This is a genomic window from Paraburkholderia sp. RL17-383-BIF-A, assembly GCF_046028015.1.
In the GTDB taxonomy this organism is placed as follows: Bacteria; Pseudomonadota; Gammaproteobacteria; order Burkholderiales; family Burkholderiaceae; genus Paraburkholderia.
This window is the reverse complement of record NZ_JARESR010000040.1, coordinates 1-57671: the sequence shown is the minus strand read 5'-3', so window position 1 is coordinate 57671 and position 57671 is coordinate 1. Positions and strand designations below refer to the sequence as shown.

48 protein-coding genes (1 of these 48 running past the window's edge) are annotated in these 57671 nt (G+C 64.0%); 28 read left to right on the top strand and 20 right to left on the bottom strand.

The features are described 5' to 3' along the window. The 4 genes from P0D71_RS31535 to P0D71_RS31520 all read left to right on the top strand — a co-directional run. Positions 1–1212, top strand: partial view of a sensor histidine kinase gene (locus P0D71_RS31535; protein ID WP_408483468.1) — the 3' portion only. The gene continues 336 nt to the left of window position 1, outside the view; the window shows 1212 of its 1548 coding nt (coding positions 337–1548); its start codon lies off the left edge, out of view; it ends in the stop codon at positions 1210–1212. Next, the gene (locus P0D71_RS31530) at positions 1197–2564 is read left to right on the top strand and encodes a sigma-54-dependent transcriptional regulator (RefSeq protein ID WP_408483467.1); all 1368 of its coding nucleotides are present in this window, start codon (positions 1197–1199) and stop codon (positions 2562–2564) included. The genes P0D71_RS31535 and P0D71_RS31530 overlap by 16 nt, the downstream gene beginning before the upstream one ends. Before the next feature lie 157 nt (positions 2565–2721). After that, on the top strand, positions 2722–3489 hold the full coding sequence (locus P0D71_RS31525; protein ID WP_408483466.1) for a hypothetical protein: 768 nt from the start codon (positions 2722–2724) through the stop codon (positions 3487–3489). Positions 3490–3522: 33 nt separating this feature from the next. Further along, on the top strand, positions 3523–4107 hold the full coding sequence (locus tag P0D71_RS31520) for a hypothetical protein (protein WP_408483465.1): 585 nt from the start codon (positions 3523–3525) through the stop codon (positions 4105–4107). A gap of 75 nt (positions 4108–4182) precedes the next feature. On the opposite strand, the gene P0D71_RS31515 is transcribed toward P0D71_RS31520, so the two are convergent. Both P0D71_RS31515 and P0D71_RS31510 read right to left on the bottom strand, forming a co-directional pair. Beyond that, on the bottom strand, positions 4183–4491 hold the full coding sequence (locus tag P0D71_RS31515; RefSeq protein WP_408342324.1) for a DUF4148 domain-containing protein: 309 nt from the start codon (positions 4489–4491) through the stop codon (positions 4183–4185). 287 nt (positions 4492–4778) lie between these two features. Beyond that, on the bottom strand, positions 4779–5009 hold the full coding sequence (locus P0D71_RS31510; RefSeq protein WP_408483464.1) for a hypothetical protein: 231 nt from the start codon (positions 5007–5009) through the stop codon (positions 4779–4781). A 234-nt stretch (positions 5010–5243) separates the two neighbouring features. On the opposite strand from P0D71_RS31510, the gene P0D71_RS31505 reads away from it, so the two are divergent. Further along, positions 5244–5513, top strand: coding sequence for a DUF4148 domain-containing protein (locus P0D71_RS31505; protein ID WP_408185538.1), 270 nt, complete (start codon positions 5244–5246; stop codon positions 5511–5513). Positions 5514–5583: 70 nt separating this feature from the next. On the opposite strand, the gene P0D71_RS31500 is transcribed toward P0D71_RS31505, so the two are convergent. From P0D71_RS31500 to P0D71_RS31480, 5 genes are all read right to left on the bottom strand, one after another. Continuing rightward, on the bottom strand, positions 5584–7014 hold the full coding sequence (locus tag P0D71_RS31500) for a heavy metal sensor histidine kinase (RefSeq protein ID WP_408483463.1): 1431 nt from the start codon (positions 7012–7014) through the stop codon (positions 5584–5586). Continuing rightward, positions 7014–7694 (bottom strand): heavy metal response regulator transcription factor IrlR, encoded by a 681-nt coding sequence (gene irlR / locus P0D71_RS31495; RefSeq protein WP_091806989.1) that lies wholly within the window; start codon positions 7692–7694, stop codon positions 7014–7016. The genes P0D71_RS31500 and irlR overlap by 1 nt, the downstream gene beginning before the upstream one ends. 11 nt (positions 7695–7705) lie before the next feature. Next, on the bottom strand, positions 7706–10957 hold the full coding sequence (locus P0D71_RS31490; protein ID WP_408483462.1) for an efflux RND transporter permease subunit: 3252 nt from the start codon (positions 10955–10957) through the stop codon (positions 7706–7708). A 79-nt stretch (positions 10958–11036) separates the two neighbouring features. Next, positions 11037–12512, bottom strand: coding sequence for an efflux RND transporter periplasmic adaptor subunit (locus P0D71_RS31485; RefSeq protein ID WP_408483461.1), 1476 nt, complete (start codon positions 12510–12512; stop codon positions 11037–11039). A gap of 10 nt (positions 12513–12522) precedes the next feature. Further along, positions 12523–13854, bottom strand: coding sequence for a TolC family protein (locus tag P0D71_RS31480; RefSeq protein ID WP_408483460.1), 1332 nt, complete (start codon positions 13852–13854; stop codon positions 12523–12525). A 161-nt stretch (positions 13855–14015) separates the two neighbouring features. On the opposite strand from P0D71_RS31480, the gene P0D71_RS31475 reads away from it, so the two are divergent. Beyond that, positions 14016–14933 (top strand): NAD(P)-dependent oxidoreductase, encoded by a 918-nt coding sequence (locus P0D71_RS31475; protein WP_091806981.1) that lies wholly within the window; start codon positions 14016–14018, stop codon positions 14931–14933. Positions 14934–14980: 47 nt separating this feature from the next. On the opposite strand, the gene P0D71_RS31470 is transcribed toward P0D71_RS31475, so the two are convergent. The 3 genes from P0D71_RS31470 to sauS all read right to left on the bottom strand — a co-directional run bounded on the left by P0D71_RS31470 (position 14981) and on the right by sauS (position 19640). After that, complete coding sequence (locus P0D71_RS31470) at positions 14981–16363, bottom strand: MFS transporter (protein WP_408483459.1); 1383 nt, start codon at positions 16361–16363, stop codon at positions 14981–14983. Between the two features lie 173 nt (positions 16364–16536). Further along, a complete protein-coding gene (locus tag P0D71_RS31465; RefSeq protein ID WP_408483458.1) occupies positions 16537–18198 on the bottom strand; it encodes an AMP-binding protein in 1662 nt (553 codons plus the stop codon). Further along, positions 18195–19640 carry an acylating sulfoacetaldehyde dehydrogenase gene (sauS, locus tag P0D71_RS31460; protein WP_408483457.1) on the bottom strand — a complete coding sequence of 482 codons (1446 nt, stop codon included), beginning with the start codon at positions 19638–19640 and terminating at the stop codon, positions 18195–18197. The genes P0D71_RS31465 and sauS overlap by 4 nt, the downstream gene beginning before the upstream one ends. Before the next feature lie 204 nt (positions 19641–19844). On the opposite strand from sauS, the gene P0D71_RS31455 reads away from it, so the two are divergent. After that, positions 19845–20609 (top strand): IclR family transcriptional regulator, encoded by a 765-nt coding sequence (locus P0D71_RS31455; RefSeq protein WP_091806977.1) that lies wholly within the window; start codon positions 19845–19847, stop codon positions 20607–20609. Between the two features lie 11 nt (positions 20610–20620). On the opposite strand, the gene P0D71_RS31450 is transcribed toward P0D71_RS31455, so the two are convergent. Together P0D71_RS31450 and P0D71_RS31445 are read right to left on the bottom strand one after the other, a co-directional pair. Beyond that, positions 20621–21931, bottom strand: a complete 1311-nt coding sequence (locus P0D71_RS31450; RefSeq protein WP_091806976.1) for an MFS transporter — start codon at positions 21929–21931, stop codon at positions 20621–20623. Between the two features lie 171 nt (positions 21932–22102). Next, complete coding sequence (locus P0D71_RS31445) at positions 22103–23758, bottom strand: GMC family oxidoreductase (protein ID WP_408300111.1); 1656 nt, start codon at positions 23756–23758, stop codon at positions 22103–22105. A 205-nt stretch (positions 23759–23963) separates the two neighbouring features. On the opposite strand from P0D71_RS31445, the gene P0D71_RS31440 reads away from it, so the two are divergent. Beyond that, complete coding sequence (locus P0D71_RS31440) at positions 23964–24800, top strand: IclR family transcriptional regulator (protein ID WP_408300113.1); 837 nt, start codon at positions 23964–23966, stop codon at positions 24798–24800. A 130-nt stretch (positions 24801–24930) separates the two neighbouring features. Continuing rightward, complete coding sequence (locus tag P0D71_RS31435; RefSeq protein WP_408300212.1) at positions 24931–25683, top strand: IclR family transcriptional regulator; 753 nt, start codon at positions 24931–24933, stop codon at positions 25681–25683. Between the two features lie 40 nt (positions 25684–25723). Here P0D71_RS31435 and pdxR read toward each other — a convergent pair whose 3' ends face one another. Continuing rightward, entirely contained in the window at positions 25724–27250 is a 1527-nt protein-coding gene (gene pdxR, locus P0D71_RS31430) for a MocR-like pyridoxine biosynthesis transcription factor PdxR (RefSeq protein ID WP_408300115.1), read from the bottom strand. 364 nt (positions 27251–27614) lie between these two features. On the opposite strand from pdxR, the gene tauA reads away from it, so the two are divergent. The 7 genes from tauA (at position 27615) to P0D71_RS31395 (ending at position 36055) form a co-directional block, all read left to right on the top strand. Then, positions 27615–28673: a taurine ABC transporter substrate-binding protein gene (gene tauA / locus P0D71_RS31425; protein WP_177205152.1), complete on the top strand. Its 1059-nt coding sequence runs from the start codon at positions 27615–27617 to the stop codon at positions 28671–28673. A gap of 30 nt (positions 28674–28703) precedes the next feature. After that, on the top strand, positions 28704–29519 hold the full coding sequence (locus P0D71_RS31420) for a taurine ABC transporter ATP-binding protein (protein ID WP_408483456.1): 816 nt from the start codon (positions 28704–28706) through the stop codon (positions 29517–29519). Then, the gene (locus P0D71_RS31415; RefSeq protein ID WP_408300121.1) at positions 29512–30432 is read left to right on the top strand and encodes an ABC transporter permease subunit; all 921 of its coding nucleotides are present in this window, start codon (positions 29512–29514) and stop codon (positions 30430–30432) included. Before P0D71_RS31420 ends, P0D71_RS31415 begins: the two co-directional genes overlap by 8 nt. A gap of 216 nt (positions 30433–30648) precedes the next feature. Further along, complete coding sequence (gene phnY, locus P0D71_RS31410; protein ID WP_408483477.1) at positions 30649–32082, top strand: phosphonoacetaldehyde dehydrogenase; 1434 nt, start codon at positions 30649–30651, stop codon at positions 32080–32082. A 203-nt stretch (positions 32083–32285) separates the two neighbouring features. Further along, positions 32286–34118 carry a sulfoacetaldehyde acetyltransferase gene (xsc, locus tag P0D71_RS31405; RefSeq protein ID WP_408483455.1) on the top strand — a complete coding sequence of 611 codons (1833 nt, stop codon included), beginning with the start codon at positions 32286–32288 and terminating at the stop codon, positions 34116–34118. A 141-nt stretch (positions 34119–34259) separates the two neighbouring features. Then, positions 34260–35297 (top strand): phosphate acetyltransferase, encoded by a 1038-nt coding sequence (gene pta / locus P0D71_RS31400; RefSeq protein WP_091806963.1) that lies wholly within the window; start codon positions 34260–34262, stop codon positions 35295–35297. Continuing rightward, positions 35294–36055, top strand: coding sequence for a sulfite exporter TauE/SafE family protein (locus P0D71_RS31395; protein ID WP_408300126.1), 762 nt, complete (start codon positions 35294–35296; stop codon positions 36053–36055). The genes pta and P0D71_RS31395 overlap by 4 nt, the downstream gene beginning before the upstream one ends. Positions 36056–36092: 37 nt before the next feature. On the opposite strand, the gene P0D71_RS31390 is transcribed toward P0D71_RS31395, so the two are convergent. The 5 genes from P0D71_RS31390 to P0D71_RS31370 form a co-directional block, all read right to left on the bottom strand. Next, on the bottom strand, positions 36093–37817 hold the full coding sequence (locus P0D71_RS31390; RefSeq protein ID WP_408483454.1) for a cobaltochelatase CobT-related protein: 1725 nt from the start codon (positions 37815–37817) through the stop codon (positions 36093–36095). Further along, complete coding sequence (locus P0D71_RS31385) at positions 37814–38803, bottom strand: AAA family ATPase (protein ID WP_408483453.1); 990 nt, start codon at positions 38801–38803, stop codon at positions 37814–37816. Before P0D71_RS31385 ends, P0D71_RS31390 begins: the two co-directional genes overlap by 4 nt. Positions 38804–38945: 142 nt before the next feature. Then, positions 38946–40376, bottom strand: coding sequence for an amino acid permease (locus tag P0D71_RS31380; RefSeq protein WP_091806954.1), 1431 nt, complete (start codon positions 40374–40376; stop codon positions 38946–38948). A 238-nt stretch (positions 40377–40614) separates the two neighbouring features. Further along, positions 40615–42030, bottom strand: coding sequence for an NAD(P)/FAD-dependent oxidoreductase (locus P0D71_RS31375; protein ID WP_408483452.1), 1416 nt, complete (start codon positions 42028–42030; stop codon positions 40615–40617). Between the two features lie 13 nt (positions 42031–42043). Then, positions 42044–42454, bottom strand: a complete 411-nt coding sequence (locus tag P0D71_RS31370) for a nuclear transport factor 2 family protein (RefSeq protein WP_091806951.1) — start codon at positions 42452–42454, stop codon at positions 42044–42046. A 355-nt stretch (positions 42455–42809) separates the two neighbouring features. Between P0D71_RS31370 and P0D71_RS31365 the strand changes: the two genes are divergently transcribed. From P0D71_RS31365 to P0D71_RS31350, 4 genes are read left to right on the top strand one after another with little or no spacing between them, the layout of a single operon-like run. Further along, complete coding sequence (locus P0D71_RS31365) at positions 42810–43019, top strand: DUF3311 domain-containing protein (protein ID WP_091809144.1); 210 nt, start codon at positions 42810–42812, stop codon at positions 43017–43019. A gap of 12 nt (positions 43020–43031) precedes the next feature. Continuing rightward, a complete protein-coding gene (locus P0D71_RS31360) occupies positions 43032–44417 on the top strand; it encodes a sodium:solute symporter family protein (RefSeq protein ID WP_091806949.1) in 1386 nt (461 codons plus the stop codon). Between the two features lie 32 nt (positions 44418–44449). Further along, positions 44450–46111: an amidohydrolase gene (locus tag P0D71_RS31355; protein ID WP_408483451.1), complete on the top strand. Its 1662-nt coding sequence runs from the start codon at positions 44450–44452 to the stop codon at positions 46109–46111. Beyond that, the gene (locus P0D71_RS31350) at positions 46108–47037 is read left to right on the top strand and encodes a CobW family GTP-binding protein (RefSeq protein ID WP_408483450.1); all 930 of its coding nucleotides are present in this window, start codon (positions 46108–46110) and stop codon (positions 47035–47037) included. The genes P0D71_RS31355 and P0D71_RS31350 overlap by 4 nt, the downstream gene beginning before the upstream one ends. A 30-nt stretch (positions 47038–47067) precedes the next feature. Here the strand turns inward: P0D71_RS31350 and P0D71_RS31345 are convergent, their stop codons facing one another. Further along, on the bottom strand, positions 47068–47889 hold the full coding sequence (locus P0D71_RS31345) for a LysR substrate-binding domain-containing protein (protein ID WP_177205202.1): 822 nt from the start codon (positions 47887–47889) through the stop codon (positions 47068–47070). 126 nt (positions 47890–48015) lie between these two features. Here P0D71_RS31345 and P0D71_RS31340 point away from each other — a divergent pair, with 126 nt between their 5' ends. The 8 genes from P0D71_RS31340 to P0D71_RS31305 all read left to right on the top strand — a co-directional run bounded on the left by P0D71_RS31340 (position 48016) and on the right by P0D71_RS31305 (position 56521). Further along, the gene (locus P0D71_RS31340) at positions 48016–48867 is read left to right on the top strand and encodes an alpha/beta fold hydrolase (RefSeq protein WP_408483449.1); all 852 of its coding nucleotides are present in this window, start codon (positions 48016–48018) and stop codon (positions 48865–48867) included. Between the two features lie 347 nt (positions 48868–49214). Then, complete coding sequence (locus P0D71_RS31335; protein WP_408483448.1) at positions 49215–50198, top strand: AraC family transcriptional regulator; 984 nt, start codon at positions 49215–49217, stop codon at positions 50196–50198. Positions 50199–50277: 79 nt separating this feature from the next. Further along, a complete protein-coding gene (locus P0D71_RS31330) occupies positions 50278–51336 on the top strand; it encodes an ABC transporter substrate-binding protein (protein WP_408483447.1) in 1059 nt (352 codons plus the stop codon). Between the two features lie 68 nt (positions 51337–51404). Continuing rightward, complete coding sequence (locus tag P0D71_RS31325) at positions 51405–52208, top strand: ATP-binding cassette domain-containing protein (protein ID WP_408483446.1); 804 nt, start codon at positions 51405–51407, stop codon at positions 52206–52208. Between the two features lie 14 nt (positions 52209–52222). Next, positions 52223–53506: a sugar ABC transporter permease gene (locus P0D71_RS31320; RefSeq protein WP_218157140.1), complete on the top strand. Its 1284-nt coding sequence runs from the start codon at positions 52223–52225 to the stop codon at positions 53504–53506. Between the two features lie 25 nt (positions 53507–53531). Then, on the top strand, positions 53532–54260 hold the full coding sequence (locus P0D71_RS31315; protein ID WP_408483445.1) for an SDR family oxidoreductase: 729 nt from the start codon (positions 53532–53534) through the stop codon (positions 54258–54260). A gap of 95 nt (positions 54261–54355) precedes the next feature. Then, the gene (locus P0D71_RS31310) at positions 54356–56035 is read left to right on the top strand and encodes an FGGY-family carbohydrate kinase (RefSeq protein WP_408483444.1); all 1680 of its coding nucleotides are present in this window, start codon (positions 54356–54358) and stop codon (positions 56033–56035) included. An 84-nt stretch (positions 56036–56119) separates the two neighbouring features. Continuing rightward, positions 56120–56521: a hypothetical protein gene (locus P0D71_RS31305; RefSeq protein WP_091806930.1), complete on the top strand. Its 402-nt coding sequence runs from the start codon at positions 56120–56122 to the stop codon at positions 56519–56521. Positions 56522–56569: 48 nt separating this feature from the next. On the opposite strand, the gene P0D71_RS31300 is transcribed toward P0D71_RS31305, so the two are convergent. Then, positions 56570–57484 carry a LysR family transcriptional regulator gene (locus P0D71_RS31300; RefSeq protein ID WP_408483443.1) on the bottom strand — a complete coding sequence of 305 codons (915 nt, stop codon included), beginning with the start codon at positions 57482–57484 and terminating at the stop codon, positions 56570–56572. Positions 57485–57671 lie beyond the last annotated feature (187 nt).

Here is a 57671-nt window from a genome sequence, read left to right as displayed (position 1 = left end):
GAGGGCGTGGAAGGCGGCTTCTGGCGGCCGGACGGCGCGGCACGCGGCAGCTTCGATGCTTACGCGTTTCCGACCTATCAGGGCAGCGGCATCAAACGCGACATCCCCGATGCCGAGACGCCGCTGATCCTGCGCACGCTGCGCGCGGCGTCCACCAGCCGCGCGGCGGCATCCGATTTCGTCGAAGGCCAGCAGGACGCCGTGATCGTCACCGCCTGTCCGGTGCCGCATCGGGAAGGCCTGTTCGCCTGGACGCTGTCGCGCGTGCATCCGCCGCTTGGGTCCTCCGGCAAAACGCTCGTCACGACGCTCGCGGTGCTGCTCGCGGTGATCGTCGGGATTGCGATCGCGCTCGGCGTTCTGCTGCGTCGCTGGCGCGCCAATCTCGCGCGCATCGAAGCCAGCCTGAGCCGGCCCGCCGACTTGTTCACGCCGATCGCGCCGACGGGCGAGCCGGATCTCGACAAGATCGTCCAGGCGTTCAACGCCTATGGCGCGCGTGCCACGTCGTTGCAGCAGCAAGCCGGGGAACTGCATACGCAGCTCGCGGCCGCGGAACGCTTCGCGGCGATCGGCCGCTTCTCCGCGCAAATGGCGCACGAGATCCGCAATCCGATCGGCGCGATGCGGCTCAAGGCGGAAAACGCGCTGAATGGCGACGTCGAACGCAAACAGCGCGCCCTCGGCACGATCCTCGAACAGATTCAGCGCGTGGAGCGCCAGCTTTCCGGTCTGCTGGCGTTGACCCAGCCCGTGCGGATCGAAGCCCATAGCGTCGACTTGCGCCTATGGCTCGCCGAACGCGTGGAATGGCATCATGACGCGGCGGCGCGGGCCGGCATCGCACTGGCGCTGGCTTACGCGGACGGCCTTCCCGCGCAAGCTACTTTCGATGCCGATCAACTGGCGCGCGCGATCGATAATCTGATCCTCAACGCTCTGCGCCACACGCCATCCGGCGGCCATGTAACGCTGAGCGCGGCGCGCGCCGCCGACACGCTGCGAATCGAAGTCGCCGACGACGGTCCCGGTGTGCCTCCCGCCGAGCGCGAACGCATCTTCGAGCCGTTCGTGACCGGCCACGCCGCCGGCTCGGGGCTCGGCCTTGCGGTGGTACGCGAGATCGCTGCCGCGCATGGCGGCAGCGCCTTTTACGAAGCGCGCGAGCGCGGAGCCTGTTTTGTGATCGAGATCCCATGGCGCACATCCTGATCGTCGACGACGACGACGCCTTCCGTGAAAGCCTGGCTGAAACGCTAGGCGACCTTGGCCATGTCGTCGCGCAAGCCGGCAGCGGCCACGACGCGCTTGCCGTGTTAGCAGGCAACGCGCGCGTGGACTGCATGTTTCTCGACATCAGAATGGCGGACCTGAGCGGCATCGAAGTACTCGAACGTCTGCGCGCGATGCCGGCGCGCGAGACATTGCCGGTAGTCGTGCTGACCGCCTTCGCCACCAGCGACAACACCATTCACGCGATGCGGCTCGGCGCCTTCGAGCACCTGACCAAGCCGGTGGGGCGCGACGCCATCGCATCCCTGCTCGGCAAGATCGAAGCCTCGAATCGCGGCTCGCCGGGCCCGGCATTGCCGCTGTCGCACGAGGAAACCGGCGACGCCGGCACGCCTCGCCTGCTGGGCAACAGCGAAGCGTTGCGCGACGCGCAAAAGCAGATCGGCCGCGCTGCCGCCACGGAGTCGACCGTTCTGATCACGGGCGAAACCGGCACCGGCAAGGAGGTCGCGGCACGCGTGCTGCACGATGCGTCGCGGCGCCGGCATGCGCCGTTCGTTGCGATCAACTGCGCGGCGATTCCCGCCGAACTTCTGGAAAGCGAACTATTCGGCCACGCCAAAGGCGCGTTTACGGGCGCGGTGGCGCAGCGAGCCGGCCGCATCGCCGAGGCGAACGGCGGCACGCTGTTTCTCGACGAAATCGGCGACCTGCCGTTGCCGATGCAGGCCAAGCTGTTGCGCGTGATTCAGGAACGCACGCTCACGCCGGTCGGCAGCAACGCAAGCGTCGCTATCGACGTGCGGATCGTAGCCGCGACGCACCGCGACCTCGCAGCGGAAGTGGCGGCGCGCACCTTTCGCGAGGACCTGTTCTACCGGCTCAACGTGATTCCAATTCACCTGCCGCCGTTGCGAGATCGTCCCGACGACATTCTCCCGCTCGCCGCGCATTTTCTCGTAGCCGCCGCGCATCTTGCCGGTCCGGCGCGGACCTTGAGCGGCGATGCCGAGCGGCGGCTTCTCGCCTATGCATGGCCCGGCAACGTCCGCGAGTTGAAGAACGCGATGGAGCGAGTCGCCGCACTCGCGCGCGGTCCGCTCGTCACCGCGGACGATCTGGCTTTTCTCAATGCGCCGCGCGCCGGCGTGAGCGAGATTCCGAGCGCGCTGCTCGATTTGCCGCTGCCGCAGGCGATCGAATGGCTGGAGCGCGCCGCGATCGAACGCGCATTGCAGCAGACCGTGGGCAATCGCGCTGAGGCGGCGCGCCGCCTCGGTATCAGCCGTCAGTCGCTCTATACGAAGATCGCCGCCTACAAGCTCGGCTGAAGCGCTCGCCGGTGTCCAGCCGGCTGACACCGGCTGTCCAGCGAGACGACGGCCACGCTGGCATGGCACAGCGCAAAGCCTTATGCAACAAGCCTTAGCGGCATGGCACAGTGGTTGCGAATACTCCTGTACGACATTGCAGTCGAAGGAGTCAACGATGAACCATCTCAACCCGATCGCGCGCGCAGCGGCCGCGCTCACTGTCATTGCGGCGACGGCAGCCTGCGCTGCCCAACCCGTGCCGCGAGCTTTGGACAGTGCGCCGATGGCACCACCCGCGCCGAGATCCGCCGCACCGATGCCGCCACCCGCGCCTGCCGCCGACGCACCCATGCCGCCACCGCCACCGCTCGCTGGCCCGCGTGATGGCGTTCCCACAACAGTAAGTGGCGTAGTGCGGCGTTTCGTGATCAATCCGGAGGGCGATGTCGACGGCATGCTGCTCGCTGACAACACGCTCGTCCGGTTCCCGCCGCATCTCGGCACGCAGGTGGCCGCCACGATCGAGCCCGGCGCGAGCGTCAATGTGAACGGCTTCGCGCAGGCGAGCGGAACGCTGCGCGCCGGCCAGATCGCCGACACGAAAAGCGGCCGCAGCATTGTCGATCAACCGCCGCCGCCCGATGCGCAACGGCTGCCGAAATCGCTCGCCGGCGTCGGACTCGTCAAGCTCGACGCCGCGGGCCGCGTGCTGCGCGTCACCAGCGCGCCGCGCGGCGAGCCCGACGGCGTGCTTCTCATCGACGGTACGGTCATCAAGCTCACGCCGGCCGCGGCCGCGCGATTCACGAACCTGATGCAACCGGGCGCAATGGTCGCGGCGCAAGGCTATGGCACACGTAATCGCTACGGTGAATCGCTGCAGGCGACCGCGTTCGGTACGCCCGGCAATCTCACGGTGCTTTACGGCGACCTGCCCAGGTAATCCCAATCCATCATTCGAATTAGGAGCTTCACCATGCATTGGATCGACCCCGCCTGCCTGCCCGAAACGCGCGGCAAAGTCGTGCTGTTTCTGCTCAACCCGCACGGCGATGCCGACGGCTTCATTCTTCAACTTGCGGACGGTGCGCAACAACAGGTGCATTTCCCGCCGCATCTCGGCAAACAGATCACACGCCAGGTCACGCCGGGCGACACGGTGCGCGTACGCGGCGTGAAACCGCGTGGCGCCGATCTGATCGCCGCGGTCTCACTGACAACGCGGCAAGGCGCCGAGATCGTCGACGAAGGCCCCGCGCCGCACGATCATGGCCCGAAGCATGAACACGGCCACGAACTCCACGGCGAACCGATGGACGTGCAAGGCGAAGTCATCATGCCGCTCTATGGGCCGAAGGGCGAACTGCGCGGCGCGCTGCTGGAAGACGGCACCTCGCTGCGTATGCCGCCGCATGCCGCCAGCGAACTCATCGAGTATCTGACGCCGGGCGTGCATGTACAGGCGTGGGGGCGTGGCGTGAAAAACAAGGATGGGTGCACGGTGGACGTTCACGACATCGCCGAACTGGTCGACGAGGTTGCCGGGCACGCAGGCCTCTAGAAACAGCATGCGTTTCGGCATGACTGCGATCCCGCCGTTAGCAGCGCGGGCTCGCAGTCTCACGCATCACGCACATCACGGATGGTCGTACATCGCATTCCAGTCCGCTTTGGAAACGGCCGGACGTCCCGCGTCCGACGAGCCGCTCGTGCTACCGCCGAAACCTGTCGCGGCATGACGTGCCGCCACCTTGGCTTCAGCGGCCTGAATATCGGCCGGATAGGTCGGATCTTCACCGCGCGCCGGGTTGTAACCCGCCTGCTCCAGTTCGATCAGTTCGGCGCGCACTTGCGCACGTGTGAGCGGCTGGTTCGATTGAGCGAACACGGCAACCGGCGCGGCAAGAGCAGCGGCAACTACAACGGCTTGAATAAGCGACTTCATGATGACTCTACCTCCAGACTTTGCTTTGTCCTGCTACGAACAACCCTGTTCGCAACTCGGTGATGACAGTCTAGAAAGGTGAGCCATCGAGAGTAAGGGCCGCCGGTGGGGAGGATTGTTTCCGAATCTGGAGAAACGGCGGTGGGTCGAGTGTCTAGCAGCGAGAACCGCGAATTTGCCGAAGACCCGTATCGGCAGGGCTCCAACGAGATCCGCGCGGCATGCGTGAAAACGGCGGCGTGCGTGAACGCGACGGCTGCCATACGAGGCCAGTCACGCCGAGAGCACTATCGACGCGGGAAGATACACAGATGCGTCTTCACATACAGATTCGGATTGCCGCAGCGATGGCCCGCATAGTCGATCTGCTCGCCCGGCGCGAGATCCGCCGCCTCCTCCGTTTGTGTCGAGGCCGATTTGCTCGCGGATGCCGGCGACTTGCCACTGTTACTCGCACATCCGGCGAGACTCGCGGCAAGGAAGGCCGCGAGGGAATACTTCAACGTGAATGCACGCATGTTTCGCCGCCCGGACGCTCGTGACAGAAGACGTGTCATCCTGCTCCACGAAGGTCGCCGCCAGTCTCACGCCGACATGACAAAAATCTCATGCGGGCCGCAGCGGTTATCACTTCTTCGATACGCCGGCACGTGACAGTTTTCTCATGTCGCGGTCACGATGGCACACCGCCCGCGATCCATACTGCGCTCATGGATCGCCGACCGGCGGTCATCACTAAGGAGGTTTTCAATATGAACGCCAAGCTCTGCACCCTATGCGTTGTCGCCATGACGATGATCGGCGCGGCCTCTCAGGTTGCGCAGGCACAAGGCAAGTCCCGCGCTCAGGTGAATCAGGAACTGGTTCAGGCTCAGCATGACGGTGTGATTCCAAACAGCAAGACACAGTATCCGCCCAGTGCCGACAGGATTGCACGCAACAAGGAGTTGCACGCCATCACCTGGCATGCGGGCGAAACGACACCGCCGGTGGATCATCACGACAGCATCGCGGCCCGATAGCCGCGCGCGCCGCCGGGAGCAGTGACCCGGCGGCGCGTCTGATTGCGAGTGTGCCGCCGAACGCGTTCTCTCAATCCTTGCGCACGGCGCCGCGGGTCACCGGCATGCTCAGGTCGTGACGCCGGGGAAAACGCAACCAGAAGCGGGTTCGAACGTAGGGCTGGCTCTCGCACCCGCAGTGTCCCGCGTGACTGTTCATGATCGATTTCACGATCGCAAGACCAAGCCCCGTACCCGAGGCCGAGCCTTGCCGCGAAGGGTCGACACGATAAAACCGCTCGAAGATGCGCTTGAGATGATGCGCCTCGATACCAGGTCCCGAGTCCGACACGGTCAGCGTGGTTGAATTCGGCTCTTCCTTGCAGTCGATAGTGATGGTGCTGCCCTTCGGCGCCTGCACGAGCGCGTTCGACAGCAGATTGCTGAGCGCCCGTTGAAAGAGAAGCAGATCGGCATGCACCGTACCCTGCCCCGTCACCTCGATCCTCACCTGCGCGTCTTCGGCCATCGGCTCGTAATAGCCGGCGACGCGTTCGGCTTCCGCGGCTGCGTCGAGCGCGCGCAGGGACAAGGCCGCATCAGCCTGCTCCGAGCGCGCGAGGAACAGCATGTCCTCGATCATGCGCGACAGTCGTTGATATTCATCCACGCTCGATTCGATCACGTCGCGGTAGTCCTCCGCGGTCCGAGGTTGCGACAGCGCCACCTGAGCGGCGGCGAGCAGATTGGTTAGCGGCGTGCGCATATCGTGCGCCAGATTGGAGGAGAACTGACTGAGCCGGGTGAACGACTCGTCGAGCCGCGCCAGCATGCCGTTAAAGGCCTGCTCCAGCTCCTTCAATTCCCCCGACGCATCGAGTTCCGGCAAAGGTTGCGCAAGGCGGCTAGTCGACATCGCCTCCGCCTGGGCCGCCAGCCTGCGCAGCGGGAGCAAGCCCAGCGTGGCGATCCCGTAGGCGAACGCGGCGGCGAGAATCACACCGAACACTTCGATGATGACCGCCGTATAGGCGTGCGCCCGTAACAGCGCCCGGTCATTGGTTCTATCGTACTGAACGGCGATGCGCACCCACCGCCCCGTCGCGGCGTCGAGCGGCACCATGGCGACGAGGTAGCGAAGGTTCAAGTCGGCGCGTGTCAGTTCGGTGCTGGCCTCGCTCGCGCGGGTTGCGAGAATCGGCGCGTACGACTGAAACCCAGGCGTGCTGACGAGGCGTTGGCCCGCCGTATCGTAGACAGCGAGCGCCATGTTCTGGTGGCCGTGTAGCAAGTCGATCCACGTCTGTGCGTCGCGGACGATATCCTCGATGTTCTGACTGCCGGCCAGATGCGACTCCAGCGCCGCCAACGTGCCGGACATGAGCTCGGTCGAGGTGGACTCCAGGCGGCTGCGCAGCGCGCCATATAGCGCGAGGCCGCTCAACGCGAGAATGACCGATGTCGACAGAATGATCAGGACAGTCAGCCGCGACTGGAGCGTTCTTGACACCGCGCCTCTCATTAATTGCTACCGCCTCTGACTTCCAGCACGTATCCCATGCCTCTCACCGTATGAATGAGCTTGGGTTCGTAGGCGTCGTCGACCTTGGAGCGCAGCCTCCTGATTGCCGAATCCACCACGTTCGTATCGCTGTTGAAGTTCATGTCCCACACCTGCGAGGCGATCGTCGCGCGGGGCAGGATCTCCCCTTCCTTGCGCATGAGCAGCCACAGCAGCGTGAACTCCTTCGCGGTCAGCAGGATCACGTCGCCCTGACGGGTCGCCTTGCGCCGCGTCAGGTCCAGTTCAAGATCGGCGACCTGCAGCGACATGGATTCGCGTGGCTTTCCGCGCCTGAGGATCGATCTGACGCGCGCCACCAGTTCGACGAAGTCGAACGGCTTCGCGAGATAGTCGTCGGCACCGAGTTCCAGCCCCTTGACGCGGTCTCCCACGTCGTCGCGTGCGGTGAGAAACAGCACCGGCGTGGACCGTGTGCGGCGAAGATTCTTCAGTAGCGTCCAGCCGTCCTGTCCCGGCAGCATCACGTCGAGGATCAGCAGGTCGTAGTCTTCCGACTCCGCCTGGTGCTGACCCGTGACGCCGTCTTCGGCCCAATCGACGACGTATCCCGCCTCCGACAAGCCTTTGCGAAGATAGGCGCCGGTCTTCGGCTCGTCTTCCACTAACAGAATCCGCATGCGAACCCCCTCTAGAAAAAGCCAAGCCGGCGCAGTATCCGCCCCGGCGCGGCTTGCGCCAGCCGGCTCACGGCAACGGCGCGCCACGACGACGCGTGAGCGGTTCGGTACAGCACGGGCAAAACCAGCAGTGTCAGCGCCGTGGACGACAGGATGCCGCCAATCACCACCGTTGCCAGAGGGCGCTGCACTTCCGAACCCGTGCCGGTTGCGAAGGCCATGGGCAAGAACCCGAGCGAGGCGACGAGCGCCGTCATCAAGACGGGCCGCAGACGCGTCACGGCGCCCTCACGAACCGCCGCGTCCAGCTCCACGCCTTGCTCCCGCAGATTTCTGATGAAGGCAATCATGACGAGCCCGTTCAGCACCGCGACGCCCGAGAGCGCAATGAACCCGACCGCTGCGGTAATGGAAAGCGGAATGTCCCTCAACCAGAGCGACAGCACGCCGCCACTCAATGCAAATGGAATACCGGTGAAGACCAGCAAGCCATCCTTAACATTATTAAACATGATGAAGAGCAGGACAAACACCATGAAGAGCGACAGCGGCACGACCAGCTTCAGGCGCTCGCTCGCACTTTGCAACTGCTCGAACTGTCCGCCCCACGACAACCAGTAGCCCGCCGGCACCTGCACGTCCTGCCGTATCTGCTCGCGCGCATCCGCCACGAACGAGCCGACATCGCGGCCCCGCACATTCGCGCTCACCACGACGCGCCGCTTGCCGTCTTCCCGGCTGATCTGGTTCGGACCCGGCGCGAGCTCGACCGTGGCCAGTTCGGCGAGCGGCACGTACGGCGCCTGGACGACGGGCACGCCACCGCCTGCCGCCGACACGGACGACGGCGCAAACGGGAACGCAGACGGCAACGCAGACGGCAACGCAATCGGCAGCCGCTTGATCGCCTCGATGTCCGAACGCAGCTCGTCCGGCAACCGCACCACGATATCGAAGCGCCGGTCGCCCTGGAACAGCGTGCCGGCCTTCTTGCCGCCCACCGCCGCCGCGACCGTGTCCTGAATGTCGCCGACCGTGACGCCATAGCGCGCCAATTTGTCGCGCTCGACGTTGATGGTCAGAACCGGCAAGCCTGTGGTTTGCTCCACCTTGACTTCGGCGGCGCCCGGCACTTTTTGCAATGCCGCCGCGATCTGCTCGCCCGTGCCGTTGAGCACCGCCATGTCGTCGCCAAAGAGCTTCACCGCCACGTCGCTGCGCACCCCCGAGATCAATTCGTTAAAGCGAAGCTGAATGGGTTGAGAGAATTCATACGCATTCCCTGGCAGCTCTGCGAGCACCGCTTCGATCTCCTCCACCAGCTTCTCGCGCGGCTTGTTCGGATCGGGCCACTGGTCCGTCGGCTTGAGCATGATGTAGCCGTCCGACAGGTTGGGCGGCATCGGGTCCGCTGCGATTTCGGCCGTGCCCGTGCGGGCAAACACGCGTTCGATTTCCGCAAACCGTTGCTTCAACGTCTTCTCAATGGCCTTTTGCATGCTGACCGACTGGGAGAGACTCGTGCCCGGAATGCGCAGCGCGGCGACGGCGAGGTCGCCCTCGTTCAGACTCGGGACGAACTCGCTGCCAAGGCGCACCGCCAGCCCGATACTCAACGTGACGATCACCACCGCGCCGACAAACACCCGTTTTGGACGCGTCATGAAGGCGGCGAGCAGCGGTTCGTAGAGCCGCCTCGCCCAGCCCATCAAGCGGTTTTCCTTTTCTTCGACGCGTTTGCCGATAAACAGTGCAATAGCAGCAGGAATGAAGGTGACTGTCAACACCATCGCGGCGGCCAGCGCCATCACGACGGTGATCGCCATGGGGTGAAACATTTTCGCCTCGACGCCTTTGAGCGCGAAGATCGGCAAGTAGACCACCATGATGATCAGTTGACCGAATATCAACGCGCGCCTCGCTTCCTGCGACGCGCCGAACACTTCGGCGAAACGCTCCTCGCGGGTCAGCGGCCGGCCGGCGAGCTTCTGCGCATGCGCGAGCCGCCTGACGCAGTTTTCCACGATCACCACCGCGCCGTCGACGATGATGCCGAAGTCGAGCGCGCCCAGACTCATGAGGTTGGCACTCACCTTCGCGTTGACCATGCCGGTGAACGTGATCAGCATGGAAAGCGGAATGACGAGCGCTGTAATCAGCGCGGCGCGCAGGTTGCCGAGGAAAAGAAACAGCACGGCGATCACGAGCACCGCGCCTTCGAGCAGGTTCTTCTTCACCGTCTGCACCGCCTTCTCAACGAGAACGGTGCGGTCGTACACCGGAATCGCGCGCACACCCGCGGGCAGTGTGCGATTCACGTCGTCCATCCGGCTCGCGACGGCCTTCGAAACGGTGCGGCTGTTTTCTCCCATCAGCATGAATACGGTGCCGAGCACGACCTCTTCGCCGTTCGAGGTCGCGGCGCCCGTCCGCAATTCACGGCCGATATCCACCTGTCCGACATCCTTGATGCGAACCGGCACGCCGCCCACGTTGGTCAGCACGACATTGGAAATGTCGTCCACCGAGCGCGCCTGGCCGGGCACCCGCACGAGATACTGTTCGCCGCGTTTTTCGATGTAACCGGCGCCGACGTTGTCGTTGTTGCGTTCGAGCGAGCGCACCACGTCCGCCAGCGTCAAGCCATAGGACATGAGCTTGGCGGGATTCGGCGCGACCCGGAACTCCTTCACGAAACCGCCGATGGAATTCACCTCGGTGACACCCGGCACATTGCGCAGTTGTGGCTTGATGACCCAGTCCTGAAGCTCGCGCAGGTCCGCGGGCGTGTAACGGGTCCCGTCAGGCTTGACGGCCGACGCGTCAGCCTCGACTGTCCACAGGTAGATCTCGCCGAGACCCGTGGACGTCGGACCCATTGCCGGCGTGGCGCCGGGCGGCAGCTTGTCTTTGGCTTCCTGAATCCTTTCGTTGACGAGCTGACGTGCGAAGTAAATGTCGGTGCCGTCCTCGAAGATCACCGTGACCTGCGACAGCCCGTAGCGCGAGATGGAACGCGTCTGCGCCAGATTGGGAAGACCGGCCATCGCGGTCTCCACCGGGTACGTAATGCGTTGCTCCGCTTCGAGCGGCGAATAACCCGGCGCGGAGGTATTGATCTGAACCTGAACATTGGTAATGTCGGGCACGGCGTCGATAGGCAACTTCTGATAGCTGTACACGCCGACCGCCGCAACAGCGGCAATGGCCAGCATGACTAACCAACGGTGCGCGATGGCGAAGCGAATCAGTCTCTCGAACATGGAGATGGTCCTTTGGAACCGGGTGACGGGAGCGCGGCCTGCCCGCGGCAGGTGCGAGGCGCTTCATGGCGTCAGGGCGTCAATGTCCCTCGACACTGCCTTTTCCGAGTTCAGCCTTGAGGACGAAACTGTTCGAAGCGGCGTACTTTTGGCCCGGCCGAAGTCCGCTCACGACTTCGACGACCTTGTCGTCGCGGCGTCCGGTCTGAACGGTCTGAGCGACGAAGCCACCACGCGATTGCACGAAGACGGCGGGCGAGCCGTCGATGTCTTGCAACGCATCGGCCGCCACGGCGAGCGGCACGCTTTGCCGGCCGGCGTCCACCGACACATTGACGAACATGCCCGGCCGCCACGCTCCGTCGGGATTGGGCAGTACCACGCGCGCCGGCGCGGTACGGGTTTGCTCGCCGAGCAGCGCGCCGACATAGGCCACCGGACCGCTGGATGTCGACTCGAATGCGGTGGCGCTGACGGTGGCGTCGCGACCGACGCGCACATCGTTCAAACGCTGGGCCGGCACCGCCATCTCGGCCCACACGGAGGAGAGGTCGGACAGAACGAAGAGCCTGGCGTCCGCCGCGATCGCTTCGCCGGGCGTCGCATGCTTTTCGACCACGGTGCCGGCAAACGGCGCGCGCAACTCGTAGCGATTCAATGCGTCCGCCGACGCCGGCGCATTCAGCGCGGCGAGTTTCGCGCGGGCGTTCTGCGTGGCGATCTCGGCTTCGCGCAATTGCACCTGCGCCTGCAGATAGTCCTGCTCGGCCGAGATGCGCTCTTGCCACAAGGTCTTTTCGCGTGCGTACGAAGTTCTCGCCGCGGCGAGCCGGCGCTCCGCGCTGAGCAGTTCACTTCTGCGATCGGCAAGATCGGTGCTGGCAATGACCGCCAGAACTTGCCCTCGCACGACTTGCTCGCCGGTCGACACACCCACCCGTTCCACGATGCCCGCCACACGCGGCACGACGTGGGCGGTGCGATCCTCGTTGAAGCGGATTTCGCCGGGCAGCTGGAATGTCGTGAGAATCTGGGCAGGACCGACTTCGCCGAGGCGAATCTGGGCCGCCTCGATTTGCGCCGCACTGAGCGCGATCGCGCCATCGGCCTGGGAAAAAACGAACGACGCGGATTGCCCGCGCCACTTCAGGTCGATGGTTGCGTCGAATACGTGAGGCTTGCCGATCGGTTCGGCGGAGGTCCACTTCTGGCCTGCCGGCACGAACGGGAGTGGCAGCTTCGAGCCGTCGTAGCGAGTGATGGAGCCCGACACGGCGACGCCCTTGTCCGCCGGCTGGCCGTCGACAAGAGGATAGACGACGAGGCGCGCGTCCCCGGGCTTCTCGGAGAGCACGATTTCGACGGACAGTGCGCCGTCGCCGAGAACCGTGCCTCCGTTCCGGCCGGGCGAAGCCTGCGCTGCCGCTGAAGTGTGCACGACCCCCGAAGCGCCTTCAGCATTCGACGACTCACGCGTCAACGTGAAAGCGGCGAGCGCGATGCTCACACTGCCGAGGGTCGCCACAACGGCGATGATGAGTTTTCTGCGCGGCATGACAAGTCCTTCACGGTAAGCGTGGCGATGGGTCCGCGGTGTTGCGCGAGGAGACGTCGGCGAGCGGCACGCCGACAATCCGGCCGATGTCGGCGTAGGCAAAGTGCGCGTCGGCCAGTGCCTGCACGTATTGCGACTGGCCCTGGAACAACGTGCGCTGCGCGTCCAGCACATCCAGAAAGGCGAACTTGCCGAGTTCGTAGCCGCGCGACATTGCGTCGAGCGCCTCACGGGCGGCTGGCAGCACGTCGGTTTTCAGGCGCCGTGCTTCCAGATTCGATCTCTCGTAGTTGGCGTAGGCCTGCGTCAGCTCCAGCTGCAAGCGGGCAGTTTCGCTGTCGAAATCGGCGCTCGCCTTCCCGGCTTTGTGAACCGATTCGAGCAGCGCGCCTTTGTTGGTGTCGAAAATCGGAAGCGGAATCGACACGCCGACCACCGCCTGGTTGCCGGGAACGCCGCCCGTGACGACGCGCTTCATGCCCACGCTGAACGTGACATCGGGGATGCGCTTTGCGCGCTCCACGGAAATCGCGGCGTTGGCCCGCAGCGTCTCCGCCTTTGCGGCGCGCGCAAGCGGCGCGTCGGACAGGTGAGGCAGGAGTTGCGAAAGCGCCCCGATCGCCGGCACGCTTTCTATGTCGCCGCTCACCGGGCGTCCTCGCACGAGCGGGCTGCCCGTCACGTTCGCGAGCTTCTCCGCTGCGATCGTCAGCCGCGTGGCGGCGTTGGCCTGTTCGATCTGCACGCCGGTCGCGGCGACCCGCGCCTTCGTCGCCTCCACCGGCGACACCTTGCCGGCCCGCGCGCGTTTTTCTGCCAGTTCCGCCGAGCGCGCCGCGATTTCGGCGGACTCCTGCGCGACCCGCAGCTGACGTTGAGCCGCGAGCAGTCCGTAAAACGCGGCGATGACGTCCGCGCGCAGGGCCGCGCCGCGCGCGTCGAGCGATGCCAGCGCCACTTCGCGCCCATAGGACGCGACGTCGAGGCGCGCCTGACGCTTGCCGCCGAGTTCGACGGTCTGGTTGAGCAGCGCCGTCGAAGTGCGATCGGTGCCGCCGAACCCCTCCTGCAGCAGCGAGATCTGTGGATTGGGCCGGGCGCCCGCCTGCATGAACGTCCCGCTCGACGCATCCGCGTCGGCGCGTGCGCCGCGAAGCAACGGGTTGTTCCCGGCCGCGATGCCAAGCGCCTCGTCGAGCGGCAAGGCGAGGCTCTCGCGCGCCGCGGCCTGGGCAGTCGACGGCGCAGTTGGAGTGAGCGGCGCAAGGGGACTTGCCGGCTCTCCGTGAGCCGTGCTCACCGCAGCAAGCGCAAGAACGGCAGCAAGGTGACGCGTGAGCATAGGTAGGTGAACCGTTGACCAGGTGCGACCGATGCTACGGCGCTGCCGCAGTGCCAACATGGTGGAAAAATGAGATTTTTGTCATCTTCGGGGCTGCCCGGACGGCCGCACCCTGATAATTACCCCACCCTCCCCAACCCAGCCCAGCTTATGGAGCCCCAATGAATCAACCCATCGCACAGCCCGCCCCATCCACCGTTCGCCGTGTCGCGTTTCTCGGTCTCGGCGTGATGGGCTACCCCATGGCCGGCCATCTCGCGAAAGCGGGCCTCGACGTGACCGTGTACAACAGGACCGCGTCGAAAGCTCAACAATGGGTGTCCGAGTACGGGGGCCGCGCGGCCGGCACCCCGCGGGAAGCCGCGGACGGCGCCGAACTGGTGCTCGCGTGCGTCGGCAACGACGACGATCTGCGCAGCGTCACGCTCGGAGACGACGGCGCGTTTGCCGGCATGGCCTCAGGGTCCGCGTTCGTCGATCACACGACAGCGTCCGCGAACGTCGCGCGCGAACTGGCTGAAATCGCGGGCCGGAAAGGTCTGCACTTCATCGACGCGCCTGTATCCGGCGGTCAGTCCGGCGCGCAGAACGGCAAGCTGACGATCATGTGCGGCGGCGAGCCGGCCATCTTCGAGCAGGCCTCGCCGGTGCTCGCGCACTACGCGGCGGCCGTCACGCTGATTGGTGCCGTCGGCGCCGGGCAACTGGCGAAAATGGTCAATCAGATCTGCATCGCCGGCATGGTTCAGGGGCTCTCCGAAGCGATCAACTTCGGCCAGCTCGCGGGCCTCGACATGCCGCTCGTGCTGCAGGTGATCGGCAAGGGCGCGGCGGCCAGCTGGCAGATGGACAATCGCGGCAAGACCATGATCGACGGCAAGTTCGACTACGGCTTTGCCGTCGACTGGATGCGCAAGGACCTCGGCTTCTGTCTCGACGAAGCGAAGCGCAACGGTGCGTCGCTGCCGGTGACGGCGCTCGTCGACCAGTTCTATGCGGACGTGCAATCGCTCGGCGGCAACCGCTTCGACACGTCGAGCCTGATCTGGCGCTTGCGCGCGCTCAAGCCGGCCAGATGATCCGGGCCGGCGCGCCTCTAGCCGCCGCCTTGCTTCTGTTGCCTGCTTCACTTGCGCCACCGCAACGGCCGGCGCAAGTGATGGCGCTCCAGCCGCACCGCCGCCCCCGCCGGCAGGAACGACGCCATGCCGCCGAGTTCTCCGCCGGCGGCGCGCTCGCGCTCCTCGTCGGCCTCGACGGTCTTGCCGGTGTCGATGAATAGCGCCGCCACGATACCGACCGCTAGCAGGCCGGCAGAGATATTGAACGGCACGTTGTAGCTGCCGGTCTTCTCGATCAGATAGCCGAATACCACGGGCGACACCATCCCTGCCACGCCGAAGCCCGTGTTCATCATGCCGCCGGCCGTGCCCGCATACTTGCCGGCAATGTCGAGCGGCAAAGTCCACAGCACGGGGTTGGTGATTTCAAGGAAGAAGAACGAAGCCGACAGGAACCACACGGCTGTGAGCGGATCAGTGGCGGAGACCATCGGCAGCAGAAACACCAGCGAGCCGCCCATGCCCACCACCAGCACCGCACAGCGAGCGAAGCGCAAACGGCCGGTCATCTTGTAGAGCTTGTCCGACACCACGCCGCCGAGCGTGTCGCCGACCACCCCCGCGAGCAGCGGCAGCGCGGTGAAAAGCGCCAGTTGCTTGAGATCGAATCCGCGCGACTCGCGCAGATAGGACGGCAACCAGGTCAGATAGACCCACAGCAGCCAGCCATAGCAGAAGTCGACAAAGGTGACGAGCCACATCCGGCGCACCAGTTTGCGCCACGGTGTAGCCGCGTGCTTCGCGCGGTCGCAATCGCCGGCGCGGTAGCCGATTTCCGCGGTTTCCTCGGGCGTGATGCGCCGGTTCTGCTCCGGCGAGTTAGTGAATACGAAGAGATAAAGTACGGTCCACGCGAGGCTCGCGATGCCGAGCAGAATGAACGCGTCGCGCCAGCCACCCGTGGCCACCACGGCCAGTACGAGCGGCGGCGTGACCGCGCCGCCCAGACGCGCGAAGCTGTGGGTAATGCCCTGCGCGAAGCCACGCTCGGCGACCGGCATCCAGTAAGTAAAGGCGCGCGTCGCGGTAGGAAACGCGCCGCCTTCGCCGACACCGAGCGCGAAGCGCATCAGGACCAGCATCGTGACGCTGCCCGCGAAGCCCGTAGCCAGCGTGGCCACGCCCCAGATCAACGAAAGCACCGTGAGCACCAGTTTCGGACCGAACTTGTCGGCGAGCCAGCCGCCGATAATCTGCATCGCCGCATACGGATAGGCGAAGGCCGAGAACACCAGGCCGAGCTGAACGGTCGTGAGGCCCATCTCGTGACGGATCAACGGACCGGCCACGGCAATGTTCACGCGATCGATGTACGAGATGAAATACATCAGGCACATGACCGCCAGGATGATATGGCGTGTCTTGACACGCCGGATACGGGTTTCCATGCTGTCTCCTGTCGACCAGAGCTGGCGCGTGGGCGCTTACCCTGATCCCATGCAAAGGTTGGCTGTCTCTTTTATGTGTAACGACCGCGGCCTTGCCGGCCATACGATCTACCGCGTTGCGCCCGGTGCCGTGACCCGGCCCGCGCTTGCCGCCGCCGACCGGCGGCGCGCCGTCAAGTGGGCACCAGCTTGAGGCGCTGCACCTTGCCCGAAGGGCCGCGCGGCAGTTCGTCGACGAAACGGAACTCCTTCGGCGTCTTGTAGCGACCCAGCTCGCGCACGCAGTGTTCGCGCAGGTCCGCCGGATCAGGTGCGGCCCGTCCGTCGCTCAGACGCGGCACCACGAAGGCGACGATCTCCTGACCGTAGGCCGGATCGGGCACGCCGACCGCCGCGGCATCCAGCACATCGGGATGCCGCAACAACGCTTCGTCGATTTCGCGCGGCGCGATGTTCTCGCCGCCCTTGATGATCAGTTCCTTGGCGCGGCCGTTGATGTAGAAATAACCGTCCGCATCGCGATAACCGAGGTCGCCGGTGCGCAGCCAGCCATCCGCGGTAAATGCCGCCGCCGTCTCTTCGGGCCGCTTGTAATAGCCGCCCATCACCTGCTCGCCGCGCAACACCAGTTCGCCGCATTCGTTGGCGGCGCACTCACGCCCTGCCCGGTCGATCACCCGCGCCTCGCCACCCGAAGGCAGACCGATGCTCCCGATACGCCGCCGGCCCATTTCATACGGATTGCTAAAAACCGGTGCGGCGGTTTCCGTCATACCCATGGTTTCGATCACGCCGATCCCGAAGCGCGCTTCGAACGCGCGATGATGATCGGCGGGCAAAGCCGCCGACGCGCTGCGGCAAAACTTCAGCGCCGACAGATCGTAGGTGCACGCTTCGTCGGCATTGAGCAGATAGGCGACGATGGTCGGCACCACGTTGATCCATGTGCAGGCATGAAGCGCGACATCGCGCCAGAACGTCCGCGCGGAGAAGCGCGATGTCATGACTGCCGAACCGCCATGGAACAGTGGCGCGAGCAAGGTCACGACAAGTCCGTTAATGTGATAAAGCGGCAACGATGCAAGCACGCGATCGTCGGAGCTCAGGCGGTGTTCGACGCTGATGTTGCGGGCATTGGCAACCAGGTTGCGATGCGTCAGCAGAACGCCTTTGGGCGTGCCCGTGGTGCCCGAGGTGTACATCAGCAACGCGACGTCGTCAGCGGCCGGTTCATGCGCCGACGCGCTGTCCGGCGCGCATTGTGGACCGCGCGTCGCGGACGCGGGTGCCAGCGCGGCTGTAACGGACCTGGCCGCCATAGGCGCGCCCGTTTCAGCCAGAGCGGGCTCGCGCCTGCCGAGAGAAGGCGGCTCGGCTTGCACCGGGTCGGTCTCGATCAACGCGATCTCGCGGGTCAGCCCGGCGGTGCGCAACTCGGCGACGGCCGTATCGATTACCGCGTGCGTGTCGCGTCCGGCGAAGATCATCCGCGTATCGGAGTGGTCGACGATATAGCGCACCTGCGATGGCTGGCACAGCAGATTGAGCGGATTCGCGACGAGCCCGCTGTACATGGCCGCGAGCAAAAGACGGGCGGTCTGGATGCCGTTGCCCATGAACACGGAAATGACGTCGCCCGGCCGCAGCCCGGCTTCACTGAAGCGTGCCTCCAGCACGCGGCAGTCGTCGCGCAATTCGCGAAAGGTCAGCACAGTCGCGCGCCGGTCGGGGACCGCTGGTTCATCGTCGTCGAGTGCGGCCAGCAGGAATGGTTTGTCCGGATGCTGCGCGGCGCGCTCGTCGATCAGCGCGCGAATCGTGGCGGGCGTGTTCATCGGCCGTACCTCGCGAAGAAGTCACCGAGCAATTCGTCCGTTTCCGGCACGCGCTCTTCGATCGGATAGGCGACCCGCGTGGTGTTCAGATAGTGGCGAAAGCCCAGATTGCCGGAGAAGTTATTGCGCCCCCACGTGCCGCAGCCCATCGACAGCGAAAACGGCAAGCCGTTATCGAAGTTGCCGCCCGTGGCGAGGCAATGCGCCTGATTCACGATCACGCGCGCCACGGGCAATGTGAGCCCAAGCTGAACCGCTTGCGCCGCATCGCTCGAATGCAGTCCGACCGAGTGACCGGCTCCCATATACGTGTAGATGCCGCGCACCACATCCGCCGCCGCATCGAAGCCGGCGGCACGATACACCGCAAGAACCGGCGAGAGTTTTTCGCCGGAGAACGGATAGTCGCTGCCCGCGCCGCTTTCTTCCACCATCAGAAATTTGGGGTGGCGCGCCGCCACTTCGTCGAGGCCCGCTACGCGCGCAATCACCTCCGCGGACTTCGCCGTGCATTGTTCCGAGAGCTTGCCGTTGACCCACATCACCGCTTGCAAACGGGCCTTCCCGGCAGCGTCGAGGAGCACGCCGCCGCACGCGGCGAGTTCGGCGAGCATCGGTGCATAGATTGCGTCTTCGATCACGATGCTGTTTTCCGACGAACAGCTCGTTGCGTTGTCGAACGTTTTCGAGCGCAGAATCTTGCGCGCCGCATCATGCAGATCGGCGGACGCGGTCACGATCGAAGCGACGTTGCCCGCGCCTACGCCGAACGCAGGCGTCCCGCTTGCATACGCCATACGCACGTTCGCCTGCGAGCCGGTCGCCACGACCAGATCGCACTGCCGCATCAGCGCGGCCGTCGCAGCCTTGCTGATCGGCGTGGGCAGCATCTGCACGAGGTCGGCGTCGATACCCGCTTTGGCGAATTGCGCATGAATGAACCCAACCAGCAGCGCGCAGGACGAGTAACCTTTGGGCGACGGCGCGACGATTACTGCATTGCCGCATTTGAGCGCGTTGATGATCTTGTTGGCGGGCGTCGCCGCCGGATTGGTCGAGGGCGTGATCGCCGCCACCACGCCGACGGCTCGCGCGATTTCGACGATACCGTTTTCCTTGTCCTCGGCAATCACGCCCGTGGTCTTCTGTGCGTGCAGATCGCGCAGCAGGCCCAGCGTTTTGCGATAGTTCTTGCGGAATTTGTCGTCGGCATTGCCGAGACCCGTATCGTCTACGGCGCATTGCGCCAGTTGCCGGTTGCGCGCCGGCTCCATGATGGCCCATGCGGCGGCTGCGGCGGCGGTGTCGAGCACCTGTTGCCCCGCATTCTCGAAAGCGCGCTGCGCCGCGCGTGCCCTCGCAACGAGCGCTGCAACGATGCGCTCGGCTTCGCCGTCCGCATGGTGCCCCGCGATTTCGACTCCTGTGGCTCTGACGTTCATATGGGTTCGCTCCGCGTGAATAGATTGATTGCAGTGCTATCAATCTAGCCAGCGGTGCTTTGGGCGAAGTCCCGTTTTTCGAGCTATCCATTGCAGTGCGTTTGCCCGCATCGGAAAACGCAAAATTCGGTACTTTCCATAGTCCCGAAAAACAATGAAGTCGATGCAAAATCAACCCTGTGAACACGCGGACGAGGAAGTGGAATGTCGACGTCAAACCAGTCGAATGCAGCTGCGGTGCGCGCGTTTCGCGTTCTCGAAACGCTTGCCGAAGCGGGCGGCCCGCTTTCGATGACGGAGCTCGTCAACGCGCTCGGCCTGCCCAAGCAGACCGTCCACCGGATCCTCGTGCAACTGATGGATGCGTGGCTCGTCACGCGTGGCGCGGGCGACCGTCTTTACGAATGTTCGCCGCGCGTGCGCATGCTCGCCGTCAACGTGTTGATGCATGCGGGACCGGCGGCCGCCCGCCACGTGCTGCTCGAACAACTGGTGGCGAAAATCGGCGAGACCTGCAATCTGACCATGCTCTCCGGCAACGATGTCGTCTACGTGGATCGCGTCGAAACCGAGTGGCCGCTGCGCATGCACCTGCAGCCGGGCTCACATGTGCCGCTGCATTGCTCGGCGAGCGGCAAGCTGTTGCTCAGCTTTCTGCCGAAGGACCGACGCGAGCGCGTCATTGAAACGCTGCCGCTGCGCGGCTATTCCGAGCGAACGATTACCGATCGCGACGCGTTGCGCAAGGAACTGAGCACCACCCGGCGCCGGCTGCTTGCAATCAACAATCAGGAACATCTGCAAGGGCTGATCGCGATTGCCGTGCCCGTGATGCTGGATCGCAATCGCGCCTGCGCGGCAATTGCCGTGCAGGCGCCGGTGGGAAGAGTCACGCTCGACGACCTGCTCGCCTTCGTGCCCGATCTGCGCTACGCGGCGGAAGAGACCGCGAAGACGTTTCGGGAATGACGCCGCGCGGGTTATGACCTTGCATGGACGACCGCGTCGAAGGAGCCCGCCCGCTTTCTTTCGATCGCACGCACCGAAAGCGCTGATATCAAGGCCGAGAACAGCACATACGCGCACACTGTCCAAGGCTTGCCGCCGTTCAGCCGCATCAGGATCGTCGCAATGATCGGGGTGAGCCCACTCGCGAAAATGCCCGAGAACTGATACACGAACGAGATACCCGTATAGCGAACTTCGGCGTCGAATAGTTCGGCAAACAATGCCGCCTCCGGACCGTACACCATCGCGTAGAAGATGCCGAACGGCACCACGATCGCAGCCCAGATCAACAGCGTGTTGGCCGGCTGCATTTCGATAAGCCAGAAAGCCGGAAACACCGATAAGCCGCAAATCAGCGAACCCCAGAAATAAACGCGCGTACGGCCGAGCTTGTCGGACATGCTGCCGAACAGCGGGATGAAAAAGCACATCACGCCGGCCGCGATCATTACGCCGAGCAACGCGTCGGTGCGGCTCATCGAGACATGTTGCGTGAGGTAGCCGATCGAAAAGACGGCGAAGATATTGAAGAACACGCCGTCGATATAACGCGCGCCCATGCCGAGCATCACGGAACCGCGATAGCGCGTCATCATGTCGACGAACGGAATCTTCGCTTCGCGCCGATTGCGTTTGAGCGCGATGAATTCGGGCGTTTCCATCACCTTGGCGCGAATATAAAGGCCGATCAGAACCAGACCGAGCGACGCGCCGAACGCGATCCGCCAGCCCCACGACAGGAACGCCGCTTCGGGCAGCAAACGCGAGAGGCTCGCCACCATTCCCGATGCAAGGCATAACCCGATCGACAAACCGATCTGCGGCAGACTCGCATATAACCCGCGCTGTGCCGGAGGGGCATATTCATACGCCATCAAGACCGCGCCGCCCCATTCGCCGCCGAGCCCGATGCCTTGCAGCACGCGCAGCGACAACAGCAGGATCGGCGCCCAGATGCCGATCTGCGCGTAGGTCGGCACGAACGCGACGCCTGCCGTCGAGATGCCCATGATGATGAGTGTCAGGATCAGCGCCGACTTGCGACCGATGCGGTCGCCGAAATGGCCGAATATCACGCCGCCGAGTGGCCGCGTTACGAATCCCACCGCAAACGTCGAATACGCAAGCAGCGTCGACACCAGCGGATCGTTAGCCGGAAAATAGAGCTTATTGAAAACGATGCCGGCGACAACGCCGTAAAGAAAAAAGTCATACCATTCGACGGTCGCTCCGATCACGCTGGCGAACGCAACGCGGCGGATAGCACGGGGATCGATTGCCATAGCAGCAGCTCCTCAATGGAGGGCCGTCCCGCCTGTGTCGACAGGCGGCCGGCCAATAACCCCAGTTGTCTCCTCCGGGGCGGTTTATGTGCAGACCGCAAAGCGCCCATTCACCGGACGGCTCGCGGCTGCGTATTGCGGCGGACCATGCCCGCCGTCGTGTTGCACCTGCTATGCGGCCACTTTCGCCGCCGGCGTCGTCGCCACACCACGATCAACGCCGCTTGCGTCATGCAGAATCATGTCCGACGCTTTTTCGGCCACCATCACGATCGGCACATTCGTATTGCCCGATACGAGCGTCGGCATGATCGAGCAATCGACCACGCGCAGCCCCTGCGTGCCGTACACGCGCAGGCGCTCGTCGACCACCGCGAGCGGATCGCCGGCCGTGCCCATCTTTGCTGTACCAGATGGATGGAAAATTGTCTGTCCGTACTCGCGGCAGAAGTCCAGCAGTTCATCGTCGGTCTGCGCGTGCGCGCCCGGCCGCACCTCGCGTTTCATCAGCGACGCCATCGGCTCCGCGGCCGCGACGCGGCGCGCGAAACGCACGCCGGCGATCGTCGTGCGCCGGTCCAGATCGGTGTCCAGATAGTTCGGCTGGATGGACGGCGCTTCGCGCGGATCCGCGCTGCGAATGCGCACCACGCCGCGCGATTCGGGGCGCAACTGGCAGATCGAGTAAGTGCAGCCAGGAAAGTCGTGAACATTGCCGCCGGCGGAATCAGCCGACAAGGTCGAGAAATGGAACTGAATGTCCGGTGTCGCCGATTCCTCCGGCAATGCCCGGCAGAACATGCCACCCTGGTTGATGCCGACCGCGAGCGGACCGCCGCGCATCAGCGCCCATTGCAGCCCCATCCTGGCGCGCCCCGTCCACGACCGCAGTAGATCGTTGGTCGTGATCGGTTTCGTCACTTCATAGATCAGGCGGATTTGCAGATGGTCCTGCAGGTTCTCGCCGACGCCCGCGCGATTGGCGACCACAGGAATGCCGAACTCGCGCAGCAGCGCGGCCGGTCCCACGCCGGACAGTTGCAGCAATTGCGGAGACTGGAGCGCCCCCGCGGTCAGGATGACTTCGCGACTGGCGCGCACTTCCCGCAACTCGCCGTGTTGCCGATACTGCACGCCACAGGCGCGGGTTCCCTCGAACAGAATCTTCGACGCCATCGCGTCGGTTTCCACACGCAGGTTCTTGCGCTGCCGCGCGGGCTTCAGATAAGCCACGGCGGTCGAGCACCTGAAGCCGCGGCGGGTAGTCAGCTGATAGTAGCCGACGCCTTCCTGATCGCCCGTATTGAAGTCGTCGATGGTTGCCACGCCTAACGAATTCGAGGCCGCGATAAACGCGTCGACCAGTTCGTGCCGCTGCTTGATCGTCGAGGCCCACAGCGGGCCGTCCACACCGCGCGTCGGGCCTTCGCCCAATTCGTTGTGTTCCAGCCGCCTGAAATACGGCAGGCAGTCTTTCCAACTCCAGCCGCGATTGCCGAGCCTGGCCCAGTGATCGTAATCGTCCTTCTGCCCGCGCACATAGATCAGACCATTGATGGAACTGCTGCCGCCCAGCGTGCGGCCGCGCGGCCAGTAGAGCCGGCGGTTGTGCATGTTCGGATCGGGATCGGTATAGAAGCCCCAGTTGTAGACCGGGTGAAACATCGTCTTGCCATAACCGATAGGGATATGAATCCACATGAAGCGATCGGCGGGGCCGGCTTCGAGTAGACACACCGAGTAGCGGCCGCCTTCGGAAAGCCGGTTGGCCAGCACGCAACCCGCCGATCCCGCGCCGACGACCACAAAGTCGAATCGGTCTGCCATGTGAAGTGTCTCCTGCATGTTTTATAAAAACCGGTATGTTTCGTTGAAATTTATGTTCAGCCGGTTTCCTGTTCAAGAGATTCCCGCTAATATCGGCGCATGTGAAACAGAAACAGCTGTTTTTGTTTCACTTTTAGAAATTGCCGACCGGCGTGCGCAGCGCACGCGGACGCTGGACAGTTACTGATCGGGAGCAAGGAAGCGTATGCAAGCACACTGCCCGTCGCCGCGCAGCGAATCCGTGGCCGAGGACTCACGGGCTTTGCGCGCCTTGGCCGTGCTCGAACAACTCGCGGCCGCGGGGCAGCCGTTTTCGCTATCGCAACTCTCGCTGCGCCTGCACATTCCCAAAGCGACGCTGATGCGGCTGATCGAATCACTCGAAGCTCAGGGCTACGTCACGCATCTGCCCGACTCGCGCGGCACGGATCGCGGCATCACGCTGGGGCCGAAAGCGGCGCAACTCGCGCTCACCACGCTGTCCAACAACACGTTTGGGCGGGCCTGCCGTTCGCTGCTGCGCTCGCTGGTGGACGCGCTCGGCGAAACCTGCAACCTCACCGCGCTCGATCGCGACACCGTGCTCTATCTGGAGCGCGTGGAGACCACTGAACCGCTGCGGCTGCATTTGCAGCCCGGCACGCGGGTGCCGTTGCACTGCACCGCCAGCGGCAAACTGTTCCTCTCACAGATGCCGCCGGCCGAACGCCGCCTCGTGCTCGCGCGGCTGACGCTGGAGCGACGAACGCAAGGCACGCTGACGGAATTGAATCTGCTGGAGGCGGAACTCGACCGCCTCGCCGTGCGCGGTATCGGCATCGACAACGAGGAACTGGTGCGCGGCATGGTGGCGGTCGCGGTGCCGGTGCGAGATACCACCGACGGGCACGTGCTCGCTTCGCTGGCGATTCACGCGCCGACCGCGCGCGCGAGTCTGAACGACCTGCTGAAGACCGTGCCCCGACTCAAGGACGCGGCGCTGAAGCTCGCCCCACTCTTATCCGCAGGGCCTTCTGCGGAGCATGCGCACCATGAGCGCTGAGGCTTTCCCCATGAGCGATCCATTCGATCCGCAGGACTCCGCCGCAGCCGTCCGGCCCGGCGGCGTGAAGGCCGGGCGGCCCAAAGCGGAGTTGTACAATGACGCCGATCCATTTTCCGGAACGGCAGGCATGACCAAAGCGGATACTCCGACGCTGCGCGCGTTTGCGCTGCTCGAACACCTCGTCAACTCGGACGGCCCGGTATCGCTCGCCGATATTGCGCAGGACGTCGCGCTGCCCAAGGCGTCGCTGCATCGCATGCTCGCTTCGCTGGAAGCCGGCGGTCTCGTGATCCGCGAGCCCGGCCAGAAAAACGCCTATGTAATCGGGCCGCGGCTCGCGCAGCTCGCGTTGGGCGTGGTGATGCATTCCGGCGCGCGGCGCCTGCGTCACGCGATTCTCGCGCGTCTGGTGGCCGATCTCGGCGAGACCTGCAACCTCACCATGCTGCATGAAACCGAGGTGCTGTATCTCGACCGGATGGAAGCGCCGTGGCCCTTGCGCCTCGATCTCAAACCCGGCTCGCACGTCCCCGCGTATTGCAGTGCGAGCGGCAAACTGCTGCTGGCCATGCTGCCGCGCGAACAGCGCTCGGCGCTCGTGCGCGCACTGAAACTCGAACGCTTCACGCAGAACACCATCACCGATCCGGAACTGCTCGAGGCAGAACTCGACCGGACCGCGCACAAGCGCATTGCGATCGATAACGAGGAGTTTCTGGCCGGCATCGTATGCGTGGCGGCGCCGGTTGTCGATGAGAACGGCACCTGTATCGCGGCGGTCGCCGTGCATGCGCCGGTCTCGCGCGCGCCGCTGTCGCGCGCGCTCGAATTCGTGCCGCGTCTTCAGGAAGCCGCTCGGGAACTCGCGTCCACCTTCTGACACGCGCCCCTTTCTGCGCCATACCCGCTGCCGGGTATGTTCATGACGCAGGCTTCTGCTGGCGCACGAGTTCGGCCAGCAGGCGCACGCCCGCCTCGATCTTGTCGAGCTTGATCGCCGAGAAGCCCATCCGGAAGCAGTGCTTCTGCTCCAGTCCGGTCATGAAGAACACACCGCCTGATTCGATCAGAATGCCGTGCTGTTCGGCGTCGGCGGCGAGGCGCACGGCGTCGAGCCACGGCGGTCCTTCCACCCAGCACGACGCGCCGCCCGTAATCGGGATGTAGCGCGCTTCGGGCATGTATGTGTCGAGCGCCGCCATCAACGCCAGCGCACGCTCGCGATAAGCGTGGGCGAGCCTGCGCAGCAGCGCGTCATGATGGCCGAGCGCGAGAAACGTCGCGAACGCACGCTGAATGTATGCCGCCGGATGCCGCACCATCAGACGGCGTAACGCGCGCAACTCATGCACCAGCTCGCGCGGACCCACGATATACCCGAGCCTCAAGCCGGGCGCGAACGTCTTCGACAGACTGCCGATGTAGATCACGCGATCAGCCTTGTCCAAACTCTTGAGCGCCGGGTGCGGCATGCCTGAAAAATTGTTCTCGCTTTCGTAGTCGTCTTCGATCAGCACGAAATCGTGCTCTTGCGCGAGTTCGAGCAACGCATGCCGGCGATCGATCGGCATGGTGGCCGTGGTCGGGCACTGGTGGCTCGGCGTCACGTAGACGTAATCGCATTGAGCAAACAGCTGCGCGTCCTCGACGGGGCGCACGCCGCCCGCATCGACCGGCAACGGCACCAGTTGCGCATTGCGGTTCTCGAAGATATTGCGCGCGTCCGGATAGCCGGGGTTTTCGAATCCCACCGTGGTGCGCTCGCGCGCAAGCAGATCGGCCACCAGATATAACGCCTGCTGACAGCCGATCGTGATGACGATTTCATCCGGCATCGCGAACACGCCACGTCGCGGCAGCACACGCGTGCGAATCTGCTGGATCAGCGTGTCGTCGTCGCGGCCGATCAGATCCGGCGCCCAGTTGCGGATCTCCATCACCGAAAGCGCCTTCATGCAGCACTCGCGCCAGTCGTTGGTCGGAAAGAGCGACTGGTCGAACTGCCCGTAGATAAATGGATATTCGTAGTCCTGCCAGTTGCCCGGCTTGACGATGTTGCGCTGCGCGGAGGGCCGCCGCTGCACACGGTGCGCCCAGTCGGGCCGCGCGGGCGCGGTGCCATGCTCGCCGCCGGGGACCGACTGCGACGGCTTGAAACCGTGGCGCCCTTCCAGCATCGCCGGATTGACGAAGTGCCCGCTGCGCTCGCGCGAAATCAGATAGCCCTCTTCCACGAGTTGCTGGTACGCCAGCACGACCGTATTTCTCGCGACGCTCAATTGATCGGCCAGTTCGCGGCTGGACGGCAGCGCGGTTTGCGGCGGCAGTTGGCCGTCCAGAATCGCGGCCACCAGCATCTGGCGAATCTGCCCTTGCAGGCTCATGTTCGAGTCGCTGGGACGCTGAAAACGCTGCGTCCAAAGGGCCGTCGCTGTACGGCTAGACATGCTTCCTCCTGAAAGTGAACAGGCCGCGCCGGCCATCGCGTCGCTGCACGGCACAGCCGTCCGTCGCGATAGCAGTCATGGCACGGGCCGGCCAGGGCGGCTTCGGATCGGGTCCGCGTTGGGTCCGCGTCGGGCCCGGGTCGGATCCCGATCTGGATCGCGATCGGGGCCTGAGCGGTCCCTGAGCAGTCCCTGAGCAATCCCCGATTGCCATGTGGACTCAACGATCGGCGCCGTCTGGCACTAACTTGCCCGATTTTTTACTGACGATACTCGACTCACCCCGTCCACCGCGATCGGGACAAGCACCGGTCGTATCCACACGACTTCCATGCTCCATAGACAGCCACTTTTGAGACCTATTATGAAACGCCATAAAAGCCCGACCTCACGACCGTGGTTCCAATGGACGGCACGCTGCGTCCTGTCGCTGGTTTTCGCCGCCACGGCGAGCCTCGTGGCGACGCCCAGCCATGCGCAAGAGAAGGAAATCACGATCGCCTATCAGCAGATCGTCGACCCGTGGGTGGTCGGCATCGCGAACGGGTCGATCGAAAAGGCCACCGGCTACAAGATCAACTGGCGGCAATTCGAGTCAGGCGCGAAAGTCGCGACCGCGCTGGCATCCGGTGACGTCAAGGTCGGCGTGATCGGTTCGAGCCCGCTTGCCGCCGCCGTGAGCCAGGGTCTCGATCTGCAGCTCTTCTGGATTCTCGACAACATCAACCAGGCTGAAGCGATGGTGGTGCGCAATGGCTCCGGCGTGGCGAAACCCGCGGATCTGAAGGGCAAGACCATCGGCGTGCCGTTCGTGTCGACGACTCACTATCACACCATGTTCGCGCTGCAGCACTGGGGCATCAATCCGTCTGACCTGAAGATTCTCAACATGCAGCCCAATCAGATCGTCGCGGCCTGGGCGCGCGGCGACATCGACGCCGCCTACGTGTGGGATCCGGCACTCGCGGAACTGAAGAAAAGCGGCAAGGTGCTGATCACGTCCGGCGACCTCTCGAAGCTCGGCAAGCCGACCTTCGACGGCATTGCCGTCGATCGCAAATGGGGCGAGGACCATAAAGACTTCATGGCCAAACTCGTCAAGGCAATCGCCGACGCCGACCAGCAATACCGCAGCAATCCGTCGCAATGGAGCGCGACCTCGCCGCAAGCCGCCGCCATCGCGAAGATGATCGGCGGCTCGCCGGCGGACGTGCCGGGGTCGCTGTCGCTGTATGCCTTCCCCACGCTCGGCGAGCAGGCGTCCGCGCAATGGCTGGGTGGCGGCACGGCGAGCCGCGCCGCGCTCGCGCTGAAGGACACCTCGGAGTTCCTGAAAAGCCAGAAGCAGATTGGCGCCGTCCTGCCGGACTACTCGAAATTCGTGACGCCGGCTTACGCCGAAGCCGCCGCGCAACTCAAATGACGTAACCGTGATCCGGAATCAGGAGGCAACATGGAAAACATGACTGTCAGGAACGTGAGCGTGGTGTTCCCGGGGCGCCGGCCAGGTCAGACCGTGCAGGCGCTCGACGATATCAACCTGACTATCCGCTCAGGCGACTTCGTCGTCGCACTGGGGGCGTCCGGATGCGGCAAGACCACGCTGTTGTCGCTCATGGCCGGCTTCATCGCGCCGAGCCGGGGCGAGTTGCTGCTCGGCGGCGAACCGATTGCCGGGCCGGGCGCGGACCGCGGCGTGGTGTTCCAGAAGCATGCGCTATTGCCGTGGCTCAACGTGATCGACAACGCGGAATTCGGTCTCAAACTGCAAGGCGTGCCGCGCGCGCAGCGGCGCGAAATCGCCGTGCGCAACCTCGCGCTGGTCGGCTTGCAGGACTTCCACAAGCACATGATCTATCAGCTCTCGGGCGGGATGCAGCAGCGTGTCGGCATTGCCCGCGCGCTCACCTGCGATCCGGCAATGCTGCTGATGGACGAGCCGATGGCCGCGCTCGACGCACTCACCCGCGAAACCATTCAGGAATTGCTGCTCGATGTCTGGAAGAAGACCAACAAGATGTTTTTCTTTATCACGCACAGCGTGGAGGAGGCACTCTTCCTTGCGAGCCGTCTGATCGTGATGTCGCCGCGTCCCGGCCGTATCACCCATACCTACGAACTGGACTTCAATCGCCGTTTTCTCGACACGCGCGACGCACGGGCGATCAAATCGAGTCCCGATTTCATCGCCATGCGCGAGCGTGTCCTCAACATCATTTACGGCGACGAGAAGATGCACGCCGCCGAGGCCGGAGTCGCTCATGTTTAGTTCAAAATCCGCTCAGGCCGTTCTGCACGGCGAGGCCGCCCCCATGGAGACGAACACGCCGGCACGGCCGCCTCGGCGACCGGGGCGCGGGCCTCGCATGCTCGCGAAAAAACCCGCCCGGCCCGGCGATACGTTCGGCGTGCCGGGGCAAGGCAGCAGCGTCGCCACGAGCCTCATCACAGTGGCCGCATTTGTCGGACTCTGGTTCGCGGCGACCAATCTGCACTGGATCAAGCCGCTCTTTCTGCCGTCGCCGCAGGCCGTCTACGCGAAGTTCATCTTTGTCGCCACCGAAGGTTTCGCCAATTCCACGCTCGCGCAGCACACGGGTATCAGCCTGTTGCGGGTCTTCGGCGCATTCCTGCTCGCCTGCGTGAGCGCGATACCCGTCGGCGTGATGATGGGCGTGTCGCGCTTCGCGCGCGGCGCGTTCGATCCGCCGATCGAGTTCTACCGCCCGTTGCCGCCTCTCGCCTATTTGCCGCTCATCATCATCTGGTTCGGCATCGGCGAATTTTCGAAGGTGCTGCTGATTTACCTCGCCATTTTCGCGCCGCTCGCCATTGCGGCCCGTGCAGGCGTGCGCTCGGTTTCGATCGAACAGATTCACGCCGCGTATTCGATGGGCGCCTCGCGCACCCAAGTGGTCCTGTACGTGATTCTGAAGTCGGCGATGCCGGAGATCTTCACCGGCATGAGAATCGGCATCGGCGTCGGCTGGACGACACTGGTGGCCGCCGAAATGGTCGCATCGACCAGCGGCCTCGGCTTCATGGTGCTCAACGCAGCGGAATTTCTGGCGAGCGACGTGGTCATCATGGGGATTATCGTGATTGGCTTCTTCGCGCTCTGCTTCGATCTGCTGATGCGTTATATCGAGCGCGTGCTGGTGCCCTGGAAAGGCAGGGTCTGACAAGGCGTCGCCGTGCTTCACTCACAAGGGCCTGCGGGCCCTTTCTCTTTCGCTTCAGCGTCGCAGTGATACGGCGCTGGACTCAGCGACTCCCCCAAGCTGGCTCTACCCCGTTGCCGTGCGCAACGGCAATATCGGTCGCAACGGTAAGGCAGTTGTCTTCCGCGATCGTCAATCCAGTCAGGGGGCCACGTGAACGCCATCGTCAAACCAGGCATGTCTTTTGGGGTTCGACACGAGACCATGCGCATCGGCGGTGAAAAGATCACGCGCGCGGAAGTCATCGACATATTCAATCCCTATACGCGCGAGCTCGTCGGCACGGTTCCGAAAGCCACGGTAGACGACGTGCGGCACGCTTTCGACTACGCGCACGCATATCGCGCCAGCCTCACACGCTATGAGCGCGCGCAGATCCTGCGGCGCGCGGCGGATATGGTGCGCGAGCGGACCGGCGAAATCGCCGCTCTGATCACCGCCGAATCCGGGCTCTGCAAGAAAGATTCGCTATACGAAGCGGGCCGCGTCAGCGACGTATTGATCTTCGGCGCCGCCGAGGCGCTGAAGGACGACGGCCAGATTTTCTCCTGCGATCTGACGCCGCACGGCAAACAGCGCCGCGTCTATACGCAGCGCGAACCGCTGCTCGGCGTGATCTGCGCGATCACGCCGTTCAATCATCCTATGAACCAGGTGGCGCACAAGATCGTGCCATCCATCGCCACCAATAACCGGATCGTCGTCAAACCGTCCGAGAAAGTGCCACTGTCCACCTGCCTGCTCGCCGATATTCTCTACAGCGCCGGCCTGCCACCACAGATGCTCCAGGTGGTCACGGGCGACCCGAAAGACATTGCGGACGAACTCATTACAAACCGGCACGTCGACCTCATTACGTTCACGGGCGGGGTCGCCATCGGCAAACACATCGCGAACAGGATGGGTTATCGGCGCGCGGTGCTCGAACTGGGCGGCAACGATCCGCTCATCGTGATGGAAGACGCGGACCTCGATGAGGCGAGCACGTTGGCCGTTTCCGGCTCGTACAAGAACTCCGGGCAGCGCTGCACCGCCATCAAGCGGATGCTCGTGCACGAAGCGGTGGCGGATCGCTTCGTTGAATTGCTGGTGGAAAAGAGTCGCGCAATACGTTACGGCGATCCGGCCGATCCCAATACCGACATGGGCACCGTGATCGACGAGGACGCCGCGATCTTCTTCGAAGCGCAGGTCAACGACGCCGTCAATCGCGGCGCGAAGCTGCTGCTCGGCAACGTGCGCCGTGGCGCGCTTTATTCGCCGACCGTGGTCGATCGCGTCACGCCGGATATGCCGCTCGTGCGATATGAAACTTTCGGTCCGGTTTCGCCGGTCATCCGCTTCCGCGATATCGACGAAGCGATCCGGATTTCCAACTCGACGGACTACGGCCTGTCCTCTTCCGTCTGCACGAACCGGCTCGATTACATCACGCGGTTTATCACGGAATTACAGGTGGGCAGCGTGAACGTGCGCGAGGTGCCCGGCTACCGCCTCGAACTGACGCCGTTCGGCGGCATCAAGGACTCGGGGCTCGGCTACAAGGAAGGCGTTCAGGAAGCGATCAAGAGCTTCACCAACGTGAAGACGTACTCGTTGCCGTGGCTGTGACAGCGCAGCCACGGCCATTTGCCACCGGCGCGAGCCCAACCCGCCAAACAGCCGCCCCAAACCAAATGCCAACCGATTTTGATACAAAACGTTCCATTTATTTGAATTTAGGTTGACGCACCGAAGCGACTGACCTACATTTGAAACACCAATCATTTTTCGGTATTTTTTGTTCCATTTATTTCGAAGAATCGGAGACACCCATGAGCGAGCAGAATCCTTCCCAACGCGACGCTACCGCCGACAACCGTGTCAGCGGCCCGCAGGCCATGACGCCGTCGGAAGCGTTCGTCGAAACCCTGGCGGCCAACGGCGTGACCGATATGTTCGGCATCATGGGCTCGGCGTTCATGGACGCCATGGACATTTTTGCGCCCGCCGGCATCCGCCTGATTCCGGTGGTGCATGAGCAAGGCGCCGGCCATATGGCCGACGGCTACTCGCGCGTGTCGGGACGCCACGGCGTGGTGATCGGCCAGAACGGCCCCGGCATCAGCAACTGCGTCACAGCCATTGCGGCAGCCTACTGGGCGCACAGCCCGGTCGTGATCGTCACACCGGAAGCGGGCACCATGGGGATCGGTCTGGGCGGCTTCCAGGAAGCCAAGCAACTGCCCATGTTCCAGGAATTCACCAAGTATCAAGGCCATGTCACCCATCCGGCACGCATGGCGGAATTCACCGGCCGCTGTTTCGACCGCGCCATGGCGGAGATGGGACCGACCCAGCTCAATATCCCGCGCGATTACTTCTACGGCCAGGTCAAAGTGGAAATCCCCCAGCCGCAGCGTCTCGATCGCGGCGCGGGCGGTGAGCAACGCCTGAACGAAGCGGCAGAACTGCTCGCGCAAGCGAAGTTCCCGGTGATCATTTCAGGCGGCGGCGTGGTGATGGCCGACGCGATCGAAGAATGCAAGGCGCTCGCCGAGCGACTGAACGCGCCGGTCGTGAACAGCTACCTGCACAACGATTCGTTCCCGGCCAGCCATCCGCTGTGGTGCGGCCCGCTCGGCTATCAGGGCTCGAAGGCCGCCATGAAGCTGCTTTCGCGCGCCGACGTCGTGATCGCGCTCGGCTCGCGTCTCGGACCGTTCGGCACGCTGCCGCAGCACGGCCTGGACTACTGGCCGACCAACGCGAAGATCATCCAGATCGATGCCGATCACAAGATGCTCGGTCTCGTGAAGAAGATCTCGGTAGGCATTTGCGGCGACGCGAAGGCCGCCGCCGTCGCATTGACCGAGCGCCTTGCCGGACGCAAGATTGCCTGCGACGCCACGCGCGAAGAACGCGGCGCTCAGATCGCCGCAGAAAAAGCGGCATGGGAGAAAGAGCTCGACGATTGGACACACGAGCGCGACGCCTACAGCCTCGACATGCTCGAAGAGCAGAAGCACGAACGCACGCCTGGCGGCGGCACCTATCTGCATCCGCGCCAGGTGCTGCGCGAACTGGAAAAGGCCATGCCGGAAGACGTGATGGTGTCGACCGACATCGGCAACATCAACTCGGTGGCCAACAGCTATCTGCGCTTCAACAAGCCGCGCAGCTTCTTCGCGGCGATGAGCTGGGGCAATTGCGGCTACGCGTTTCCGACCATCATCGGCGCCAAGGTCGCCGCGCCGCACCGCCCGGCCGTTTCATATGCGGGCGACGGCGCATGGGGCATGAGCCTGATGGAAACCATGACCTGCGTGCGTCATAACATTCCGGTGACGGCAGTGGTGTTCCACAACCGCCAATGGGGCGCAGAGAAGAAGAACCAGGTGGACTTCTACAATCGCCGCTTCGTGGCGGGCGAACTCGATAACCAGAGCTTCGCGGCCATTGCCCGCGCGATGGGCGCCGAAGGCATCGTGGTGGATCGTCTCGAAGATGTCGGCCCCGCGCTCAAGCGAGCGATCGACGCGCAGATGAACAGCGGCAAGACCACCATCATCGAGATCATGTGCACCCGTGAACTGGGCGATCCGTTCCGCCGCGACGCGCTCTCCAAGCCTGTGCGCATGCTCGACAAGTACAAGGACTACGTTTAACGGTTCGGGCGCGCGCGGGCACCGTGCTCAGGCAGACGGAGCCCGCAGTGCTCACAGGCCGGAAACAGGCGCGCCCTCGCGGGCGCTCTGTCTCCGGCTTCTTCGTTGCGCGTCTCGCTGTCTCTCCAAACGGCCATTTCCATGAAAGCCATCAACCGCATCATTGAACAAGCGCGTCGTTCACCCATGCGTATCGTGCTGAGCGAGGCCGAAGATCCGCGCGTGTTGCAGGCCGCACAGCGCGCGAGCCGCGAAGGCATTGCCCGCATTCTGCTCGTGGGCGACGCCACGCGCATTCGCGAGGCCGCAGCCCGCTTCGACGTCGATCTGTCGGCAATGGAGTTGGTGGACCCCGTAGCTTCCGCGCTCGCACCGCTATATGCCGAGGAACTGTTCGCTCTGCGCAGCAAAAAAGGCATGACGCGCGAACAGGCGCACAAAGAAATCCTCAACCCACTCTGCTTCGCGAACCTGATGGTGCGACTCGGCCACGCGGACGGCTCCGTGTCCGGCGCGGTCAACACCACCGCCGACGTGGTGCGCACCGCGATCCAGATCATCGGCATCGCGCCTTCATTCAAGCTCGTATCGAGCTTCTTCCTGATGATGCTGTGCGAGCCGTTCCACACGCTCAAGGGCGGCCTGATTTTCTCGGACTGCGCACTCGTGGTGGAGCCCGATGCTGGCCAGCTCGCCGAGATCGCGATCGCCGCCGCAGACAGCGCGCAAAGCCTTCTGATGGACGAGCCGCGCGTGGCGATGCTGTCGTTTTCGACCAGCGGCAGCGCTCACCATGCGGCCGTCGACAAAGTGGTCAATGCGACCCACATCGTGCAGGAACGCCGCCCGCATCTCGCGATCGACGGCGATGTGCAACTCGACGCGGCCATCGTTTCCGAAATCGCGCTGCGCAAAGTCAAGCACTCGCAGGTGGAGGGCCACGCCAACGTGCTGGTGTTTCCAAGTCTGGAAGCGGGCAACATCGGCTACAAGCTGGCCGAGCGGATCGGCGGTGCGAAGGCGATCGGCCCGCTGCTGCAGGGCCTGCGCAAGCCGGCCAACGACCTGTCGCGCGGCTGCAGCGCGGACGACATCTACTACGTGACCGCCGTCACCGCGGTCCAGGCGCAAGCCGCGCTCACACATCCCGACGTCCTCCTCACACCGTCTCTTTCATGATCGTTCAGAAGTTGCTGCCTCTCCTCGCGCTGATGGGCTTTGCGAGCTATTTTCAAACCATCACCGGCTTCGGCCTGAGCATGATCGTCATCGGCGCGGCCAGCGGCTTCGAACTGGCGCCGGTCACGAGTCTCGCCGCCCTGCTCAGCCTCGTGACACTCGCCAATAGCGCGACCGCCTTGCCCGGCAAATTCCATCACATCGACTGGCGCGCGGTGGGCGCCGCCACGCTGGGCGTCCTGCCCTCCGTGGTGGCGGGCGTGCTGGTGCTGAATCTGCTGAGCAACGCGGCCTCCAGCGTATTGCAACTGCTGCTGGGCGCCGTGGTGCTGTACGGCGGCCTGAGTGCGGCACTGCGTCCGGCGCCGCTCGCGTGCCGCTCGGCCGATAGGAGTTTCTTCGTCAGCGGACTGTTCGGCGGTCTGCTGAGCGGCATGTTCGGCGTATCCGGGCCACCGTTGATTTTTCAGTTCTATCGTCAGCCGCTCTCGCTCATGCAGATCCGCTACGCGCTGATTCTGATCTTCACGGTGACTTCGATCACCCGCACGTTGTTTAGCGCGTACGAGGGCCAACTCGACGCCGACCTCTGGACGCAGGCCGCCTTCGCGGTCCCGGTCGTCGCCCTCATGACGATGGTGGCGCGGCAGTACCCGCCGCCGCTATCGGGCGTGATGACGCGCCGCATCGCGTTCGCGATTCTGATGGTGATCGGCGCTTCGTTGATCCTGCATGCGCTGCAGCAGTTGGTGCGCTGACGCGCGAGCCAGACCGTTCCCGAGCTTCACAGTCCCGTTACCGCCGCGCGCCGATCCAGCCGACGAGTTCGGCGAACAGCGACATGTCAGGTGGCGCGGACAGATCGACAGCAAGGCAACGGCGGTAATACGGACTCAGATCGAGTCCCACGCCAAGACCGAGCAATTCGACGTCGCGCGCGGCTTCATTGCGCGCCACTACCTGCTTCAGGTGATTGTCGAGGTAATAGGTATCGTTGACCTGTGCGGTCGCGGTATCCATCGGACTGCCGTCCGAGATCACGACGAGGATGCGCCGCGCCTCGGCGCGCGCACGCAGCCGCGTGCAGGCCCAATCGACCGCTTCGCCGTCCACGCCCTCGCGGAACAGATCGGCCTTGAACAGCGCGGCGATGTCGGCGCGAGCGCGCCGCCAGCTTGTCGCGGCATCTTTGAAGACAATGTGTGCGACCTCGTTGAGCCGCCCCGGATGATGCGGCCGGCCGCCGGCCAGCCAGTCGAGCCGCGCGCGGCCGCCATTCCATGCGCCGGTCGAAAATCCCAGCACCTCGCTGGCCACACCGGCCTGATCGAGCGCGCGCGTGAGCACATCCACCAGCATCGCCACCGGCTCGATATAGGTTCGCATGGACCCCGAACAATCGATGAGAAAGCTCACCACGCAATCGGCGAGCGGCTTGTGCCGTTCCAGCACGAACAAACGCCGCTCGGCCGGCGAGCAGACCAGTTGCGCGAGACGCCGGCCGTCGATACGCCCGTGCTCTTCACCGAACGACCAGCCATCGCGTTGTGGCACGGCGAGCGCGGCCTTCAGCGCATACGCGAGCCGCGGCACGTTGATGCGCTGCGCGGCGATCCGCTTGTCGAGCTGGTCGCGATACTCGGCGAGTAACTCGCGCCGAATCCGCGAGCCAGGCATCAATTCGCGGTCGTAGCGCGTGGTGTACGCGAGGTAGCGTTGCCCGGCGTCGCGCAGAACACGGCTGTCGCCGGTGGCCGCGAGACCCATGTCGACCTGCTCGCCTTCGTCGGTATCGAACCACAGCGCGAACATGGCGCGCACGGCTTCGTCGTCTTCCGGCGCCTGCTCGTTTTCATCAAGGGACTGCGCGCGTGCTTCACGCATCATCTGGCTGACGAGACGAGCTAGTTCGAGCGCATGAATCGCGAACGTGCCCTGCTCCGTCCGACACCGCCGCAGCGCCGCGAGCGGCACGCCCAGCGTCGGCGTGATCGCGGCGCGGGTGGCTTCGATCAGGCCTTCGGTCTCTTCCAGCACGGGCCAGCCCGACAAACGCGACCAGACGATCTGGGCGACCGTGTAAAGCAGAATGCCCAAGTGGCCGTCGGCAAGTCCGGTGCGATAAAAAGCCCTCGACCATGTTTCGAAGCGATGACGCAGATTCTGCGCGAGTCCCGGCATGCCGGCGGGCGCGAGCGCTTCGCAACGCAACTGCTCGAAGAGTTCGAACATGAGGCGCTCAACGGGCTCGACGGGGCACAGGCTCGCGTGGAGAGCCGCATCGGAATGCGTCAAACGCAGCGCGGCGCCATCTGCCGCTCCACGCAAGGAAAGCAGATCATCAACCCGCGGGTCAGTGCGCAGATGCGGCGCATGAAGCGGCAGCGCACGCAAGCCACGATACAGACGGCCGGCCCGGTAGTGCAGCGCGGCGTCGCCGGTCAACGCGCGCACCGCCGCCGCACACAGGTTCTGACGCTGCTCCGCGCGGCGCGTGGCTTGCCGCTCGGCAGCGCTCATTGCGCCACCATCGAATGGGCCTCGCGCTCAGGCGCGCTTTCCAGCTCTCTGTCGAAGCAGCGCTGGAAATACTCGGCCACGATGGGCCGTTCCGCTTCGTCGCACTTGTTGACGAAGGTGAGGCGAAACGCCATGGCCGGATCACGGAAAATCTGGCAGTTCTCCGCCCAGTCGATCACCGTGCGCGGCGACATCAGCGTGGACAAATCGCCGGCGGCAAAGCCCTTGCGCGTCAGTTCCGCGACGCTGATCATCGACTCGATCAGTGCGTGGCCGGCAGCATCGCCGAGTTCCGGCACACGTGCGAGCACGATGCCGGCCTCTTCGGCGCGCGGCAGATAGTTGAGCGTGGCCACGACGTTCCAGCGGTCCATCTGCGCGTGATTGAGCAACTGCGTGCCGTGATACATGCCGTTCAGATTGCCGAGGCCGACGGTATTGGTCGTGGCGAACAGCCGGAAATACGGGTGCGGATGAATCACGCGATTCTGATCGAGCAGCGTGAATTTGCCGTCGCGCTCCAGAATGCGCTGAATCACGAACATGACGTCGGGACGGCCGGCGTCGTATTCGTCGAAGATCAGCGCCATGGGCCGTTGCAGTGCCCAGGGCACGATGCCTTCCTGGAACTCGGTTACCTGCAGGTCGTCGCGCACGATGATGGCGTCTTTGCCCACCAGATCGAGACGGCTGATATGCCCGTCCAGATTCACGCGTACGCACGGCCAGTTGAGCCGGGCAGCGACCTGTTCGATGTGGGTCGACTTACCCGTGCCATGCAGGCCCTGCACCATCACGCGGCGCTCGCGCATGAAGCCGGCGAGAATCGCCAGTGTCACTTCAGCATTGAAGCGGTATGCCTCGTCAACTTCCGGAACGTGGTCGTCACGGTCGCTAAAAGCCGGCACCATCAAGCCTGAATCGATGCCGAACAACGTACGCACCGAGACCATCCGGTCCGGTTTGCCTGTCACGATATCGGTCACTACGGTCTCCTTCGCGCTATGTCTGAACGGCGGGCGGCGCGGCGCTCAGCAGCCGCACACGGCCTTGCCGGGTCATCATACGCACTTTCTTTTTTCGATACAAATCATCTCGTTTTTTAGCGACGATTTTGGGCTGTAAGTATCAGCGATGACGATGCCGGTATTCGACCGTCTCCGGCTCGCGAAAGAGTTCGTCGGTTTTGCGCACGCGCAGCAGATAAGCGAGCAGCAGCACGCCGAGACTCGCGACACCGAACCAGAGCGGCTGACGTTGCTCCGGAATAAAGGCCATCGCGACCAGAATGCCCACCATGCCGAGGATCGCGACCCACGTGAGATACGGATAGCACCACATCCTCACTCGCAGCTTCTGCGGCGCATCCCGCTCGATGCGGGCACGCAGTTTCAGTTGCGAGATCGCAATCAGCACGTAGACGAAAATCGCCACCGTGCCGTACGAATTCACGAGAAACGCGAACACGGTATCCGGCGAGACGTACGACATGACGACCGACGCGTAGCCGAATACGGTACCAATCAGAATCGCGCGCACCGGCACGCCACGGCGATTGACCTTGGCGAGCGCAGCGGGCGCGTCGCCGTGGCGCGTCAGCGCGAAGATCATCCGCGACGCCGCGTAGAGACCGGAATTGAGCGCCGACAGTACCGCCGTGAGCACGATGGCGTTCATGACGCTGGCGGCGGCCGGGATACCCATCGCATCGAGCGCGCTGACATAGGGCGTCGCCATCTTCGGCGAGTTCCACGGCACGAGCGCAACGACGAGCAGAATCGAGCCCACATAAAAGACCAGCACGCGCGTAATCACCGAGTTGGTCGCTTTGGCGACTGCCTTCGCGGGCTCCTGCGCTTCGGCCGCCGCGATGGTGACGATTTCCGCGCCGAAGTAAAAACCCGTGGCGGCGACCGCGCCGCTCAGCACCGGTCCAATGCCTTTGGGCATCAGGCCGCCGTGCGAGAGCAGCGTCGGCAGCACTTCGGTAACGTGCTTCGACGCGGGCCACAGCCCCAGCACGTACATGCCGCCGAGAAACAGAAACACCATGATCGCCGCGACCTTGATCGATGCGAACCAGAACTCGAATTCACCGTAACTGCCGACCGAGACGAGGTTGGTCGCCGTGAGCGTCACCAGCAACACGAGACTGATCGCCCACGCGGGCACGTCGGGCAACCAGAACTGCACAAGCTTCGCACCCGCAACCGCCTCGACCGCCACGACGATGACCCAGAAATACCAGTACATCCAGCCGGTGAGAAAGCCGGCCAGGTTGCCGGAGGCACGCTTGCCGCCGAATGCCAGCCGCGCGTATTCGTAGAACGAGCCGACGGCCGGCATCGCGCAGGCCATTTCGCCAAGCATCCGCATGACCAGCACGACCAGTGCGCCGGTGATCAGAAACGACAACACCGCCGCGGGGCCGGCCTGCTGCACGACCACGCCGCTGCCGACGAAGAGCCCTGCGCCGATCACGCCGCCTAGCGCGATCATCGTCATGTGGCGCTGCTTGAGGCCCGCCTTCAATTCCGTTGTATCTGTAGATTGCTGCATGTCACCTCCACGTTCCGTCATCCGATCGCGGGCGGAACGGCTCTGCAGAGCAGCCGCCCGAGTCCCGGCGTCTTCAATCACGGATGGGGCGAGGACGCTTCGGCGTCTCGCCATATGATTTTTTATGAAGCACCGCACTGCACCGGCGCATGGTGCCAGTGTGCACCGTTTGCGCCGTGCGGGCGGCAAGTTTCGAGCCGAGCGCGGCATGAGCGACGGCTAGCCGCCGCTCGCCGTATCAGGGTTTCTCGTCGCGGCGGAAATACAGTTGATACAGCATCCGCTGGCCGATCCGCCGGAACGGCGCGAACGGGTGCCCGGGCAATGGCGACGTGAAAATCGGCAGTGTCTGCTTCGCGCCCTTTCCCGCAATGCGTTCGGCGAGCCGGCGCCCCGCCTGCTGCGAATACGACACGCCGTTGCCGCCGTAGCCGAGCGCGTAGTACACCGTCTGCATCGGATCCGGCTGATACACGCGCGGCATCATGTCGTGACTGACGTCCACCCAGCCCCACCACGAGTAGTCGATCGTGACGCCACGCAAGGCCGGAAACTTGCGGACCATGCCTTCCACCAGCAGATCGTAATGGCGCGAATTGGGCGCGTCGGCGCCGGTGATCGCGGAACGGCTGCCGATCTGCAAGCGGTTGTCCGGCAGGAAACGGTAATAGAAGCGCAACGTGCGCGTATCCGTGAGCACCTGGGTCGTGCGAAAGTTGCACGCGGCGATTTCCTGCTTCGTGAGCGGACGCGTGACCATCGAATTCGACAGGATCGGCATGATGCGGCTGCGCAGCGAAGCGTGCAGCGTCTGTGCCGTATACGCCCCGGTCGCAATACCGACCGCACGCGCGCGCACGGTGCCGCCGGGTGTGCGCAGATGATGCACGCCATTGATGGTTTCCCAGCCGAGCACGGGGCTCGCCGGATGCACCCTGGCGCCCGCTTCACGGGCAAGCCGCAGATAACCGAAGGCGAGCTTCAACGCATGAATGCCGATCCCTTCCGGCTCGTGAAGCGCGCCGGCCGCTTCCGCGTCGTTGACATACTCGCGCTGGAAGGTGCGCTTGTCGATCAGTTCGGACGGATAGCCGAACACGTCCTTCCATACCTTGGCCTCGGCGGCGAGCTTTTGCATGATGCGCGGACGGTGCGCGATCAGAAAATGGCCACCGGGTTGCGGATCGCAATCGATCTCCGCGATCAGCGACTTGAAGTTATCGAACCCTTCCTGAATCTCGTCGTGCATTTTCAACGCGACATCTTTACCCCAGCGCTCGATCCATTGGGAACGCGACAGACGGCCCGAGGCGTTCTGACCTTGCCCACCGTTGCGGCTGCTGCAACCCCAACTCGTCTTGTTGGCTTCCAGCACGACCGCCTTGATGCCGTGCTCCCGTGCGAGACAGAGCGCGGTGGCGAGCCCGGTATAGCCGCCGCCGATAATCGCCACATCCACGTCGACGTCCGCCGTGATCGGGCCGTCGTCTTCGGGTGGCGTGCCCGCGGTCGCGACCCAGTAGGTCGGCGCGTATTGCTTGCCCCATCCCGGCCCGGGCGACACCAGCGGGTCGTACGCCGGATCGTAGCGCGTATCGTCTTCGGGGGCGGACGGCATGCCTTGCGCGACGCGTTCGATTTCACTGTGCTCCATGTGAAGCTCCCGATCAGCGTACGAGGTTCTGCTTCGGACGTTCCTTGCGAAACGCCCGCTTCACCGCGATGAGGCCGTCGCGGAACTCGAACAGGTCGCATCCTTCCGCCTCGATACGCCAGCCCTCCGCGTGCGTTCCCGTGAACACCCACTCGGACACGCCGCGTTCGCCGCTCACGTAGTGGCGGCCCTTGCCCCAATGTGCGTCGGGAAAGGTCTTGAACACCGCTTCGAACGCCGCACGTGTGGCGTCACGACCCACGAAACGCGTGCCGAAGACTTCCGGACCGCCTGCTGCATCGAACACGCAATCGTCGGTCATGAAGGTCATCAACGCGTTGGCGTCGTGACGATTGAACGCATCGGAAAACGCGGCCAGCGTGTCGGCCGTGACGTGCTGCAGTGGGGTCTGTGTTTGAGCCATTGCTCTCTCCTCCTGGATGACTTTCGATAAGGCATGAGGCGCCGCCATCGGCTGGCGATCCGTGAGGAAATTGTAGGCAGGGGGGTGCCCGGCCGGTAGGTCCAGTGCGGTGCTTTCGCCTGGTGCAGCAGGCGCAAATGTGGCCCATGAAGCGGATCTCGACACGCGCGGCGCCCTCTTTGCGGCGCCCGCTGAATTGGACTCATCGACTCCCGTGAACTGGCTCTATGGTTCTGGTTTTTTGTTCGGCAACACTGCGGGTACTGGCCTTTACCTGTACCGATTGCCTGTCCTTGCGCGACTGCCAGAGCTGATGGCCGCGCGTGTCCATGACTTCACGCTGCGAGGAGTTGAGGTGCTCAAACTGTTTATCGGACTCGGCATTCCCTATCTGGGCGTGATCGGCCTGCTGCCGTGGGTGGCTTCCGTCGACCGCTTCGTATTGGGCGTGCCGTTCATCTATGCGTGGATCTTCGCGTGGTTCATCCTCACCTCCGGCTGCCTGATGATCTGCTGGCGCGTGTTCGACAGCCGCCACGACGAGTCCCACCCGCAAAACCGCTAAAGGAGTGTCCGGATGGCCACCGCAGTCTTTCTCGGCTTCCTCGCCTTCTCGCTTTACCTCGCGATCCGTTCGAACAAGGGACGCGGTCCGCAGAGCGTGCATGATTTCTTCGTCGCATCGCGGCAGTTCGGTGCGTACCTCGTCTTCTTTCTCGCAGCCGGCGAGATCTACAGCATCGGCACGATGGTCGGCTTTCCGGGCGGCATCTATGCGAAAGGGCCGACATACGGCGTCTGGTTTCTCGGCTACATTCTGCTCGCCTATCCGGTGGGCTATTTCATCGGCCCGAAGATCTGGCAAGCCGGCAAGCGCTACAACGCGATCACGCTGCCCGATCTGTTCAAGGGACATTTCCAGAGCCGCTCGCTCGAACTGATCGTTGCAGGCTCCGCGATCGTGTTTCTCTTGCCATGGGGCCAACTGCAATTTACCGGGCTCGTTGCCGCGCTGAACGGTCTCGGCTGGAACTTCAAACCGCTCTATCTGATCCTGATTTCGGCATTGCTCGCGTTCACGTATATCGCGATCGCGGGCGTGCGGGCATCGGCTTATATCGCCGTGCTCAAGGATATCCTGATGGTCGTGGCGATCGTCGTGACCGGCGTCGCCGTATCGATGGAAGTCGGGGTGACCGATGTCTTTCATGCAGCCAGCCAGCATGTGAGCAACCGGATGAACTCGCACCAGCTGACCTTCTCGATGAGCACCATGTTGTTCCAGTCGCTCGGCTTCTACGTCATGCCGTTCGCGGTACAGAATTTTTTCACCGCGAAGAGCGCCAACACGATCCGCCGCACTCAGGTCGCCATGCCGCTTTACATGCTGATGTATCCGTTTCTCGTGGTCGCGTCGTACTATGCGATCAGTCAGAATCTGCATCTCGCCTCGCCGAATGAAGCGTTCTTCGCGGCCGCGATCCGGCTGTTGCCGGGTTGGCTGCTCGGCCTCGTCGCCGCCGGCGCGTCGCTGTCCGGGCTGCTCGTGCTGGCCGGCATCTGTCTCGCGATCGGCCCGATCGTGACTCGCAATCTCCTGCCGGGCATGCCGGAGGCCCGCCAGAAAACGAGCGCGAAGGTGGTGATCGTGCTGTACCTGCTGGTGTCGATCGTGATGACGCTGCTCACGCCGAATCTGATGCTCACGCTGATCAACACCACCTATTACGGCGTGACGCAATTTTTCCCCGGCGTGATGGTCGTTCTGTTCGGACTGCGCGTGCGGCCGGCTGCCATTGCATCAGGCATGTTGACCGGGCAAGTGCTGGCGATCATTCTTTACGTGCTGCAAATCGACCTTGGCGGCTTCAATCTGGGGCTGGTATGCCTCGGCGTGAACCTTCTGGTCGTCACTGCGGTGAACCTCACCGCGAAACCGAGCCGCGCGCACGCGCTGGGTTGAAACTGAGCTGAACGAACTTCGATCATAGCCCTATGACTCAACGAGAAGAGAAGCGCCCGACGACCCAGGTGTTCGTCGCGAAGAAAATCGTGACGATGAATCCCATGCAGCCTTACGCGACACACGTCGCGATTCGCGACGGCAGGATCCTCTCGGTTGGCGACGCAGAGGATGTGCAGCAATGGGGCGACGCCGAAATCATCGACACCTTCAACGACAAAGTGTTGATGCCTGGTTTTGTCGAAGGCCATTGCCATCTGATGGAAGGCGCGATGTGGGACGCCGTTTATGTCGGCTACTACGACCGGCGCGGCCCCGATGGCCGGCGCTGGCCGGGCCTGAAGACGCTGGACGCCGTGATCGAACGCCTGCGCGCGGCCCAGGCGGAGATGACGTCCCCAGACGCTGCACTGCTCGCCTGGGGCTTCGATCCCATCTTCTTCGGCACCGCTCGCCTGACCGTGCGGGAACTGGACACGGTGTCCGCCGAGCGGCCCATCGTGATCCTGCATGCGAGCGTTCACTTGATGAACGTCAATTCGGCCATGCTGTCTCGCGCGGGCATCGACGAGGAAACGGATATCGACGGCATCGACAAGGACGACAGCGGCCAGCCGACCGGCGAGTTGCAGGAGTTCGCGGCAATGTTTCCGGTCTACCGCGTAATCGGCTCGGGCCTCTCGATCGCCGCGAGCGAAAGCGCGAACTCCATCTGGAATTTCGGCCGGGTCGCCCAACTCGCGGGCGTGACGACCGCCACCGATCTGGTCAATGACTTCTCCGAACTGGGCAATCGCAACCTGCGCGAAGTCACCGCGAATGCGGATTTTCCGGTGCGCATCGTGCCTGCGTTCGCACCGCAACGCAGTCCTGAAGGCGGCGCTCAACAGGTGCTCGCCGCCATGCGGACCGCCACGCCAAAGCTGCACTTCGGCCCCGTCAAGTTTATCGTCGACGGTTCGATTCAAGGATTCACCGCGCGCCTGAAATGGCCCGGCTATCTGAACGGCAAGCCCAATGGCTTATGGCTGATTCCGCCGAGCCAGTTCGTCGAGGTGTTCACGCCATTTCACGAAGCGGGCCTGCAACTTCACGTTCACACCAACGGCAACGAAGCGACCCAACTCGTGCTCGACGCGTTCGAGCAGCTTCTCGCACGCCATCCGCGCCGCGATCACCGGCATACGCTGCAGCACTGCCAGATGGCCGACGCGAGTCAACTGGCGCGAGCCAAAAGCCTCGGCCTGTGCATCAATTTTTTCTCGAACCACATTTACTACTGGGGCGATGCGCACTATACGCAAACCATGGGTGCGGACCGCGCGAATCGCATGAATGCGGCAGAGTCCGCGCGCCGCCTGGGCATTCCGTTCGCGTTTCATTCCGATGCGCCTATTACGCCGCTGAATCCACTGTTCACCGCGTGGTGCGCTTCGCAGCGCGAGACATCGTCGGGCCGCGTGCTCGGTGCGAACGAACGCGTGCCGATTGCCGACGCGTTGCGCGCAATCACGCTCGGCGCCGCCTACACGCTGAAAATGGATCATCTGGTGGGCAGTATCGAAGTCGGCAAATTCGCGGATTTCGCGGTGCTCGCGGAAGATCCTGCCGAGGTCACCCCGCAGCGTCTCAAGGAACTGGAAGTGTGGGGCACGGTGCTCGGCGGCCGTATCTTCCAGGCGCCGGTCGGATGAGCGCGATTCCACTTGTCGTTATCGGCGGTTATCTCGGCGCCGGCAAGACGACACTGCTCAACCATGTTCTGAGCAACGCCGGATCGCGGCGCATCACCGTGCTCGTCAATGACTTCGGCTCGATCAATATCGATGCTTCGCTGATTCGCCAGCGCACCGGCGACGTGATCAATCTGGAGAACGGCTGCGTCTGCTGTTCGATCGGCGGCCGGCTGGTCGAGGCGCTGCTCGCCGTGAGTGCGCGCCCCGATACGCCGGATCTGCTGATCATCGAGGCGAGCGGCGTGTCCGACCCGCTCCGCATCGCACAGATCGGCTTGCTCGATCGCGCGTTTCGTCTGGACGGCATCGTCGTGCTCGTGGACGCGGAGCGCATCGAAGCAACGCTGGCCGATCCTTATGTCGGCGACATTGCGCAGCGGCAGATCGAGGGCGCCACGGCCATCGTTTTGAACAAGATGGATCTGCTCGACGAGCCTTCGCGCCAGGCGGTCGCGGAGCGCGTCGAAGCGCTCTCGCGCAGCCGCGTCATGGTGCAGGCGACGCACGCCGCCGTGCCGCCCGGTCTGATCTTCGACCAGCATATGACGCCTGCGCGTGACACCCCCGCGCTATCGCTGCACGCCTCTCCCATGCCGCGAGACTTGTGCAGCTTTTCGTTCGCCACCCAGGCGCTGCTTAACCGGAAGAAGCTCAAGGAAGCGCTGCAAGGTTTTTCGGCGAAGCTGTTGCGCGCGAAGGGGTTCGTCCGTCTGGAGAGTGACGGCGCGTTGCATGAGTTGCATGTGGTCGGCAATCGCGTGATGATCAGCGCGTCCTCTGCCCGGACCAGCGAGGAGTCGCAGATCGTGCTGATCGGCATGTTCGATCCGAAAGACCAGGCGAAGGCGACTGCCGCTCTCAAGGGCGCGGAAATCGCCACGTGATCCCGGAAGCGCAGCAGACCGCCGGTGCACCTACCGCCTCAACTCCGAAACGATCTTCTCCGCCAGAAAATCACACGGCGGTCGCTTCGAAGCGGTGCTGCGCGCCAACACCATTTCGAGCGCCTGAATCTCGGGCAAGCCGTGCGCACGCCCGAGCAACGTGAAATGCGCCGGGACCGCGCATCGCGCGAGGGGGACAATCGCAAGTCCTGCTTCGGCCATCGACAGCAGGCCGAGCAGACTCGGGCTTTCATACGAGGTCCGATAGGGAATCTTCGCGCGTTCAAGGCTGCGAATGGCATTTTCCCGCGCCACACTGCCCGGCAGAAACACGGCGATCGGCAGCGGCCGTTCGCGCCAGATTTCATCGGCGCTCGGCGCCGCTGCCCACTCCATCGGCTCGAGCCGGATGAACTCGCCGGACAGGCCCTTCACTCGCGTTGCGCACACCAGATCGACCGAGCCGTCTTTCACCATCGGCGCCAATGCGACACTCGGCAAACCGACCACCTGAATCTCCACCTTCGGATAGCTTGCGGAAAACTTCTTCAGGATCGGCGGCAGCAGCGACGACGCGTAGTCGTCCGGCACGCCGATGCTCACTCGCCCGGTCACGTCAGGCCGCACCACCGCGGCCCACGCCTCCTCCCGCAAGGCGAGCATGCGGCGGGCGTAGGTCAGCAGCACTTCGCCGTCCTGCGTCGGAACCACATTTCTCGGCTTGCGTACGAACAGCGGCTTGCCAAGCGCGCTCTCGAGCGTCTTGATCTGCATGCTCACCGCAGACTGCGAGCGATGCACGACTTCCGCCGCCCGGCTGATATTGCCGGTGTCGGCGACAGCCACGATCATGGTCATCACGTCTAGGTCGAGCGCTTTCAATGGGCTTGGTATCAGAAAAATGAATAGATTCGATCAATTTTACGCGATTTTCTAAGACAGTGACATCGGGCATAGTGACCGCAAAGGAGCCAGTCAATGAACGCCCGTACCGATTTCTCAGTGCTTGCCGTACCGGAATTGTCGTTTGCGACCATCGCATCCGGCATCTGCGTGCCGTATGTCGAGTGCGGAGAGGGCGAGCCGCTGGTCTTCGTGCACGGCTCGCTCTGCGACTATCGTTATTGGAGCGCGCAGACCGCGGCGCTGTCGCAGCATTTCCGCTGCATCTCGGTGAGCCTGAGCCACTACTGGCCCGCGAACGAGGCTTGCATTCAGGGCGAGTTCGGCTGGCAAACGCACGTCGCCGAACTGGCCGAGTTCATCGAGGCGATCGGCCTTGCGCCCGTCCATCTGGTCGGCCATTCGCGGGGCGGCTGCGTGGCATTCCATGTCGCGCGCGACTATCCACGGCTGGTGAAATCGCTGACGCTCGCGGACCCGGGCGGCCCGCTGCAGATCGACGGCACGGCGGAGGCGTCGCTGCCGCCCGCGACCAACGTGCTGCGTGCGCGCGTCGCCGACCTGATCGAGAGCCGGGAAATCGACGCGGGACTGGAGCTTTTCGTCGACTCGGTGAGCGCACCCGGATCATGGCGCAAGAGTCCGGCGTCCTTCCGCACCATGGCGATCGACAACGCGGACACGCTCCCCAAGCAGTTCCGCGATCCCCTGCCCGCCTATTCCCATGAGGCGGCGCGCGACGTGAAATGCCGGACCTTGCTGATCGACGGGCAGCGCAGCCCCCGCATGTTCCGTAACAACGTCGAGAAGCTCGCTGAATGGATCGGCTATGCGGAGAGGCAAACCATTGCCGGTGCGTCGCACGGCATGAATGTCTCGAATGCCGGCGCGTTCAACCGGCTCCTGCAGGCGTTCGTCAGCTTCTGATTCCATTGCGGATGTTCGCCGACGCGCTCCCCTCGCGTCGGAGCGCGGCTCGCCGCGCACCTCCTCAGCCGATCGCATTCGCCGATCGCATTTGCCGATCGCATTTGCCGACGCATTTGCCGACGCATTTGCCGATAAAGAGCCGCTCTCCGCGGCCAGCGAACCCGAGCCGTTCTTCCACGCGGCTGCGCTGTACGGACTTACCCGAATGCAATTAAGTATCAGTTTGCGGCCCGATTTTCAGTGGCGGCATCCTCTCAACAGGATTAACTTCCTCTCATAGCCAGGTGCAATGCGTTGTGCGCGAACCGCGCCCAAAAGAATAGGCCGGCTCAGGAGGAAGACAGATGCACACCACTCTGGGCGCCGCCGCGCATGCGGACGCCCGTTGCGCCAAAATCGTCCCGCCGGATCTCGAACTGGTCGCCGTGCCGCGCGATGAGTCGTTCAAGGTCTGGTCGCATGGTTATCCCTATCGCACGGTGCGCTGGCACTTCCATCCTGAATACGAAATTCAGCTGATCACATCGACCACGGGCAAATACTTCGTCGGCGATTACATCGGCAATTTCGCGCCGGGCAATCTCGTGATGGTGGGCTCGAACCTGCCGCACAACTGGGTCAGCAATGTGCCGCGCGGCGATCGGGTGGATGAGCGCTGTCTTATCGTGCAGTTCGATGGCGCGTTCATCGCGCGCGCCGTTCAGGCTCTGCCCGAACTCAGGCGCGTGGAGCCGTTGCTCGATGCTTCTCGCTGGGGTGTGCTGTTCTCAGCGGAATCGGGCGCCGCCGCCGAGCCGATCATGCGCGAAATGTTGAACGCGCAAGGCATGCGGCGCATCACGCTGTTCCTCGCGTTGTTCGACCTGCTCGTGCACAGCGTCGAACCCGCGAAGCTGGCAAGCGCCGCTTATCGCGCCGACCCGGCACGTTATGCCGAGACGCACATCAATCACGTGCTCTCGTATATCGGCAAGAACCTGTCACAAGCTTTACGGGAAGCGGAATTGGCCGAACTCTCAGGACAAAGCGTCAGCGCCTTCTCGCGATCTTTCCGCCGGCACACCGGCGTGCCCTTCGTCCAGTACGTGAACCGGCTGCGCATCAATCTCGCGTGCCAGTTGCTGATGTCAGGCGAGCTGACTATCACCGATATCTGCTACCAGGTCGGATTCAACAACCTCTCGAATTTCAACCGTCAGTTCCTGTTGCTCAAGGACATGCCGCCCTCGCGATGGCGGGCTTATCAGCAAATGAATGCGGCCAGCGCGACCGAATCGTCCGACATCGCGCATGACCGGCGCCTCGCCGGACACGCCCCGCACAACTGACGAACTTCACAAGAAGGCTCACCCAGGCCCAAACACGGCAGCAGCTTCGCCGGAATTTTTCTAAAAACGGAGACATGCGATGACCAGACTTTCGAACCAACTCATCGGCGCCAGCGCCCTGAGCCTGAGCTTGCTGGGCAGCACCGCTGCTTTGGCTGCGCCAAGTGGCACGGTCGCGTTCCTGATGCCCGACCAGGCCTCGACGCGCTACGAGCAACATGACTTCCCCGGCTTCAAGACCGAAATGAGCAAGCTCTGCCCCGACTGCAAGGTGCTCTATCAGAACGCCAACGCCGACGTCGCGACGCAGCAGCAGCAGTTCAACTCGGTGATCGCACAAGGCGCGAAGGTGATCGTGCTCGACCCGGTGGACTCGACGGCCGCGGCGTCGCTCGTCCATATGGCGCAGGGCCAGGGCATCAAGGTCATCGCCTATGACCGGCCTGTGCCCTCTACGCCGGCCAACTACTACGTGTCGTTCGACAACGAAGGCATCGGCAAGGCCATTGCGCAATCGCTCGTCCAGCACCTGAAAGACTCAGGCGTGCCGACCACCAAGGGCGGCGTGCTCGAAGTGAACGGTTCGCCGACCGACGCCGCGGCCGGGCTGATCAAGAAGGGCATCCACGCCGGTTTGCAGGGCAGCGGCTACAAGACGCTGGCCGAGTACGACACGCCGGACTGGGCTCCGCCGAAGGCCCAGCAGTGGGTCAGCGGACAGATCACCCGCTTCGGCTCGCAGATCGTCGGCGTAGTGGCCGCCAACGACGGCACGGGCGGCGGGGCCGTCGCGGCGTTCAAGGCAGCCGGCGTCAATCCGGTGCCGCCGGTGACCGGCAACGACGCGACGATCGCGGGGTTGCAGTTGATCATCGCGGGCGACGAATACAACACGATCCTCAAGCCGAGCGAGATCGTCGCAGCGGCGGCGGCCAAGGTGGCGGTCGGTTTCCTGTCCGGCCAGACACCGAAGGGTGAAACCACGTTGTTCAACACGCCGTCGCAGCTCTTCAAGCCGGCGGTCATCACGGCGAAGAACCTCAAGGCGGAGGTCGTCGACAAGGGCTTCGCGAGCGGCAAGGATCTGTGCACCGACCGCTATGCCGAAGGCTGCAAGAAGCTCGGCATCACGTACTGAGCCGGCGCAAGCCCCGGACGGACCCGGCGCGTGCCGGGTCCGTCAACTCTCCATGAGGTATCCGTCCCATGACTGATCACGCCACAACACGATCCCGGCGCGGCGAACTGGTGCTGAGCCTGCGCGGCGTCTCGAAGCACTTCGGCGCGGTCTCGGCCCTGACGGACATCGAGCTCGACGTGCATGCCGGCGAAGTGGTCGCCCTGGTGGGCGACAACGGCGCCGGCAAATCAACCCTGGTGAAGGTGCTCGCCGGGGTCCATCAACCCAGCACCGGCACCATCACCTTCGGCGGCAAGGAAGTCACGCTGCCCGATCCGGGCGCGGCGCTCGATCTGGGCATCGCCACGGTGTTCCAGGACCTCGCCTTGTGCGAAAACCTGGATGTCGCCGCGAACATCTATCTCGGGCGCGAACTGAATCCGCTGCGCCTCGACGAAGTGGCCATGGAGGTGAAAGCCTGGACGCTTCTGAACGAACTGTCGGCGCGCATTCCCAGCGTGCGCGACGTGGTCGCCTCGCTCTCGGGCGGGCAGCGCCAGACCGTGGCGATCGCGCGCTCGCTGCTGCTGGACCCGAAGCTGATCATGCTCGACGAACCCACGGCGGCGCTGGGCGTGGCCCAAACCGCCGAGGTGCTGAACCTGATCGAGCGGGTGCGCGACCGCGGCCACGCCGTCATCATGATCAGCCACAACATGGAGGACGTCCGCGCCGTCGCGGACCGCATCGTGGTGCTGCGGCTCGGCCGCAACAACGGTGTCTTCTATCCCGACTCGTCGAATCAGGAACTGGTCGCCGCGATCACCGGCGCGACCGAAAACGCCGTGTCGCGCCGCGCCGGCCGGCGCCAGTCCGAGCTGGGTGCCTGAACCAAGGAACCATCATGAGCAATCAAATGCAAGGCGCCCCGCAGCGTGAGCCGCAAGGCGAGCCGCAACCGTCCACGCTGCTCGACCGCAGCGATATCCGCGTGAAGCACGCCACCGGCATCGGCGGCACCGTTTCCGAGTTCGTCGAACGGGTGCGCTCGGGCGATCTCGGTTCGTTGCCGGTCGTGGCGGGCCTGATCATCATCTGGACCGTGTTCACCAGCCTGAACCCGGTGTTCCTCTCGGCCGACAACCTGGTCAATCTGCTGTTCGACTGCTCGACGGTGGGCGTGATCTCGCTCGGCATCGTCTGTGTGCTGATGGTGGGACAGATCGACCTCTCGGTCGGCTCGATGAGCGGCTTCGCTTCGGCGCTCGTCGGCATGCTCTGGGTCAATCACGGCTGGCCGGTGCTGCTGGCTATCGTCGCCGCCATCGCCGTCGGCGCGCTGATCGGCGCGTTGTACGCGCTGCTGCTCAACCGGCTCGGCATGCCGAGCTTCGTGGCGACACTGGCCGGGCTGCTCGCGATCCTCGGCATGCAGTTGTACGTGCTCGGCGCGACCGGTTCGATCAACCTGCCTTACGGTTCGGCGATAGTGAATCTCGGGCAGCTCATCATCATCCCGGCCGTGATTTCGTATCTCCTCGCACTGGCGCCGGGTGCGGTGATGCTGGCGCTCGGGTTGCGCACGCGCGAGCGCCGCCGCGCGTCCCAGCTCTCCGCGCCCTCGGTGGGCAGCCTGCTCGCACGCGCCCTCGCCATTACGGTCCTCCTGGAGGCCGTGGTGGCCTATCTCAACCAGGGGCGAGGCGTCCCGCTGATGTTCGGCGTCTTCCTCGGACTCTCGGTCGCGATGGACTATGCGCTCAAGAGAACCCGCTGGGGTCGCTCGATGCACGCGGTCGGCGGCAATCACGAGGCCGCGCGGCGGGCCGGCATCAAGGTCGGCGCCATCTACACGAGTGCCTTCGTGCTGTGCGCGAGCCTTGCCGCGCTCGGCGGCGTGCTGACCGCGGCGCGGCTCGCCTCGGCCAGTCAGCAGGCCGGCAGCGGCGACGTGAACCTGAACGCGATCGCCGCGGCGGTGATCGGCGGCACGAGTCTGTTCGGCGGCCGTGGCAGCGCGTATTCAGCGGTGCTGGGCATCATCGTGATCCAGTCGATCGCCAGCGGCCTGACGCTACTGAACCTGTCGTCCTCGTTGCGCTTCATGATCACCGGCGCGGTGCTGGCGATCGCGGTGATCGTCGACTCGCTTGCCCGGCAGTCCCGCGTCTCGCATGGCCGCGCGTAATTCAAGCAATCCAGGAGAACAGCGAATGACTGAATCCATCAAGGGAAAGGTTGCCGCCATCACGGGCGCGGCATCGGGCATCGGCCTCGAGTGCGCGCGCGTACTGATCGCGCAAGGCGCGAAGGTAGTACTGATCGACCGTGCCAGGGAGAGACTCGAACAACTTTGCGCGGAACTGGGGCCGAACGCGCTGCCACTGGTGGTGGATCTGCTGCAGCCATCGGAAGTGGATGCGCTGCTGCCGTCAATCCTCGCACTCGCGGGCGGCCTCGATATCTTCCATGCGAATGCCGGCGCGTACGTCGGCGGCGATGTGGTGGACGGCAATCCGGACGAATGGGACCGCGTGCTGAACCTGAACATCAATGCCGCGTTCCGCTCGGTCCACGCCGTGCTGCCGCACATGGTCGCGCAAAAGTCGGGCGACGTTATCTTCACCAGTTCGATCGCCGGGATCGTGCCGGTGGTTTGGGAACCGATCTACACGGCGTCCAAATTCGCGGTGCAGGCCTTCGTTCACACGACACGCCGCCAGCTCGCCAAGCATGGCGTGCGGGTCGGCGCGGTGGCGCCCGGCCCGGTCGTGACGGCCCTGCTCGACGACTGGCCGAAAGCAAAGATGGATGAAGCGCTTGCCTCGGGCAGCCTGATGCAGCCCAAAGAGGTCGCCGATGCCGTACTCTTCATGCTGACGCGGCCGGGCAACGTGACCATTCGTGATCTCGTGATCCTGCCGAACAACGTCGATCTGTGAAACGCTCGACCCGGGCGGGCCCACTGTGGGCCGCCCGCCGTCCTTCAGAAACGCTACCCCTAACCCCTAACGCGATAGTGAGCAGGCAGCAAGCCATGACCTCAGAGAACCCGACTTCCGGCGCGAGTCAAAGATCGACCCACAGTGCGACCCACAGCCCGGCAGACAGCGCGCGCGACGCGCGCTATGTCATCGGCGTGGACGTCGGCACGGGCAGTGCCCGGGCCGGACTCTTCGACCTCGCCGGCCGTATGGTGGCGTCGGCCAGGCGTGACATCACGCTGTTCCATGCGAGCGGTTCCATCGTCGAGCAGTCGAGTGGCGAAATCTGGACGGCTGTCTGCGATTCCGTGAAAGACGCGCTGTCGCAGGCCGCCGTGTCGCCGGCTCAGGTCGCCGGGATCGGCTTCGACGCCACCTGTTCGCTCGTCGTGCTCGGTGCGGGCGGCCAGCCATTGCCGGTGGGCCCCTCGGAGCAGGCCGAGCGCGACATCATCGTCTGGATGGATCACCGCGCCGTGGCGCAGGCGGAGCGCATCAATGCGACGGGTCACGAGGTGCTGAACTATGTCGGCGGCAAGATCTCGCCGGAAATGGAGACGCCCAAGCTGCTGTGGCTTCTCGAGAACAGGCCGGGCGTCTTCGCGGCGGCCTGGCAGTTCTTCGATCTGACCGACTTCCTGACCTGGCGCGCAACCGGCGATCTGGCCAGGTCGACCTGCACGGTCACTTGCAAATGGACCTATCTGGCGCACGAGCGGCGCTGGGACGAGAGCTACTTTCGCAGCGTCGGCCTTGGCGTGCTGGCGGACGAAGGCTTTGCACGCATCGGCCAGCGTGTCGTCGATCCCGGCACGCCGCTGGGCAGCGGCCTGACCGCGGACGCCGCCGCGCAACTCGGCTTGCGAACCGGAACGCCGGTCGCCACGGGCGTGATCGACGCCCATGCCGGTGGGATCGGCACGGTCGGCGCCGACGGCGACCCCGAGTCCTGTCTCGCCTATGTGTTCGGCACCTCGTCGTGCACGATGACCACGACCCGCAGTCCGGTCTTCGTGCCCGGCGTGTGGGGACCGTATTTTTCGGCGATGGTGCCGGATGCCTGGCTCAACGAGGGCGGCCAATCGGTAGCCGGCGCGGCCATCGAACGACTGCTTGCCATGCATCCCGCGTCTTCCGACGCACGGCTTCGCGCGCAGCGCGAGGGCCAGTCCTTGCCGGCCCTGCTCGCCGCCCTCGCCGTGCAGTCGGCCGATAGTGTGTCAGGCACCGCGTTGCTGGCCGGCGGCCTGCATGTCGTGCCGGAGTTCTTGGGGAACCGTGCTCCGCTGGCCGACCCGCACGCAAGGGCCGTGATTGCGGGCCTTGGAATGGAAGACGACCTGGACAGCCTCGTCGCCCTCTACATTGCCGGCCTGTGCAGTATCGGTTACGGACTTCGGCAGATCATCGAAACGCAGGCCAACGCGGGTGCGCCGATCGAGCGGGTGGTGATCAGCGGCGGCGCTGGACGGCTCGATCTGGTTCGGCAACTGCTCGCGGATGCAACGGGCAAACCCGTGTTCGCCACGCAGGCGGAAGAGCCCGTGCTGCTGGGTGCCGCCATGCTGGGCGGCGTGGCAGGCGGCCAGTTCGATAACGTGCGCTCGGCAATGGCGAGGATGTCGCAGATCAGCAAGACCTACGAACCTGGCGCGAGCGACATCGCGCAACTGCACGAGGCGCGCTATCGCGCCTTCCTGAAGCTGCAAAGCGTGGCCAGAGAGATCCGCTAGACCTACCCACGGCGACGGTGGCGCCGCGTTGGGCGAGATGCCTTTACAATCCAGCACTTCGATCCGACAACCGTGACATGCGCCATGAAATACCTCCTTGCATCGACACTCGCGGTCGTCATCGCGGCCGCGAGCGCGACGACGAGCGCCGAAACACCCGCGGGTAGCGAAACGCCCAAACTGGAGTGCGCGATCGGGTATGTCACCGGCATCGGTGGCGCGGCACAGAGCTTTCGCGAATACCTGGCGACCCCGGACAGAGACAGATATCGCTTCCTCGCGGACAACCCGATCCAATGCAAGGTCTCTGACGAAGGGCGCGCGTCGGGCTGTACCGGCATCACGAGCCTTCGGAATGAAAAAGTCAGCGTGTACGACGATATCGACAGTACGACGATGGCCGTGGTCGCGCGCGTCGAACTGGACCGGGGAACGTATCCGGTGATTATCGTCGTGCAAAAGAAGGACGTGAAATGCGAGGAGTGATTGCACTCGCCGCGCGAGGCGCTGACGATTCCGACAGGTCGTGGTATGTCAGTGCGGCGTCTCGCCAAGTTTTTCAGCGAGAAAGTCGATAAACGACCGAACCTTGGACGACACCGTTTTCTTCCTCGGATAAACCGCCCAGACCGAAGCTTCTTCGCGCGACGAACGGATATCCCAGTCCGGCAATATGCGTGTGAGACGACCGTCGCCGAGTGCTTCGTCCGCCAGCCAGCTGGGCAGTAGTGCGATCCCTCTTCCAGCCAACGTGACTGCAAGCAACGCATCGGTATCGTCGATCGTGAGGCGGCCACTCGCGCTCGCCTTCTGCCACTCGGACGCCGTGTCCGCCCGAGGCCTCATGTACCAGACATTCCCCGCTGTTCGCGAGAACATCAGGCAAGCGTGATCTTTCAGCGCAGCGGGTGTAACGGGTGCGCCGCTCGCCTTTACATACGCCGGCGCCGCGCATGCCAACTCGCGGTGCGGCGCGAGACGGCGGGCCATCAGCGACGAATCCTGCAACGCGCCTATGCGGATGCCCAGATCGACCTGTGACTCGATGAGATTGAGGACGTCGTCCGTGAAAATTGCATCGACATCGATATCGCGATACCGGTCCATGAATTCGCCGATGTGCGGCACGACGTGTTTCCGCCCGAACGAAACGGGCAGCGTCACACGCAACACCCCGGAAGGACTCTGGTTGAGCGACGACGTCGCGTCCTTGGCATCCTTCAACTGAGTGAGCACCTCCGAGACGCGCGAGTAGAACACCTTGCCGCCCTCCGTGAGCGAGAGCCCACGAGTCGACCGGTTAAAAAGCGCAATGCGGAGATCGGCTTCGAGTTCGTTCAAATGTCGCGACGCGGTCGACGTCTTGATGGACAACTCCTGGGCAGCGCGAGTGAGACTACCCAGTTCGGCTGCGCGCACGAATGTCCGGACTGCTGCGAAGTAATCCATGTGGAAATCCAAAGTGGACTGCGGCTGGGCGCGGCGCCCTTCAATCGAGTCTGGGCGTTTCAGCCGGCACGCACTGTCAATGCAGGGTAGCTTACGATATCAGCCATCACACCGCCGGCGTGCGTGCTGAACCCGAATTCATTCGCCGGAACAGATGGCAGAAGGCCGAGGCTGCGCCCATGTCGTT

Excerpts from the sequence above, each read along its gene's own strand:
- P0D71_RS31530 (WP_408483467.1), top strand. The coding sequence starts at position 1,197 with ATGGCGCACATCCTGATCGTCGACGACGACGACGCCTTCCGTGAAAGC.
- P0D71_RS31525 (WP_408483466.1), top strand. The coding sequence starts at position 2,722 with ATGAACCATCTCAACCCGATCGCGCGCGCAGCGGCCGCGCTCACTGTC.
- P0D71_RS31520 (WP_408483465.1), top strand. The coding sequence starts at position 3,523 with ATGCATTGGATCGACCCCGCCTGCCTGCCCGAAACGCGCGGCAAAGTC.
- P0D71_RS31515 (WP_408342324.1), bottom strand. The coding sequence starts at position 4,491 with ATGAAGTCGCTTATTCAAGCCGTTGTAGTTGCCGCTGCTCTTGCCGCG.
- P0D71_RS31510 (WP_408483464.1), bottom strand. The coding sequence starts at position 5,009 with ATGCGTGCATTCACGTTGAAGTATTCCCTCGCGGCCTTCCTTGCCGCG.
- P0D71_RS31505 (WP_408185538.1), top strand. The coding sequence starts at position 5,244 with ATGAACGCCAAGCTCTGCACCCTATGCGTTGTCGCCATGACGATGATC.
- P0D71_RS31500 (WP_408483463.1), bottom strand. The coding sequence starts at position 7,014 with ATGAGAGGCGCGGTGTCAAGAACGCTCCAGTCGCGGCTGACTGTCCTG.
- irlR (WP_091806989.1), bottom strand. The coding sequence starts at position 7,694 with ATGCGGATTCTGTTAGTGGAAGACGAGCCGAAGACCGGCGCCTATCTT.
- P0D71_RS31490 (WP_408483462.1), bottom strand. The coding sequence starts at position 10,957 with ATGTTCGAGAGACTGATTCGCTTCGCCATCGCGCACCGTTGGTTAGTC.
- P0D71_RS31485 (WP_408483461.1), bottom strand. The coding sequence starts at position 12,512 with ATGCCGCGCAGAAAACTCATCATCGCCGTTGTGGCGACCCTCGGCAGT.
- P0D71_RS31480 (WP_408483460.1), bottom strand. The coding sequence starts at position 13,854 with ATGCTCACGCGTCACCTTGCTGCCGTTCTTGCGCTTGCTGCGGTGAGC.
- P0D71_RS31475 (WP_091806981.1), top strand. The coding sequence starts at position 14,016 with ATGAATCAACCCATCGCACAGCCCGCCCCATCCACCGTTCGCCGTGTC.
- P0D71_RS31470 (WP_408483459.1), bottom strand. The coding sequence starts at position 16,363 with ATGGAAACCCGTATCCGGCGTGTCAAGACACGCCATATCATCCTGGCG.
- P0D71_RS31465 (WP_408483458.1), bottom strand. The coding sequence starts at position 18,198 with ATGAACACGCCCGCCACGATTCGCGCGCTGATCGACGAGCGCGCCGCG.
- sauS (WP_408483457.1), bottom strand. The coding sequence starts at position 19,640 with ATGAACGTCAGAGCCACAGGAGTCGAAATCGCGGGGCACCATGCGGAC.
- P0D71_RS31455 (WP_091806977.1), top strand. The coding sequence starts at position 19,845 with ATGTCGACGTCAAACCAGTCGAATGCAGCTGCGGTGCGCGCGTTTCGC.
- P0D71_RS31450 (WP_091806976.1), bottom strand. The coding sequence starts at position 21,931 with ATGGCAATCGATCCCCGTGCTATCCGCCGCGTTGCGTTCGCCAGCGTG.
- P0D71_RS31445 (WP_408300111.1), bottom strand. The coding sequence starts at position 23,758 with ATGGCAGACCGATTCGACTTTGTGGTCGTCGGCGCGGGATCGGCGGGT.
- P0D71_RS31440 (WP_408300113.1), top strand. The coding sequence starts at position 23,964 with ATGCAAGCACACTGCCCGTCGCCGCGCAGCGAATCCGTGGCCGAGGAC.
- P0D71_RS31435 (WP_408300212.1), top strand. The coding sequence starts at position 24,931 with ATGACCAAAGCGGATACTCCGACGCTGCGCGCGTTTGCGCTGCTCGAA.
- pdxR (WP_408300115.1), bottom strand. The coding sequence starts at position 27,250 with ATGTCTAGCCGTACAGCGACGGCCCTTTGGACGCAGCGTTTTCAGCGT.
- tauA (WP_177205152.1), top strand. The coding sequence starts at position 27,615 with ATGAAACGCCATAAAAGCCCGACCTCACGACCGTGGTTCCAATGGACG.
- P0D71_RS31420 (WP_408483456.1), top strand. The coding sequence starts at position 28,704 with ATGGAAAACATGACTGTCAGGAACGTGAGCGTGGTGTTCCCGGGGCGC.
- P0D71_RS31415 (WP_408300121.1), top strand. The coding sequence starts at position 29,512 with ATGTTTAGTTCAAAATCCGCTCAGGCCGTTCTGCACGGCGAGGCCGCC.
- phnY (WP_408483477.1), top strand. The coding sequence starts at position 30,649 with ATGTCTTTTGGGGTTCGACACGAGACCATGCGCATCGGCGGTGAAAAG.
- xsc (WP_408483455.1), top strand. The coding sequence starts at position 32,286 with ATGAGCGAGCAGAATCCTTCCCAACGCGACGCTACCGCCGACAACCGT.
- pta (WP_091806963.1), top strand. The coding sequence starts at position 34,260 with ATGAAAGCCATCAACCGCATCATTGAACAAGCGCGTCGTTCACCCATG.
- P0D71_RS31395 (WP_408300126.1), top strand. The coding sequence starts at position 35,294 with ATGATCGTTCAGAAGTTGCTGCCTCTCCTCGCGCTGATGGGCTTTGCG.
- P0D71_RS31390 (WP_408483454.1), bottom strand. The coding sequence starts at position 37,817 with ATGAGCGCTGCCGAGCGGCAAGCCACGCGCCGCGCGGAGCAGCGTCAG.
- P0D71_RS31380 (WP_091806954.1), bottom strand. The coding sequence starts at position 40,376 with ATGCAGCAATCTACAGATACAACGGAATTGAAGGCGGGCCTCAAGCAG.
- P0D71_RS31375 (WP_408483452.1), bottom strand. The coding sequence starts at position 42,030 with ATGGAGCACAGTGAAATCGAACGCGTCGCGCAAGGCATGCCGTCCGCC.
- P0D71_RS31370 (WP_091806951.1), bottom strand. The coding sequence starts at position 42,454 with ATGGCTCAAACACAGACCCCACTGCAGCACGTCACGGCCGACACGCTG.
- P0D71_RS31360 (WP_091806949.1), top strand. The coding sequence starts at position 43,032 with ATGGCCACCGCAGTCTTTCTCGGCTTCCTCGCCTTCTCGCTTTACCTC.
- P0D71_RS31355 (WP_408483451.1), top strand. The coding sequence starts at position 44,450 with ATGACTCAACGAGAAGAGAAGCGCCCGACGACCCAGGTGTTCGTCGCG.
- P0D71_RS31350 (WP_408483450.1), top strand. The coding sequence starts at position 46,108 with ATGAGCGCGATTCCACTTGTCGTTATCGGCGGTTATCTCGGCGCCGGC.
- P0D71_RS31345 (WP_177205202.1), bottom strand. The coding sequence starts at position 47,889 with ATGATCGTGGCTGTCGCCGACACCGGCAATATCAGCCGGGCGGCGGAA.
- P0D71_RS31340 (WP_408483449.1), top strand. The coding sequence starts at position 48,016 with ATGAACGCCCGTACCGATTTCTCAGTGCTTGCCGTACCGGAATTGTCG.
- P0D71_RS31335 (WP_408483448.1), top strand. The coding sequence starts at position 49,215 with ATGCACACCACTCTGGGCGCCGCCGCGCATGCGGACGCCCGTTGCGCC.
- P0D71_RS31330 (WP_408483447.1), top strand. The coding sequence starts at position 50,278 with ATGACCAGACTTTCGAACCAACTCATCGGCGCCAGCGCCCTGAGCCTG.
- P0D71_RS31325 (WP_408483446.1), top strand. The coding sequence starts at position 51,405 with ATGACTGATCACGCCACAACACGATCCCGGCGCGGCGAACTGGTGCTG.
- P0D71_RS31320 (WP_218157140.1), top strand. The coding sequence starts at position 52,223 with ATGAGCAATCAAATGCAAGGCGCCCCGCAGCGTGAGCCGCAAGGCGAG.
- P0D71_RS31315 (WP_408483445.1), top strand. The coding sequence starts at position 53,532 with ATGACTGAATCCATCAAGGGAAAGGTTGCCGCCATCACGGGCGCGGCA.
- P0D71_RS31310 (WP_408483444.1), top strand. The coding sequence starts at position 54,356 with ATGACCTCAGAGAACCCGACTTCCGGCGCGAGTCAAAGATCGACCCAC.
- P0D71_RS31305 (WP_091806930.1), top strand. The coding sequence starts at position 56,120 with ATGAAATACCTCCTTGCATCGACACTCGCGGTCGTCATCGCGGCCGCG.
- P0D71_RS31300 (WP_408483443.1), bottom strand. The coding sequence starts at position 57,484 with ATGGATTACTTCGCAGCAGTCCGGACATTCGTGCGCGCAGCCGAACTG.